The sequence below is a fragment of the Micromonospora sp. NPDC049900 genome, assembly GCF_044461025.1.
Taxonomy (GTDB): Bacteria; Actinomycetota; Actinomycetes; order Mycobacteriales; family Micromonosporaceae; genus Micromonospora.
Map to the genome: position 1 here is coordinate 614,321 of NZ_JBITKM010000003.1, position 56,814 is coordinate 671,134.

Genomic DNA, 56,814 nt, shown 5'->3' on the forward strand with positions numbered 1-56,814 from the left:
CTGCGGCCCGGATGGGGGCTGGGGGTCGCTCACCGTACTCCTCGGGCACCTGACGTCGAACAGGAACCGCCTGACGCTACCTCGGGCGGGCAACACCGAGCGGCCACCGGTAGGGGTCCGAGCGGAGGAGGGCCGGGGGCCGTAACGGCCCGGTCAGGGGCGGTCACGCTCGGGCGCGGATCGGTGACGGCGGGCGCGGCGGGAACTTCAGGGCAGGAGGACGGCCGCGGTGCGGACCAGCTCCGTGTCGACCGCGAACCGGCCGGTCACCCGGGTGGGCGGCCGGTCGACCGGAGCGGCGTCGATCCGCGCCGGTGCGATCCGTGCGGTGAAGGTCCCGGCGTCCGGGTCGATCTCCACCACCGCGTCGTGGAAGTCCAGCCAGGTGCCGACGATCGGGTGCCACAGCTTGTAGACCGTCTCCTTGGCGCTGAACGCCACGGTCGGCCAGGAGACGCCGGAGGGCAGCCGGGCGTACCGGTCCTCCTCCTCGGGCAGGCAGATCAGGCGTCGTACGCCCGCGTTCAGTTCCCGGTGCTGTTCGGCGTCCATGCCCACACCGCGTACCTCGCTGCGCCGGGCGACCGCCGCCGCGCAGTAGCCCCGGGTGTGGGTGATGCTGCCGACCGTGCCCGCCGGCCAGACCGGCGCGCGGTCCTCGGCGGCGGGCACCGCGACCGGTGGCAGGCCCAGCTCCGCCATGGCCCGTCGGGCGCAGACCCGACCCGCGGTGAAGTCCCGTCGCCGGCTCTCCACCGCGCGTTCCCCGAGACCGGCCGCCTCCTCGGCGAGGAGTTGCCCGGACCAGTCCTGCGCCCGGGCCACCGCCACCGCCACCTGGGCCGGCAACAGGTCACGCACGCCCGGTCACCGGGTGGTGCGTTCGGCGGCCCGCCCCGGTACCGTCGATCGGCGGTGAGTGCTCTGCGTCGAGGTGGCGCGTACGGTGGGTCGCGGCGGTCATGGTTGGTCAACGTACCGCAATGACGTAACGCCGCCCCGATCCCGGGCGCTGTTGGGGCGCACGGTGCTTGTGGCGCGGCGGCGGGTGCCCACCCGCGGTCCTGTGTGGAGGCGGAGGGAGCGCGATGACAGGTGTGGCGGATCGCTCGGGAAGTGCGGTGACCGAGCCCGGCGGTGTGGTGCCGGCGCAGCCGGTGGCCGAGCACGCGCCGGTGACGCCCGACTGGACCTGTGGCACCTGCGGCGCGGACTGGCCCTGCGAGCCGAAACGTGCCCGGTTGCTGACCGAGTACGGCATGGACCGGCCGATGCTCAGCGTCTACCTGGGCGCGTGCCTGGCCGCCGCCGTCGAGGACCTGCACGCACCCGGGCCGACCTCGTTGCAGGATCGGTTTCTCGGCTGGTTGCCCCGTCGCCCGAGGGACGCGGCGAGTCCGCCGCCGACGTGATCCCGGCCAACGTGCCGCCCGGACCAGGCACGCCACCGGCCAGGCGGAATGTGAGCTGATTTCCGGTTCGGCGGACCGCTCGTCCGTCGGCGCCCGGGGGGTGTCGTTCACCGCGAAACGTCGCCGCGACAGGCCCCGGTCGGAAATCTGACCCGAGCCGCCCCGTTGTGCCGCTGGTCATGGGTGGTTAAGCTTCAGATGCGCGCCCCAATCGCCCGCTTCCCCCGTGGCAGGCGATCGGGGCGCGTCCTTTTGTCCGGACTGATTGTCCGGACCGACGTGACAGGGCCCGCACGCCACGGCGTGCGGGCCCTTCGCCGTCCCGGTCAGATCCAGCGACCGTCCAACCACATCCGTGCCGACCACTCCGCGTACGGCAGCGACTGCCCGACGAAGATCGGATAGAAGTACGCGAAGCAGAGCACGACGAGCACCATGTACGCCCCCGCGATCACCCCGCCCACCAGGCGGCGGTCCCGGGTGGCCTCGTCGTCGACGACCGGTCGGGTGCCGCTCGGCCCGGCGGGCGACGCTATCGCCCCGAGCACGTAGACCACCGCCAGCACGAGGAACGGCAGCGCGGGCGCGGTGTAGAAGGAGAACATCGTCCGCCCGTCCAGGGCGATCCAGAACCACGGCAGCAGACCGGCGGCCACGCTGAGCAGGATCGCACCGGCCCGCCAGTCCCGGCGGGCCAGGCCGAGCCAGACCAGCGCCACCAGCGCGGGCAGGAACGACCACCAGAGCAGCGGGGTGCCGAGCAGGAGGATCTCCTCGGCGCAGCTCGCCGCGCCGCAGGGGCTGTCGCTGGTCCAGTGGAAGGCGACCGGGCGGCCCAGCAGCAGCCACTGCCAGGGCCACGACTGGTACTTGTGCGGGTCGTCGAGTTGGCCGTGGAAGCCCAGCGCGGCCTGGTGGTACTGGATCAGGTTCCACAACGCCCCGATCACCGGCGTGTCACTGAGACCGGCGTCGGGGTAGCGCTCGGCGACCCGGTAGTAGCCCTCCTGGCTGCGCAGCCAACCCGACCAGGACGCCACGTAGGTGACCGCCAGCAACAGACCGGCGAGTGCCATCCACGGCACCCCGTCGAGCATGGCTGCCCGCCACGGCCGGGGCACGCCCGCCGAGCGGCGGACGCCGACGTCCCAGAGGAACATCAGCAGCGCGAACGCGGGCACGAAGAACAGCGCGCTCCACTTGACCGCGAAGGCGCAGCCGAGCAGCACCCCGGCGGCGAGCCGCCACCAGGGCCAGTTCCGCCAGCCGCCGGGCGGGCGGCCGGCGCGACCCCGGGCGGTCGGGTCCAGCCCTGCCTCCAGGGCTCGGGCCCAGCGTCGACGTTGCGCGTCCCGGTCCAGCACCAGTGCGCCGAAGGCGGCCAGCACGAAGAAGAGCAGGAAGAGGTCGAGCAGCGCGGTCCGGGACAGCACCAGGTGGAAGCCGTCCAGCGCGAGTAGCAGACCGGCGGCGCAACCGAGCACCGTGGAGTGGAACATCCGACGGCCGATGCGGATCAGCAGCAGCACCGAGAGCGTGCCGAACAGGGCCGCCGAGAAGCGCCAGCCGAACTCCGGCGAGGTGGTCGTCAGCGCGCCGGGCACCGAGATGCCGTGTTCGGCGTCGGCATAGCCGAAGGCCCACTCGCCGAGGCCGATCAACCACTTGCCCAGCGGCGGGTGGACCACGTACGACGGTCCGCCGTCCTTGTAGTTCCACTCGACGCCCTTGTCGATCAGCCCCCAGGCGTCCCGGGCGTAGTAGACCTCGTCGAAGATCTTGCCGGGCGGATGGCTGAGGTTGGCGAAGCGCAACACCGCCGCGATCGCCACCACCACGGCGGTGGCCCACCATGATCGACGGTCCACGCGGGCCTCGACGGTGGCCAGTCGGCGGCGGACCGCCGCCGGCACGCCACCACTGCCCGGGCCGCCGGTCCCGGCGGCCGGACGCTCGGGTACCGGCTGGTCCGCGTTCGCGCTCTGTGCTGTCGACGCACTCGTCACCCGGCGATCGTAGGCTGCGGAGGGGGCCGCTGGCGTACATCGTCTCCGAATCCGGTACGCCCGTCGATGAAGGAGTGCCTACTCGTGGGTGAAATGTCCGAAACTGGTCGCCTGGTCCTCCTCGGCGCGCCGCTCGGCAACCCCGCCGACGCCTCCACCCGACTGCGAGACGTGCTCGGCACCGCCGACGTGGTCGCCGCCGAGGACACCCGACGGCTGAGCCGACTGGCCCGCGACCTGGACGTGAGCATCCCCGGCCGGGTCGTCTCCTACTTCGAGGGCAACGAGGAGCGGCGTACCCCCGAACTGGTCGACGTGCTCACCGCCGGATACCTCGTCGCGCTGGTCACCGACGGCGGCATGCCCAGCGTCTCCGACCCCGGCTACCGACTGGTCCGCGCCGCCCTGGACGCCGGGATCCCGGTCACCGCCGCCCCCGGACCGAGCGCCGTCACCACCGCCCTGGCGCTGTCCGGGCTGCCCTGCGACCGGTTCTGCTTCGAGGGCTTCCTGCCGCGTACGCCCGGTGCCCGCCGGGCCCGACTGCGGGCGCTGGCGACGGAGGAGCGGACCCTGGTGCTGTTCGAGTCCCCGCACCGGATCACCGCCGCGCTGACCGACCTGGCCGACGCGTTCGGCGCTGACCGACCCGCCGCGCTCTGCCGGGAGCTGACCAAGACGTATGAGGAGGTGCTCCGCCGCCCGCTCGGTGAACTCGCCCGATGGGCCGCCGACGGCGATCCGCGCGGCGAGATCACTCTCGTGGTGGCCGGGGCGCCGGCCGCGCCGCCGATCCGGCCGGACGACGACGCCCTGCGCGCCGCGGTCGCCGAGCGGGAGGCCGTCGGCCAGAGCCGCCGCGACGCGATCACCGAGGTGGCGAGCGCCTTCGGGCTGCGTCGTCGGGACGTCTACGCCGTCGTGCACCAGGTGTAAGGAAGGGCACCTTACTAACGCCTCGTGTATAGGAGGGGTCCCCTCCTTACCTCTCACCAGGCGGCGACGAGAAACCCCAGCGTCGTCACCAGCGGACCGGCGAACGCGGCGGTGACCGCCCAGCGCCGGCCCTGCGGATCGGGCAGCCGGGTCGCGCCGGTCCACCGGGCGATCCCGGCCGCACAGCCGAGCACCCCGAGCAGGCCCAGCAGCCAGCGCAGGTGGGCACCGACGCCGTGATCGGCGTACGCGACGGTGGCGTCCGCAGCGGTCACCCGGGCGGGTAGCGCCGCCCCGGCCGTCGCCTGTTGCTCCGGTACCCCGCTGACGCGTACGCCGTGGATGCGGAACCGCCCGTCGGAGGCGGTGAAGATGCCCCGGCAGCGCTGGGTCAACCCGTCACCGGTGCACGCGGTCACCACCGCCGTCCCCGAGGTGCCGTGCCCGGCGGCGAGCAGGAGCGGACCGGCGCTGACCCAGGCGAAGAACGCCGCCACCAGGCTCAACCCGACCAGTGCGGCCAGCCCCGGCAGCGGGTCCGGCGGGTGGCTGCTCCGCTCGCGGCGTACCGACCGGAGCCGACGCCACCGCGACCCGCGCTCGCCCGGCGCGTCCTTGCGCACCGGTGTGCCGTCCCAGTGCACCTCCTCGATCGGCGCCCAGAACGTGTCGTCGGCGTCGGCGTCGGCCGGGTCGGCGTACGGGTCCGCGCCCAGGTGTCGCGCCGAGCGCACCGGCACCCGGTGCGGCAGCGTGTCGACCGGGGCTCCGGTGGTCGGCTCCACCTCCACGCCCGGCGCCGCCGGGTCGCCGGGGTCGGACCCGTCCGGGGCCACCCCGTCCGGCGCGACCGTCCGGGGGTGCGGCGCCACGGCATGGGTACGCGCCGACGCGGCCGGGTCCGGCCGGGTCTCGGTGGGGAGGCCATCCTCGTGGTCGCGGGCGGCGCGGCTGCCAGTCACGCGGTTCATTGGACACCGGGGCGGGTGCTGGGACGCGCAGCTCAGACAGCGTGTCGGCGACAAATCGGACCAGCCTTCGGCCCGGAATGGCCGGAATGTCGAGCGGGCGGACCTATTGGTTCGCAGCCGCCCCAGGTGGGTCACTACGCTTGCTGGGCATGAGTCACGTTCTCGCGGCGGTCGCCTGGCCGTACGCCAACGGCCCGCGCCACATCGGCCACGTCTCCGGTTTCGGCGTTCCCTCCGACGTCTTCGCCCGGTACATGCGGATGGCCGGCCACGACGTGCTCATGGTCTCGGGCACCGACGAGCACGGCACCCCGATCCAGGTGCAGGCCGACGCCGAGGGACTCACCCCCCGCGAGCTGGCCGACCGGTACAACCGGGTGATCGTGGAGGACCTGCACGGCCTGGGCCTCTCCTACGACCTGTTCACCCGCACCACCACGCGTAACCACTACGCCGTGGTGCAGGAGTTGTTCGAGGGGATGTACCGCAACGGGTACATCGTGCCGAAGACCACCATGGGCGCCATCTCCCCGTCGACCGGCCGGACCCTGCCCGACCGCTACATCGAGGGCACCTGCCCGATCTGCGGCTACGACAGCGCCCGCGGCGACCAGTGCGACAACTGCGGCAACCAGCTCGACCCGATCGACCTGATCGACCCCAAGTCGAAGATCAACGGCGAGACGCCGAAGTTCGTCGAGACCGAGCACTTCTTCCTCGACCTGCCCGCCCTCGCCGACGTGCTGCGGCAGTGGCTGGACACCCGGGACGGTTGGCGGCCCAACGTCCTGCGGTTCTCCCGCAACCTGCTGGACGACCTCCAGCCCCGGGCCATCACCCGGGACCTGGAGTGGGGCGTACCGATCCCGCTCGACGGCTGGCGCGACCGCACCGACAAGCGGATCTACGTCTGGTTCGACGCCGTGATCGGGTACCTCTCCGCCTCGGTGGAGTGGGCCCGTCGCTCCGGCGACCCGGAGGCGTGGCGTAGGTACTGGAACCAGAAGGACGCCGAGGGCAGCGCCGCAGTCGCCGCCGGAGCCGACGGTGACGCCCAGTCCTACTACTTCATGGGCAAGGACAACATCGTCTTCCACTCGGTGATCTGGCCCGCGCTGTTGGCCGGCTACTCGGGCGAGGGCGACAAGGACGGCGAGCCGGGCCGGCTCGGACGCCTCCACCTGCCCACCGAGGTGGTCTCCAGCGAGTTCCTGACCATGGAGGGACGCAAGTTCTCCTCCTCTCGCCGGGTGGTCATCTACGTCCGGGACTTCCTGGAGCGCTACGACGCCGACGCGTTGCGCTACTTCATCGCGGTGGCCGGCCCGGAGAACAACGACACCGACTTCACCTGGGCCGAGTTCCTCCGCCGCAACAACGACGAGCTGGTCGCCGGCTGGGGCAACCTGGTCAACCGGTCGGTGTCGATGGCGGCGAAGAACTTCGGCGCGATCCCGCCGGTCGGCCCGGACGGGCTCACCGAGGCCGACGAGGCGCTGCTCGCGGTGGCCCGCACCGGCTTCGCCACGGTCGGCGACCTGATTGCCCGGCACCGGCAGAAGCAGGCCATCGGCGAGGCGATGAAGGTGGTCGCCGAGGCCAACAGGTACCTCTCCGACCAGGCGCCGTGGAAGCTCAAGGACGAGGCGGACAAACCCCGGATGGGCACGATCCTGCACGTCGCCCTCCAGGTGGTCAGCGACGCCAACACCCTGCTCACCCCGTTCCTGCCGCACTCCGCGCAGAAGGTGCACGAGCTGCTCGGCGGCACCGGCGTGCACGCGCCGATGCCGGTGATCGAGGAGGTCGACGACCTCGACGGCGGGCCCGGGTACCCGGTGCTGACCGGGGACTACACGCAGGGCGCGCGGTGGGAGTCGGTGCCGCTGGCGGTCGGCCGGGCGCTCGCCGCGCCCAAGCCGGTGTTCCGCAAGCTCGACCCGTCCATCGTCGACGAGGAACTGGCCCGGCTGGAGAGCTGACCCGGGCCACCGCCCCACGACGGCCGTCGCGACACCGACGACCGGTGACGACACCAACGGCGGGCGCGACCCCGGCATCGGGATCGCGCCCGCCGCGCGTCGACCGGCGCGGCTACGCCCGCGCCGGGAGCCGGGTCAGGCCCGGACCATCGACGGCGACCCGATGAACTCCATGATCGCGTCGTTGACCTGGTCGGCGTTGGTCCACGGAATACCGTGCGGGGCACCCTTGAGGGTGACCAGCCGGCTGTCCGAGATCAGCGGCTGCAACCGCTGACCGGTCTTCGGGTACGGCAGGACCATGTCCTTGTCGCCCTGCACGAGCAGGATCGGCACGTCGATCCGCGACACGTCGGCCCGGAAGTCGGTGCCCCAGGCGTCCACGCAGTCGTGCGTGGCCTTGGCCGAGGCCCGCGCGCCGATCTCCCAGTGCGCCCGGTACGCCTGCTCGCTGACCAGCTTGCCCCGGTTCTCGTCGTAGTTGAAGAACGAGTTGCAGAAGTCGGTGAGGTACGCGAACCGGTCCTCGGTGATGGCCTTCTTGAACCCCTCGAAGAGGCTCCCCTCGACCCCCTCCGGGTTGTCCGGAGCCTGCCGCAGGTACGGCGCCAGCGGCGCCAGCAGCACCGCCCGGTCCACCCGGTCCGAGCCGTACGCACCCAGGTAGCGGGTCACCTCGCCGGTGCCCATCGAGTGCCCGACCAGGATCGCGTTGCGCAGGTCCAGCTCGGTCATCAGCACGTCGAGGTCGGCGGCCAGGGTGTCGTAGTCGTACCCGAACGCCGGCTGGGCCGAGCTGCCGAAGCCACGCCGGTCGTACGTGATCACCCGATAACCGGCCGCGAGCAGGGGACTGACCTGCTTCTCCCAGGTCGCCCCGTTGAACGGGAACCCGTGGATCAGCACGATCGGCTGACCGGAACCGTGGTCCTCGTAGTACAGGTCGATGGGCGCGGAGTTCTCCGTCCCCACGGTGATGAAGGGCATGTCCACTCCTACGATTAGGACAACGCTGTCGCCCACGCATTCCCGCATGACCTGCCGATATGCCCGAACCGGCCCGGCGTCAGAGAACGTACGGGTGGTCCACCGGCACGGTCGTCGGTCACCTCGGCACCCGGTGTCCAGGTCTCGTGGACGCCCCGTTCGTGACACTGTGCCCCGGTCGCCCGCACCGCGTCCGGATTCGGGCGCAGCCGCGACCGCAGCCCGGCGTGGCCGAGGTGAACCGCGGGTGGCGGGCGAGTGGACTCGGGCGGTGTGTGATGCTGTCGACTGATGAGCGAGCCCACCGAGTCCCGCCGCCAGCGCGCCTCCCGCCGCGCCGGCGAGTTCCCACCCGCGCCGGAGCCGCTGCCCCGGCCGGTGCTGGACAGCCACACCCACCTCGACATCACGGTGACCGAGGTCGGCGTACCGCAGGGCGGCGACGCCGCCGACCCGGTCGCCGCCGCGATCGACGTCGCCGCCGCCGTCGGCGTGGACCGGCTGGTGCAGGTCGGCGTCGACGTGCAGTCCTCCCGCTGGGGCGCCGAGGTGGCCGGCGCGTACCCGGCGGTGGTCGCCACCGTCGCGCTGCACCCCAACGAGGCCCCGCGCTGCCGCGACCTCGACGCCTCGCTGCGTGAGATCGAGGCACTGGCCGCCGAGGACCGGGTCCGTGGAATCGGCGAGACGGGCATGGACTTCTACCGCACCGGCGACGAGGGCCGGGCCGCGCAGGAGGAGAGCTTCCGGGCCCACATCGCCATCGCCAAGCGGTACGCCAAGACGTTGGTCATCCACGACCGCGACGCGCACGCCGACGTGCTGCGGATCCTCGACGACGAGGGCGCACCGGAGACCGTGGTGCTGCACTGCTTCTCCGGTGACGCCGAGTTCGCCGCCGAGTGCGTCCGCCGGGGCTACCTGCTGAGCTTCGCCGGCACCGTCACCTTCGGCAGCGCCGGGGCGCTGCGGGAGGCCGCGGCGCTCACCCCGCTCGACCAGATCCTGGTGGAGACCGACGCGCCGTACCTCACCCCGATGCCGCACCGGGGACGCCCCAACGCGTCGTACCTGATCCCGCTGACCGTGCGGGCGCTGGCCACCACCACCGGCACCGACCTGGACGACCTCTGCGCCGCCATCTCCGCCACCGGTGAACGCGCCTTCGGGCCCTGGTCCTGACCGTGGCCGCAGACCTGCTCGGCCCGGCGGAGATCCGGGAACTCGCCGCCCGCCTCGGCGTCGCCCCCACCAAGAAGTTCGGCCAGAACTTCGTGCACGACCCGAACACCGTCCGCCGGATCGTCACCACCGCCGGGCTGGCCCCGGACGACGTGGCCCTGGAGGTCGGCCCCGGGCTGGGCTCGCTCACCCTCGCCCTGCTCCGCGCCGCCGCCCACGTGCACGCCGTCGAGATCGATTCGACGCTGGCCGGCGCGCTGCCCGACACCGCCGCCCGGCACGCCGGTCCGGACGCCGCCCGACTCACCGTGCTCCACGCCGACGCACTCCGGATCACCGCCGCCGACCTCGCCGACCCGGCACCCACCGCACTCGTCGCGAACCTCCCCTACAACGTCGCCGTACCGGTCGTGCTGCACCTGCTCGCCGAACTGCCCAGCCTCCGACACGGACTGGTGATGGTGCAGAAGGAGGTCGCCGACCGGCTCGTCGCCGGACCCGGCTCCAAGGTGTACGGCGTGCCCTCGGTCAAACTCGCCTGGTACGCCCGCTCCCGGGCCGCCGGCAAGGTGCCCCCGAACGTGTTCTGGCCGGTCCCCAACGTCGACTCCGGTCTGGTCGCGTTCGCCCGCCGCGAACCACCCCGCACCGACGTGTCCCGGGCCGCCGTCTTCGCCGTCGTCGACGCCGCCTTCGCCCAACGCCGCAAGACCCTGCGCGCCGCCCTCGCCGGCTGGGCCGGCGGTGCCGACCGGGCCGCCACGGCGCTCACCGCAGCCGGAGTCGACCCCGGCGCACGCGGCGAGTCACTCACCGTGGAGCAGTTCGCCGCCATCGCCGCGTCGGCCCCGAACCAGCCGCCGGGCGCGCAGTAGGCTGACGCGGACGCCGGTACGCCGTCGCCGACATCGCCGAGGAGCTGATCGTGGAGAAGCCGTTCGACATCCGGGTGCGTCCACGGGACACCCTCCGGTGACCGAGGCATGGCGACCGGAGGGTGAGGAACGGCGTGGTGCCGGCGGACCGGTCCGCGTACGGGTACCCGCGAAGATCAACCTGCACCTGGGGGTCGGCCCGCTGCGGCGCGACGGCTACCACGAGCTGAACACGATCTATCACGCGATCTCGATCTACGACGAGCTGACCGCGCGGCGGGGCGACACCCTCACCCTCACCATGGAGGGCGAGGGCACCGGGGAACTCGCCCTCGACGACTCCAACCTGGCCATCCGGGCCGCCCACGCCCTCGCCGGGTACGCCGGCGTGATGCCACACGCCCGGCTGCACCTGCGCAAACAGATCCCCCTCGCCGGTGGTCTCGCCGGGGGCAGCGCCGACGCCGCCGCCGCACTGGTCGCCTGCGACGCCCTCTGGGGCACCGGCCTGTCCCGCGACGAACTGGCCGGCATCGCCGCCGACCTGGGCTCGGACGTCCCCTTCCTGATCCACGGCGGCACCGCGCTCGGGACCGGCCGGGGCGAGGCGGTCAGTCCGGTGCTGGCCCGACCCACCTCCTGGCACTGGGTCGTCGCCATCGCCGACGGCGGGCTCTCCACGCCCCAGGCGTACCGGGAACTCGACCGGCTCCGCGACGCCGGCACCGCCGGAGAACCGCTCGGCAGCACCGACGCGCTGCTCGCCGCGCTGCGCCAACGCGACCCCCGGGTACTCGCGCCCACCCTCGGCAACGACCTGCAGGACGCCGCGCTGGCCATGCGTCCCGCGCTGGCCGACACGCTGAAGGCCGGCGAGGCGGCCGGCGCACTCACCGGCATCGTCTCCGGGTCCGGTCCGACCTGCGTCTTCCTCACCGCCGGCTCCGCCGACGCCGAACGCGTCGCCGCCGAACTGGAAGCCGCCGGAGTGTGCCGAGAAGCCCGCGTCGCCCACGGCCCGGTCCACGGCGCCCGCGTCACCTGACACCACCGGCCCGCCCTGCACAGGACCGGTCTCCTGCCGGACCGGCCAGGCGCGCGGCCGTGGTCCAGCGCGGCCCCTGTCGAGCTGACGGCGCGTCCGGATCGCGCTCGCCGTCAGACGCGAGGTCGTGGCCGTTCGCGGTGCCTGTCGAGCTGACGGCGAGATCGGATCGCGCCCGCCGTCAGGAGCGGGGCCGTGGCCGTTCGCGGCGGCTGTCGAGCTGATGGCGGGAATGAATCATGCTCGGGAGAGTGTCGCCCTGCGCCACGTTCCGCCGCGTCGAGGTCCGCGCTGGCATGGTCGCGCTGGACCCACTCGTGAAGGCCGTGCGGTCCGGGTGCGGCACCAGCGGAAGTCGACGCCGAACCAGCATCGGCGAGAGCACCGACGGATCAGGTCGACAGGGAGCCGACCAGAGACCGTGCCGGGCCCCGGGAAGCCACCCGCACGCCGAGGTCCACCCGTATCGCTCGCGTCGGCGGGTCGGTGCGGCTGCGCCGGCTGCCTGGGCGGCGGGCGCGGTCGGGCGGGCGGCGGGGGATGGTGGCGTTCCGCGTACCCTGGAAGGCCAGGCGTCCCCAGGTGCCCGCCGGCACCGGGACGCCTTGATCATGAGAGGTGGGTTCGTGGCCAACATCGTCAACCTCGACCGGGTGTCCAAGGGCTACGGCGCCGCCGGGCCGCTGCTCACCGACGTCTCGCTCGGTCTGGACGACGCCGACCGAATCGGTGTGGTCGGGCTCAACGGCGCCGGCAAGTCGACGCTGCTGCGGCTGCTCACCCGGACCGAGGAACCCGACGACGGGCGGGTCACCCACCGCCGTGACCTGCGGGTCGCCTGGCTGCCGCAGAATCTCACCCTCAGCCCCGAGGCCACCGTCCGGGACGTCGTGCTGGGCACCGAGTGGCTCGCCGAGAGCATGGGCGCCGAACACGAGTGGGCCGGTGACGCGGGCGTACGCGCCATCCTCGACGGGCTCGGCATGCCGCACCTGGGCCTCGATGCCCCGGTCGGGCCGATGTCCGGCGGCGAGCGCCGCCGGGTGGCGCTGGCCGCACTGCTGGTCCGCGACGCCGACCTGCTGATCCTCGACGAGCCCACCAACCACCTCGACGTCGGCGGCGTCGACTGGCTGGCCCACCACCTGCTCGGCCGCAAGGGCGCCCTGGTCGTGGTCACCCACGACCGCTGGTTCCTCGACGCGGTCTGCACCACCACCTGGGAGGTCGCCGACCAGACCGTCCGGGCCTACGAGGGCGGCTACGCCGCCTGGATCCTCGCCCGGGCCGAACGCGAACGGATCGCCGCCGCGACCGAGGCCCGGCGGCAGAACCTGCTCCGCAAGGAGATCGCCTGGCTGCGCCGGGGCCCGCCCGCCCGGACCTCCAAGCCGAAGTTTCGCATCGACGCCGCCAACGCGCTCATCGCCGACGTGCCGCCGGCGCGCGACACCATGTCGCTGCAACGACTGGCCACCGCCCGGCTCGGCAAGCAGGTGTACGACCTGGTGGGCGTCCGCCTGCACGCCGGTCCCAAGACCATTCTGGAGAACGCCACCTGGCAGGTCGGCCCCGGCGACCGGATCGCGATCCTCGGGGCCAACGGCGCCGGCAAGACCACCCTGCTGCGGATGCTCGCCGGCATCACCCACCCGGACGGCGGGCGGCTGGTCACCGGCTCCACGGTACGGCCCGCCTTCCTCTCCCAGGAACTCGCCGAACTCCCCGGCGAACTGCGGGTCCTGGAAGCCGTCGAAGAGGTCGCCCGACGGGTGCGCCTCGGTGACCGGGAGATCTCCGCCGCGCAGCTCGCCGAGGTGTTCGGCTTCGACGACCGGCGGCTCTGGACCCCGGTCGGTGACCTCTCCGGCGGGGAACGGCGACGGCTCCAGATGCTGCGCCTGCTCGCCGCCGAACCGAACGTGCTGCTGTTCGACGAACCCACCAACGACCTCGACACCGACACCCTGGCCGCGCTGGAGGACCTGCTCGACTCCTGGCCCGGCACCATCGTCGTGGCCAGCCACGACCGCTACCTCATCGAGCGGGTCGCCGACTCCACGTACGGCATGTTCGGCGACGGTCGGCTGGTGCACCTGCCCGGCGGCGTCGAGGAGTACCTGGCGCGTACCGCCGACCGGCCCGGCCCCGGGCGCAGCGTCACGCCCGCCGCCGCGCCCACCGACGGCGCTGGGGCAATGAGCGCGGCCGAGGCCCGGCAGGCGCGCAAGGAGCTGACCCGCCTGGAACGACAGGTCGGCAAGCTGGAACAGAAGGAGGCGGCGCTGCTCGACCAGCTCGCCGCCAACGCCACCGACTACACCAGGGTCGCCGAGCTGGACGCCCAGTTGAGCCAGGTGCGCACGGAGCGGGAGCAGGTCGAGGAGGCGTGGCTCGCCCTGGCCGAGGAGATCCCCGCCGGCTGACCCTTGCCCCGCCCGCCCCGACCTGCGACCTCCGGGGGACCCCGTGTGCGGCGTCACACGGCCGGGTACGGGAGAATCGCCGTCGACCCTCACCCAACGGCGTTGGAGACACTGACATGGCGCACACTCCCGTCAACCACCCCGCGCGGCCGATCTACCGGGCGATCGGCGGGCTGACCGGTCTGTACCTGGTGGTCTTCGGTGTGCTCGGACTCGTCGGCAGCACCGGGGAGCCGGCCTTCGGCCTGAGCGACACCCGGGTCCTGGGGCAGGGCACCAACCTCGGCTTCTCGATCTTCTGCCTGGTGGTCGGCGGCCTCATCCTGGTCGGCACGGTGATCGGCCGCAACCTCGACGTGCTGATCAACCAGTGGACCGCGTACGTGATCATGGTGGTCAGCCTCGGCGGCCTCGCCTTCATCCGTACCGAGGCCAACATCTTCAACATGAGCGTGGCCAGCGTCGTCGTGCTGATGGTCCTCAGCCTGGTGCTGCTGATGGCCGGCATGTACGGCAAGGTCGGCAGCGACGACGAGCACGAGGCGTGGCAGAAGGCTCGGCTGGTGCTCTGATCCTCTCTGCTCCTTCGGCTGTGGGTTCTCGCCGGAGCCCGACCCGCTCCGGGCGGTCAGGCTTGATCCCTGCGCGGGTCGGGCTCCGGCGAGAACCTGTCGGGGTCCGGTCCGCCCGAGGCTGATTCTCTGGGCGTTCTGCCCTTCGGTTACTACTGCGTGGGGAACAATTGTCCTGATTGTTCCCTGTGCGTGGAGGACCGATGCCGCACTTCCCGATCAACCACCCGGCGCGGCCGATCTACCGGGTGCTGTCCGGCCTGATCGGGCTCTACATCCTGGTGTTCGGCGTCTGGGGCACCGCGCTCACCTGGGGTGAACCACTGTTCGCCCGAGGCAGCAACTGGGCCCTCGGGCTCCGCACCAACCTGGCCTTCTCGCTGGTCTCCATCATCTTCGGGATCGTGCTCATCGTCGGCGCGTCCCGGCGCGGCAACCTCGGCCACTACATGAACCTGACCGCGGGAATCGTCTTCCTGGTCACCAGCATCCTGATGATGTCGGTGCTCCAGACCGAGGCCAACTTCCTGAACTTCTCCATGTCGACCGTGGTCGTCTCGATGCTCTTCGGCCTGATCCTGCTCGGCACCGGCCTGTACGACAAGGTCGGCCCGCCCGAGCACGCCGAGGCCGAACGCAACCGCCGCTACCACCCGATCGCCGAGATCCACCGCCGCCACTGACCGCCGCCACGCCCGACCGGGAACCTCAGCGCACGCGCGTCGTGGTCAGCCCCGGCTTCGCCTCCAGGTGCGACAACCCGTTCCAGGACAGGTTCACCAGATGCGCCGCCACCGTCTCCTTACGCGGCTTGCGCACCTCCAACCACCACCGGCCGGTCAACGCCACCATCCCGACCAGCGCCTGCGCGTACAGCTCGGCCAGCTTCGCGTCGTACCCCCGGCTGGAGAACTCCGCGCCCAGGATGTGCTCCACCTGGTGCGCGACGTCGTTCATCACGCTACTGAAGTTGCCCGTCGCGGAGAGCACCGGCGACTCCCGCACCAGCACCCGGAAGCCGCTGGTCTCCTCCTCGATGTACCCGAGCAGGGCCAACGCCGCCTGCTCCAGCAACTCCCGGGGATGACCGGCGGTCAACGCGGTGGTGATCCGGTCCAGCAGTGCGCGGACCTCCCGGTCCACCACCACCGCGTAGAGCCCCTCCTTGCCGCCGAAGTGCTCGTACACCACCGGCTTGGAGACCTTGGCGCGGGACGCCACCTCCTCGATGGAGGTGGCGTCGAAACCGCGCTCGGCGAAGATCTGCCGACCGATCGAGATCAACTGCTCCCGGCGCTGCGCCGCCGACATGCGTACCCGGGACGGTGCCTTCGTCGACGTGGCGGGCACCGCGCGCCGACGGCGCTTGCCGCTCTCGTCGCCGGACACCTCGGCCATCCCGTCACCTCGCTGGCGCTCGGTGACGCCCTGTCGTGGGATCCTGCTCGCGCTCTTCCCGGTCACCCGAACATACTGCCAGGTAACTTTCCGGTCGGTGGCCCGCTCACCGTCAGGCCGCCCCGCGCTCCGCCGGCTTCACCAGCTTCGCCGCGAGCCGCTCCGGCTTCGGCCACCGGACGTCCCACGCGGCCCCCGTCTTCTCGAACAGCCAGATCACCCGGGCCGAGATGTCGATCTGGCCCCGCAGCACACCGTGCCGGGCGCTCGTCGGATCGGCGTGGTGCAGGTTGTGCCAGCTCTCGCCGAACGACACCACCGCCAGTGGCCAGAAGTTGGCGGCCCGGTCACCCTGCCGCATCATGAACGGCCGCTCGCCGTACACGTGACACACCGAGTTGATCGACCACGTGACGTGGTGCAACAGGGAGATGCGGACCAGGCCCGCCCAGAACAGCGCGGTCAGCGCCCCCTGCCAACTCCACGTCAGCAGCCCGCCCATCAGCGCCGGACCCAGCACCGAGGCGGCGGCCAGCAGCGGGAAGAGCGCGCTCGTGCGCCGGATGTCCCGGTCGGCCAGCAGGTCCGGCGCGAAGCGCTCCCGGTTGGACAACTCGCGGCCGAACAGCCAGCCGACGTGCGCGTGGAACAGTCCCTTGGTCAGACCGCCCAGCGTCGTCCCGAACCGCCACGGCGAGTGCGGGTCACCCTCCAGGTCGGAGAAGGCGTGGTGCCGCCGGTGATCGGCGACCCACTGGATGATGTCGCCCTGCACGGCGAGCGAACCGGAGACGGCCAGGGCGATCCGCAGCCACCGCTTCGCCTTGAACGACCCGTGGGTGAAGTACCGGTGGTAGCCGACCGTGATGCCCAGCCCGGCCAGCACGTACCAGAACGCCGCGATGCCCACGTCGACCCAGCTCAGCCAGCCGCCCCAGGCCACCGGCACAGCGGCGACCAGCGCCGCGAACGGAATCACCACGAACGCCCAGAGCGCGACCAGGATGCCGCGTGACTGGGTGCCCTCGGTGAGGGGCTTCGGACCGGTCGGGGAGTCGAGAACAGCGCTGGACATGGCACCTCGCAGGGGCGGAGAGACAGCAAACTACGCTTACGTCACCGTAACTTACGGGCCCTGAAGATCACATCATGCAACGACGGCTGCCGATGGTCCAAGTGTCACACCCCAGCCCTAGCCTGCACCGCATGACCGAATCTCGCGTCCGGCGTACCCGTGCCAAGGTCGAGTTGCGGGCCGAGGCGGTGGTGTTGCGCTCGGCCGGTCACTCAGTCCCGGAGATCGCGCGACGGTTGCGGGTGAGTCGCTCGACGGCCTATCTCTGGGTGCGGCACCTTCCCCTCGAGCGTGATCTGGACGACGTGCGGGAGCGCCGGCGCGCCCACTCGAAGGTCATGGCCGACGCCCAGTGGGGTGAGCACCGGCGGGCGCGCGATGCGGCGCGTGCGGCCACCGTCGAGGCGACCGCCGGATGGGTGAAGAGCCTGCGGTACCGCGAGTTGGTGTTGGTCGGTGCGGCGCTGTACTGGGCCGAGGGAACCAAGGCCAAGCCCTGGCGGCCACACGACTGCCGAGTACGTTTCGTCAACAGCGACCCGGCGCTGATCGGCCTGTTCGTTCGCTTCGTGGAGGCACTGGGCGAGCGGCGGGAGGCGTTGCGGTACCGCGTCTCGATCCACGAGACCGCCGACGTCGCGGAGGCGGTCAGGTGGTGGGCGGAGCGGGTGGGCGTGTCGCCCGAGTCGTTCCAGCCCACCACGCTCAAACGGCACCAGCCGACCACGGTGCGACTCAACACCGGGCAGACCTATCGCGGCTGCCTGAGTGTCGAAGTGCCGCGGTCCCGACGGTTGTATTGGAAGATCGAAGGGATCATGAAGGGCATGAGCGATGGCGTCGGCGACGCGGGACGCTAAAGTGTAGGAGTCCGGCTAGCACAAGCTTTGTCCGTTTTAGACCGTCCCGGGTCGTCTAATGGCAGGACGTCAGGTTTTGGTCCTGATTGTAGGGGTTCGAGTCCTCTCCCGGGAGCTTCGCCTGATCTGTGGCTGACGTCTGGTTAGCATGGCCGCGAGACTGTCCGCGTTCCGACGGGAGCCACCTCGTGTCCGAGCCCCACCCCCGTACCGTCGTCGTCCTCGCCGCCGGGGAGGGCAAGCGGATGAAGTCCGCGTTGCCCAAGGTGTTGCACCCGCTGCTCGGCCGGACGCTGCTCGGGCACGTCCTGAACGCGGCGCAGCCGCTGGCGGCGGAGCGGACCATGGTGGTGGTCGGGCACGGCGCGGACCAGGTCCGCGCGCATCTGGCCGAGGCCGCGCCGGGAGCCGTCCCGGTGTTGCAGGCCGAGCAGCTCGGTACCGGGCACGCGGTCCGGATCGCGTTGGAGGCCGCGCCGGAGGCGTCCGGCACGGTGGTGGTCCTCAACGGTGACGTGCCGCTGCTGCGGCCGGAGACGGTGGCCGGGCTGGTCGCGGCGCACGAGGGCGAGCGGGCGGCGGCGACGGTGCTGGCCGCCGAGGTTTCGGACCCCGCCGGGCTGGGGCGGATCGTGCGCGACGCCGACGGCCGGTTGGAGCAGATCGTCGAGCAGCGCGACGCCACCCCGGCGCAGCTCGACGTCCGGGAGATCAACGCCGGCATCTACGCCTTCGACGCGGTACGGCTGCGGGACGTGCTCGGCAAGCTCTCCACCGACAACGACCAGGGCGAGGAGTACCTCACCGACGTCTTCAAGCTGCTGGTGTCGGCCGGTGAGCCGGTGGGGGTGCACGTGGCCGGTGACCACACCGAGACGCTCGGCTGCAACGACCGGGTGGAGCTGGCGGCGCTGCGGCGGTTGCTGCGGGACCGGGTCAACGAGCGTTGGATGCGTACCGGGGTGAGTCTGCTGGACCCGGAGACGACGTGGATCGACGTGACGGTGGCCCTGGACCGCGACGCGGTGGTGGACCAGAACACCCAGTTGCGCGGCGGTTCGGTGGTCGGCGCGGGTGCGGTGGTCGGGCCGGACGTGACGTTGGTCGACACGGTGGTCGGGCCGGGCGCGACGGTGCTGCGTAGCCACGCGGTCGGTGCCGAGGTGGGCGCGGGCGCGAGCGTGGGGCCGTACGCGTACCTGCGGCCGGCGGCGCGGCTGGCCGAGAAGTCGAAGGTGGGCACGTTCGTCGAGGTGAAGAACTCCGAGGTGGGTGCGGGCGCGAAGGTGCCGCACCTGTCGTACGTGGGTGACGCGACGATCGGGGCGCGGGCCAACATCGGCGCGGCGACGATCTTCGTCAACTACGACGGGGTGAACAAGCACCGCACCGTGGTCGGTGAGGCGGCTTTCGTGGGCTGTGACACCAGTCTGATCGCCCCGGTCGAGGTGGGCGCCGGCGCGTACGTGGCGGCGGGCAGCGCGATCAGCAAGGACGTACCGCCGGGGGATCTTGGTGTGACGCGTGCGCCGCAGCGCAACGTCGAGGGGTGGGTGACCCGTCGGCGGCCGGGTACGGCGTCGGCGGCGGCGGCCGAGCGGGCCTTGCAGGGTGCTCCGGGTGTGACCTCGGCCGCAAGTGAAGGTGAGGCAATCCACGGCGCCGCCGAGTCGGTGGGCGGTGCGTCCGGGGCGGGAGATACTGCAACCGATTAGTCCCCGGCCGACCACCACCGTGGCCGGGTACCACCGACCAAAACGGGAGCAGACGGGCCCATGGGCAGCATCGTCGCCGAAAACCGCAAGAGCCTGATGCTCTTTTCCGGACGTGGGTTTCCGGAGCTGGCCAGGGAGATTGGTGAGGTGCTCGGCGTCGCGCCGACGCCGGCCGACGCGTACGAGTTCGCCAACGGCGAGATCTTCGTACGATTCAAGGACTCGGTGCGGGGGTCGGACGCCTTCGTGGTGCAGTCCGTCACGCACGGGGTGAACACGTGGGTCATGGAGACCCTGATCATGGTCGACGCGTTGAAGCGCGGGTCGGCGAAGCGGATCACGGTCGTGCTGCCGTTCTATCCGTACTCGCGGCAGGACAAGAAGCACCGGGGTCGGGAGCCGATCTCGGCGCGGCTGGTGGCCGACCTGTTGAAGACGGCGGGGGCGAACCGGATCCTCACCGTGGACCTGCACACGGCGCAGATCCAGGGCTTCTTCGACGGTCCGGTGGATCACCTGTTCGCGATGGACATCCTGGCCGAGTACGTGGAGCGCAAGTACGCGGGCCGGCCGATGACCGTGGTCGCGCCGGACTCGGGTCGGGTGCGGGTGGCGGAGCGGTGGACCGACCGGTTGGGCGGGTGCCCGCTGGCGTTCATCCACAAGACGCGGGATCCGCTGAAGCCGAACCAGGTGGTGGCGAACCGGGTGGTCGGTGAGGTCGAGGGTCGGGTCTGCCTGATCGTCGACGACATGATCGACACGGGCGGCACGATCTGCAAGGCGGCGGACATCCTCAAGGAGTCCGGCGCGGCGGACGTGATCGTGGCGTCCACCCACGCGCTGCTCTCGGACCCGGCGACCGAGCGGTTGAAGAACAGCCCGATCAGCGAGGTCGTGGTGACCAACACGCTGCCGTTGCCGCCGGAGAAGCAGCTCGACAAGATCACCGTGCTCTCGATCGCGCCGCTGCTGGCCCGGGCGATCCGTGAGGTGTTCGACGACGGGTCGGTGACCACCCTGTTCGGTGGCCTGAGCTGACGTGGTGCGGGCGGGTCGGTCGCTCGGACCGGCCCGCCCGAGGGCGCGGTGAGCGCCGCTCGCCGTGATGGCGGGCGGTCTGACGGGGTGCGGCGGGGACTGCCGAAACTCCGAGAATCCGCTCGGGTAGACTGGTGCGGTTGCCACGGCGAGGGTGCCCTGCGGGCCGCTGAAAAGCGCCGCACGGAGGCACCGTGATCGACGCGGTGCTCCGGGCAGTCGTTCTGACGCATGAGCCCCTGCGAGCCCCCCGCCCAGCACCGCCAGACGACAAGCTGCCGCAGCGAAGCATCAGGAGTTTCCCCGTGTCCGAGGTAAAGATCAGCGCCGAGCCCCGCACCGAGTTCGGCAAGGGTGGTGCCCGTCGTACCCGCCGGGCCGGCAAGGTGCCCGCCGTGCTGTACGGCCATGGCGAGAAGCCCAAGCACATCGCGCTCCCGGCCCGCGAGTTCGCGGCGGCCATCCGTAACGGTGGCGCCAACCAGCTCCTGGCGCTCGACATCAGCGACGGCACGCAGGCGCTGGCGCTGCCGAAGGCGATCCAGCGGGACCCGATCAAGGACACCTTCGAGCACGTCGACCTGCTGCTGGTGCGTCGGGGCGAGAAGGTCACCGTGGACGTGCCGGTGCAGCTGACCGGTGAGGCGGCGCGGGACACGCTGATCGTGCACGACCACGACACCCTCTCGGTGACTGCCGACGCCACCAAGGTGCCGGACCACCTGGAGGCGTCGATCGAGGGTGCCGAGGCCGGTTCCCAGGTCACCGCCGCCGACGTGCAGCTCCCGTCGGGCGTCGAGCTGGCCGCCGACCCGGAGATGACGGTCGCCACGGTGACCGCGGCGCCGACCGCCGAGCAGCTCGAGGCGACGCTGCCCGAGGTCGAGACGGCGGAGGCCGAGGCCGAGGCGGGTGTCGGCGAGGAGACCGCCGAGGCTGCCGAGCCGGCCGGCGAGGAGACCGCCGAGGCCAAGACCGAGGCCTGATCGGTCCGCAGGCTGTGCGACAGGCGTCCCCGTGCTTCGGGGGCGCCTGTCGACGTATCGGGGACGGCCGCCGGGTGGCGGTCCGCCGGGACGAAGGAAGGGGCGGGCGGTGACGGACGAGACCGGGCCCTGGCTGGTGGTCGGTCTGGGCAATCCGGGCCGGGAGTACGCGGGCAACCGGCACAACGTCGGTTTCCTGGTCGCCGACCTGTTGGCGGGTCGGCTGGGCGGCCGGTTCGGTCGGCACAAGCGGGCGGTGGCGGAGGTCGTCGAGGGACGCCTCGGGCTGGGCGGTCCGAAGGTGGTGCTGGTCAAGCCGCTGACGTACATGAACCTCTCGGGTGGGCCGGTGGCCGGTCTGGCCCAGTTCCACAAGGTGCCGCCGGGGCAGGTGATCGCGGTGCACGACGAGTTGGACATCGCGTACGGCCAGGTGCGGGTGAAGTGCGGGGGCGGCGAGGGCGGGCACAACGGTCTGCGTTCGATGTCGAAGTCGCTGGGCACGAGGGACTACGTACGGGTGCGGTTCGGCATCGGGCGGCCGCCGGGGCGGCAGGATCCGGCGGACTACGTGCTGTCGGATTTCGGCGCGGTGGAGCGCAAGGAGTTGGACTTCCTGGTGGATCGGGCGGCGGACGTGGTGGAATCCGTGGTCATCCGAGGCGTCGAACCGACGCAGAACCTCTATCACGGTGCGTGAGGTACGGCTGTGACGACGGGAGTGCAGAGCATGAGCGGTCCGCCGGTGGCCGACGGTGCGTTCGCGCGGTGGTTGGCGGGCCGTGCCGGGCAGGCGTTGCTGCGTCTGCGGGCGGAGACGGGGTTCACCGACGCCGGTGCGTTGAAGGCGGCGGGGGACAAGGTCTCGCACGACCTGATCCGGACCGAGCTGGCGAAGTGGCGTCCCGACGACGCGGTGCTCTCCGAGGAGGACGAGGGTTCCCGGCTGGCGTGGACGGCCGAGGTGAACGAGGCGTCGATCTCCCGGCTGACCGCCGAGCGGGTGTGGATCATCGACCCGTTGGACGGGACCCGCGAGTTCAGCGAGGAGGGGCGCGCGGACTGGGCGGTGCACGTGGCGCTCTGGGCGCGGGACGCGTCGACCTCGCACGGTCTGGTGGCGGGTGCTGTCGGGTTGCCGGCACAGCAGCAGGTGCTGGCCACCGATGTGCCGCCGACGTACCCGGCGGAGGGGCCCGGGGGTGCGCACCGGAGGCTGCGTCTGGCGGCCAGCCGGAGTCGGCCGCCGGTGTTCCTGACCGACCTCGCCGAGGAGGTCGGGGCGGAGTTGGTGCCGATGGGGTCGGCCGGCGCGAAGATCGCCGCGGTGGTGACCGGCGAGGTGGACGCCTACATCCACGCCGGGGGCCAGTACGAGTGGGACTCGGCGGCGCCGGTGGCTGTGGCGACGGCCACCGGACTGCATGCTTCCCGGATCGACGGTTCTGCGCTGAAATACAACGAGGCCGACCCGCGTCTGCCTGACCTGCTGGTGTGCCGTGCGGATCTCGCCAGCCGGTTACTTGCAGCGTTGCACCGGCATAGCGGGTAGCCTGGCGCTACTTTCTGACATCCCCGACCGGAAAGGTCTGGAAATCGGATGACCGAGCGAATCGAGCCGGTGTCATGACCGCCACCGCTGCCTACCAGGTGACGCATCTCGACGCGTTGGAGGCGGAGAGCATCTTCGTGATGCGCGAGGTGGTCGCCGAGATGGAGCGGCCGGTCCTGCTGTTCTCCGGTGGCAAGGATTCGATCGTGATGCTGCGCCTGGCGCAGAAGGCGTTCGCTCCGGCCCAGATCCCCTTTCCGGTGATGCACGTCGACACCGGCCACAACTTCCCCGAGGTGCTGGAGTACCGGGACCGGCGGGTCGCCGAGCTGCACCTGCAACTCGTGGTGGCCAGTGTGCCGGAGGCGCTGGCCAGCGGGTTGGTCCGCGAGTCGGCGGACGGGATGCGCAACCGCATCCAGACGCCGGTGCTGCTGGAAGCGGTGGAGAAGCACCGGTTCGACGCCCTCTTCGGCGGGGCCCGGCGGGACGAGGAGAAGGCCCGCGCCAAGGAGCGGGTGTTCAGCTTCCGCGACGAGTTCGGCCAGTGGGACCCGAAGAACCAGCGGCCGGAGCTGTGGTCGCTCTACAACGGCCGGCACCACCCGGGTGAGTCGATCCGGGTGTTCCCGCTGTCCAACTGGACCGAGTTGGACGTGTGGCACTACATCGCCCGGGAGCGGATCGAGCTGCCGTCGATCTACTACGCGCACGAGCGCGAGGTGGTCGAGCGCGACGGGATGCTCTACGCGGTCAACGAGTTCCTGCCCGCGCGGGCGGGGGAGGAGCGGTTCAAGGCCCAGGTGCGCTACCGCACCGTCGGCGACGCCTCCTGCACGGCGGCGGTGAGCTCGGACGCGGACACGGTCGAGAAGGTCATCGAGGAGGTCGCCGCGACCCGGATCACCGAGCGCGGGGCGACCCGCGGTGACGACCGGGTCAGCGAGGCCGCGATGGAGGACCGCAAGCGGGAGGGCTACTTCTGATGACCACCGAGACGCTCGCGCCGGGCGACGCCGAGGGCCGGACCGTCGGGTCGGAGGCCCGACCGATGGATCTGCTGCGTTTCGCCACCGCCGGCAGTGTCGACGACGGCAAGTCGACCCTGATCGGCCGGTTGCTGTACGACACGAAGTCGCTGTTCACCGACCAGTTGGCCGCGGTGGAGGCGGTCAGCGCGGCCCGGGGCGACGAGTACACGAACCTGGCGTTGCTCACCGACGGCCTGCGCGCCGAGCGGGAGCAGGGCATCACCATCGACGTGGCCTACCGCTACTTCGCCACGCCCCGGCGCAAGTTCATCATCGCCGACACCCCGGGGCACATCCAGTACACCCGGAACATGGTCACCGGGGCGTCCACCGCCGATCTGGCGCTGATCCTGGTGGACGCCCGTAAGGGCCTGGTCGAGCAGTCCCGCCGGCACGCCTTCCTCTGCTCGCTGCTGCGGGTGCCGCACCTGGTGCTCTGCGTCAACAAGATGGACCTCGTGGACTACTCGCAGGAGGTCTTCGACCGGATTGCCGACGAGTTCACCGCGTTCGCGGCGAAGCTGGACGTGCCGGACCTGACCGTGGTGCCGATCTCCGCGTTGAAGGGCGACAACATCGTCACCCGCTCGGAGAGCATGCCCTGGTACGAAGGCCCGGCGCTGCTGCACCACCTGGAGCGGGTGCACATCGCCAGCGACCGGAACCTGGTCGACGTCCGGTTCCCGGTGCAGTACGTGATCCGGCCGCAGTCGACGGTGGTCACCGACTACCGTGGCTACGCCGGTCAGGTCGCCTCGGGGGTGCTCAAGCCGGGTGACGAGGTGATGGTGCTGCCGTCCGGTTTCACCAGCCGGATCGCGTCGGTGGAGACCGCCGACGGGCCGGTGGCGGAGGCGTTCCCGCCGATGTCGGTGACGGTACGACTGACCGACGAGATCGACATCTCGCGGGGCGACATGATCTGCCGCCCGAACAACGCCCCGGCGGTGGCGCAGGACATCGAGGCGATGATCTGCTGGATGGACGAGAGCCGTCCGTTGCAGGTCGGCGGCAAGTACGCCATCAAGCACACCACCCGGTCGGCGCGGGCGATCGTACGTGGCCTGCACTACCGCCTGGACATCAACTCGCTGCACCGCGACGAGGCGGCGACCGAGCTTCGGCTCAACGAGATCGGCCGGGTACGGCTGCGGACCACCGTGCCGCTGCTGGCCGACGAGTACCGCCGTAACCGGACCACCGGCGGTTTCGTCATCATCGACGAGACCACCAACCGCACCGTCGGCGCCGCCATGATCGTGGAGGCCGGCTGAGCGCACGGGCGGACCCGCCCCCAGTACGCCCCGTCACCCTCACCCGATGGCCCAAGGTGCGGGGACTCGTCGCTAGGTCATGCTCGATCCAGGATCGAGCGTGATCACGGAGCGATTTGCGGCGCGAGTGGGACCGCGATGCGGGCGTGTGCGGGGCGGGGAGCAAGAGCAAGTGGGGTCAGCGCGTCAGGCGGGGCGGGTCAGGAGAGGCGGGTCGCGCCGGCGGCCGGTAGCGCGGTGAACCGGGTGGGGGTGGCGTAGCCCCGGGCGGCGTAGGCCGCGCTGACGGCGTCGCCCACCTCGACGGCCCGGTCCGCCTCGACCAGGGCCAGGACGCAGCCGCCGAAGCCGCCGCCGGTCATCCGTGCGCCGATCGCCCCGGCGGTGAGCGCCGTGTCGACGGCGGTGTCGACCTCCGGGACGGTGATGGCGAAGTCGTCGCGCATGGAGGCGTGCGAGGCGGTGAGCAGGGGGCCGATCCGCCGGATCTCCCCGGCCCGCAGCAGGGCGACGGTGTCGCGTACCCGCTGGTTCTCGGTGACCACGTGTCGGGTCCGGCGGCGGGTCTCGTCGTCCGGCAGCCGGGCCAGCGCGTCGTCGAGAGCGTCGGCGGGTACGTCCCGCAACGCCGGGACCCCGAGCAGGGTCGCGGCCTTCTCGCAGGTGGCGCGGCGGGACGCGTACTCGCCGTCGGCGTGCCGGTGTGGGGCGCGGCTGTCGATCACCAGGATCGCCAGCCCGTCGCGGTCCAGTTCGAAGGGGATGTGCTCCACGTGCTCGGTGCGGCAGTCGAGGAACAGCGCGTGGCCGGACCGGCAGCGGATCGCGGCCGACTGGTCCATGATCCCGGTGGGCGCGCCGACGTAGTGGTTCTCGGCGCGCTGCGCCAGCCGGGGCTGGTGGGCGGCGGGCAGGTCCAGCCCGCCGAGGTCGACCAGCGCGGTGAGCACGGCGGCCTCCAGCGCGGCCGAGGAGGACAGGCCGGCGCCGAGGGGCACGTCGGAGGCGACGGCCAGCCGGGCGCCGGGTGCCGGGTGACCGGCCTCGCGCAGCGCCCACACCACCCCGGCCACGTACGCCGCCCAGCCGGTGACCCGGCCCGGGGCGGCCACCTCGTCGGCGCCGAAGTGGACCGTCTCGCCGGTCAGTTCGGACCAGACCGTCCAGTCGTCGGTCGGTCGGGGCGCGGCGGCGACGACGGTGCGCAGCGGCAGCGCGAACGGCAGCACGAAGCCGTCGTTGTAGTCGGTGTGCTCGCCGATCAGGTTGACCCGGCCGGGAGCCGCCCAGCGGCCGGCGGGTGGCTCGGCGTACACCTGCCGGAAGCCGGCCTCGGCGCGGGCGGCGACGTCGGTCACGACCGTGCCGGCACGTGCGCGCGGTAGAAGGCCCAGGCGTCGGAGACCATGTCGTGCAGGGTCGGTTTGCGCGGCTCCCAGCCCAGTTCGGCGCGGGCCAGGGCGGCGGAGGCGACCAGTTCGGCCGGGTCGCCCTCGCGGCGCGGCGCCACCTCCACCGGCACCGGGTGGCCGGTGACCTCGCGGACCACCTCGGCGACCTGCCGGTTGGTGAAGCCGTTGCCGTTGCCGAGGTTGTAGATCCGGTGTCGTCCGGGGGTGGCCGCGTCGAGGGCGAGCAGGTGGGCGCGGGCCAGGTCGGCGACGTGGATGTAGTCGCGGACGCAGGTGCCGTCGGCGGTGGGGTAGTCGTCGCCGAAGAGTTGCAGCTTCTCCCGCCGGTCGGCGGCCACCTCCAGCGCGATGGGGATGAGGTGGGTCTCCGGGTCGTGTCGTTCGCCGAGGGCGGTGTCGCCGTCGAGGTAGGCCCCGGCGACGTTGAAGTAGCGCAGCGAGACGGCGGCCAGGCCGTGCCCGATGGCCTCGGAGGTGAGCGCCATGTCGACGGCGAGCTTGGTCGCGCCGTACGTGTTGGTCGGGGCCTTGACGGCGGTCTCCGGGATGGGCAGCTCGGTCGGGTTGCCGTAGACGGCGGCGGTGGAGGAGAAGACCATCCGGGGTACGCCGGCGGCACGGGCGGCGTCGATCAGCGCCAGCGACCCGACGGTGTTGGTGTGCCAGTACTTCTCCGGGGCGGTCATCGACTCCCCGGCGGCGATCAGGGCGGCGAAGTGCAGCACGCCGTCGAATCCGGCCTGCGGCGTGAGCACCCGGGCCGCGTCGTGGATGCCGGCCTCGACGTGGGTGGCGTCGGGCGCGAGCGCCTCCCGGTGGCCGGTGCACAGGTCGTCCAGGACCACCACGTCGTGTCCGGCGTCGAGCAGCATCCGGGTCACCACGCTCCCGATGAAGCCGGCGCCGCCGGTGACGAGCAGTTTCACGTCGCTCTCCTCCTACCTGGACCTGTGGGGGTCACCCTACAACTCCACCACGACCGACCATTTCTTAACAGAGTCGAACACGGCGATGCCGCCCCCCGCTGACTACGATCCTTGTCATGCGGGCAGCGCGTCGGCGCGGACCCAGGCGACGGGGCGTACAGCGGTCCCGCCGCCAGCCCGGGCCGGTGGCCAGAGCCGTCGCCCGGGTGGTGGTGCGGGCCGCCGACGGCACCCTGCGGCTCGTCACCGACCTGCTCGGCACCGGGCCGGCCGCCGGGCGGGAGCGGATCAGCGAAGCCGAGCTGCGGGATCTGGTCGCCGCGAACACCGTGCTCGACCCGGTCGGCCGCCGCATCATCGACGAGGTGCTGGTGGCCGGTGCCAGCCTGGTCCGCGAGGTGATGATGCCCCGCACCGAGGTGGTGTTCCTCTCCGCGGCGCTGACCGTCACCGAGGCGGAACCGCTGGTCCGCGCCGGTACACACACCCGCTACCCGGTGGTCGACGGCACCCACGACGACGTGGTCGGTGTGGTGCACCTGCGTGACGTGCTGCTGCATCCGGACCGCGACCCGGGCACCACCGTCGGCGACCTGGCCCGGGAGGTCAAGCGGCTGCCGGCCAGCAAGCGGGTGCTGGCCGCGTTGACCGAGATGCGGCGGGAGGGGCACCACCTGGCGGTGGTGATCGACGAGTACGGCGGCACCGCCGGCATCGTCACCTGCGAGGACCTGATCGAGGAGTTGGTCGGCGAGATCCACGACGAGTGCGCCGACACGCCCATACCGGGGCTCGCCGGCCTGCCCACGGTGGTCGACGGCCGGCTCAACCTGACCGACTTCGCCGAGCGTACCGGCGTGCACCTGCCGCACGGCCCGTACGAGACGGTGGGTGGTTTCGTGATGGCGGCGCTCGGCCGGTTGCCCGGACCGGGCGACGAGATCCCGGTGCCCGGGGCGGGTGAGGATCCCGCCACCTCCGGCGGCTGGCTGCTGCGGGTGCTCACCCTGGAGGGCCGCCGGGTGGCCCGGCTCGCGGTCACCGTCGCCCGCCTGCCCGAACAGCGCCGCGATCCGGGCGGCGTCGTCGAGCAGGCGCGACCTGCCGGCCCGTCATGACGGACGCCGGGTGTTGCTGACAGAATCGGCGGCATGTCCGACGTTCCCGCCCGACCTCGCGTCTTCTCCGGCATCCAGCCGACGGCCGACTCGTTCCACCTCGGCAACTACCTGGGCGCGGTCCGGCACTGGGTGGCGTTGCAGGAGTCGCACGACGCCTTCTACTGCGTGGTCGACCAGCACGCGATCACGGCGGGGCACGAGCCGAAGATCCTGCTCCAGCGGTCCCGGACGGCCGCCGCGCAACTGCTCGCCGTCGGGCTGGACCCGGAACGCTGCACCCTGTTCGTGCAGTCGCAGGTGCCCGAGCACGCGCAGTTGGCCTGGGTGCTGGGCTGCATCACCGGTTTCGGTGAGGCCAGCCGGATGACCCAGTTCAAGGACAAGTCCCAGAAGCAGGGCAACGAGCGCGCCAGCGTCGGGCTGTTCACGTACCCGATCCTGCAGGCCGCGGACATCCTGCTCTACCAGGCGCACGCCGTGCCGGTCGGCGAGGACCAGCGCCAGCACCTGGAGCTCTCCCGTGACCTGGCGCAGCGGTTCAACTCGCTGTTCGGCAAGACCTTCACCGTGCCCGCGCCGCACATCGTGAAGGAGACCGCCAAGATCACCGACTTGCAGGACCCGACGGCCAAGATGTCGAAGTCCTCGTCGTCCCCGGGCGGCATCGTCGACCTGCTGGAGGATCCGGCCCGCTCGGCCAAGAAGATCCGCTCGGCGGTCACCGACACCGGACGGGACATCGTCTTCGACGCCGAGACCAAGCCGGGCGTCTCCAACCTGCTCACCATCTACTCCGCGCTGAGCGGGCGCGGCATCGACGACCTGGTCGCCGCGTACGCCGGCAAGGGCTACGGCGACCTCAAGAAGGACCTCGCCGAGGTGGTGCGGGAGTTCGTCACCCCGATCCAGCAGCGCACCCGCGCGTACCTCGACGACCCGGCCCAGCTCGACAAGCTCCTCGCGGCCGGCGCGGAGAAGGCCCGGTCGGTGGCGGCACCCACGCTGCGGACCGCGTACGAGCGGGTGGGCTTCTTCCCGCCGGTGCGCGGCGAGTAGTCGCCTGCGCGAGGGCGAGCAGTCGGTGGCCGCAGAGGTGACGCGAGGCGTGGATCAGGGCAGCGGTGTCCCCCCGACCGGTGACATCGTCCAGATCGGCATCGCCGTCGACATCCCCGAGCCGTGGGGCGGCGAGCTGACCCGGCGCCGACTGGCCTCCGGCGACCGGAACACGGTGCCGGCCCACGTCACCCTGCTCGGTCCGACCGAGATCCCGGTGTCCGCGCTGCCCGAGGTGGAGCGGCACCTGGACCGGGTCGCCGCCGCGCACCTGCCGTTCACCCTGCACCTGCGGGGCACCGGCACCTTCCGGCCGGTGACACAGGTGGTCTTCGTGACGGTGGCGGCCGGCATCAGCGAGTGCGAACTGCTCGCCGCCGCGATCAACTCGGCCCCACAGCTACGCCGTGAGCTGCGTTTTCCCTACCATCCACACGTGACGGTGGCGCAGGACGTGGCACCGGAGGCCCTCGACCGGGCGTACGAGGACCTGGCCGACTTCTCCGCGATGTTCGAGGTCGAGGGATTCACCCTGTTCTCGCACAGCGGGCAGACCCGGTGGCAGCCCCGCCGGGACTTCCGGCTGGGCGGCTGACCGGTGAACCTGCTGGGGCGGGTCGAGGCGGGCGTCGACCGGGGACTGCGGACCGCCCGGCACCGCTCCCCGGCCTTCGGGCACCTGTGGCGGGCCGGGGTGCGCTACACCGACCTGCACGGCGGGCGGCTGGCCGCCGCGATCGCCTACTACGGGTTCTTCGCGGTCTTCGCGCTCGCCCTGGTGTCGTACGCGGCCTTCGGCGCGATCCTGGACGAGAACGACGAGGTACGCGCCGGGGCGGAGGAGTTCCTCCGGGAGAATCTGCCGTTCCTCGATCCGGCGCAGGTGGCCGAGAGCAGCGGCACGGTCGGCGTGGTGGGTCTGCTGATCCTGGTCCTGACCGGGATCGGCTGGGTGGAGGCGATCCGCTCCTCGCAGCGCCTGATCCACGGGCTGGACCAGCATCCCGGCAACCTGATCGTGCGCCGTCTGGTCGACCTCGGCGTCCTGCTCGTGGTCTTCGTGCTGCTCGGGGTCTCGGTGGCGGCGGTCGACGCGCTGGAGACGCTGCTGCGGTTCCTGCTGCGCAGCACCGGCTCGCTTGCGTTGACGGCGGTCAGCGCGGTGCTCAGCGTGGTGGTGAACGCGGTGCTGGCGACGCTGCTGCTGGTGGCGGTGCCCCGGCTGCGGATGAGTCGGGCCCGGCTGCGGCCGGTGGTGCTGCTCGTCGCGGTCGGCATCACGCTGCTCAACACGGTCGGGCGGTTCTGGGTGGGGCGGGTGGAGCACAACCCGGCGTACACGGTGGTGGCCACCGCCGTGGGTCTGTTGGTCTATCTCTACCTGCTCAACCAGTTGGTGCTCTTCGGTGCCGCGCTGGCCGCGACCAGCCGACGCGGCCAGGTGGTCGACCTGGCCAGCCGCCTCCGACCGGTCGACCTGGACGTGGAGAGCGATCCCGGTACCCCGGGCGGGGCCGGCTGACCTGATGTGAGGAACCCGCCCCGGCCTGCACGGGCACCGACGATGATGGGCCCGTGGGGGCACTCGTGACGTTGGACCTGCCGAGCGATTCACCGCTGCTCGACCTGCCGTGGATCATCACGTTCGGGCCGCTCGGCGACGCCGACGAGTGGGAGCCGGTGGTCTGCGGGCCGTACGAGCGACCGCACGCGCTGGCGCTGGCCGAGGCGGTGGTCGCCGAGGAGCAGTTGATGGCGGTGGTGGAGCCGCTGGTGCCGGCGGTGAACGTGGCGCAGATCCGTGGGGAGATCGCCGCCGCGCAGCTCGCCGCGACCGACGAGACGGTCCGGGTGGACGAGGCCGACCTGTACGGCGACTACGAGGATCTGGTCGACGAGGAGGAGATGGCGGCGGCCGAGCGGGAGGACGCGAGCGGGCCGTTTCCGGTGCCGGACGAGGCCGAGCTGCGGGCCGGGTTCGCCCGGATCGCGACGCGGCTGCCCGGGGGCTGAACACCACCCGGCACCGGTGCCCGAACGCCGTCGTCCGGGCACCGGTGCCGGCACCGCACCCCCACCACAAGGGGTAGTCGTCCCGGTCAATCCGGAGGGGACCGGGTCGTGGAGGTGATACCCCGGTCAGCGCCGTTCGAACCAGGCCGCCGTGTCACCGGGGAGCAGGTGGCCGCCGTCGCGTTCGGTGAGCGGCGCGCTGGACACCAGCGGGGTGCCGTACCCGTCGATCAGGACCGGTGCGTCCCCGGTGTTCACCACGCAGGTCAGCACCGTGGCGTCGGCCTCCCGGTGGAACGCGAGCACGTCCGGGCCGGTCTGACGCCAGGTGATGCCGCCGACGCCGGCCAACGCCGGGTGGGTGTGCCGGATCCGCAGCGCGGTCCGGTACAGCTCCAGCGTCGAGTCGGGCACGCCGGTCTGGGCGGCGACCGAGAGGGCCTGCCAGGTCGCCGGGGCCGGTAGCCAGCTCAGCGCGCTGCCGGCCGGTCCGAAGCCGTACGGCGCCAGGTCGCCGCTCCACGGGATCGGCACCCGGCAGCCGTCCCGGCTCTCCCCGGTACGCAGGAAGGCCGGATCCTGACGCAGCTCGTCGGGCAGGTCGAGGACCTCGGGCAGCCCCAGTTCCTCACCCTGGTAGAGGTAGGCGCAGCCGGGCAGGGCGAGCATCAGCAGCGCGGCGGCGCGGGCTCGGCGCAGCCCGACCTCCCCGTCGCCGTACCGGGTGACGTGCCGTTGCCGGTCGTGGTTGGAGAGCACCCAGGTGGTGGGGGCGCCGACGATGGTGGACTCGCCCAGCGCGGTGTCGATCACCTTGCGGAACGAGTCGGCCGACCAGGTGGCGTCGAGGAAGTCGAAGCTGAACGCCTGGTGCAGCTCGTCCGGGCCGATGTAGCGGGCCAGGCGCTGCGGGGTCTCCGCCCACGCCTCGGCCACCGCCATCCGGTCACCGGGGTAGCTGTCCAGGATGGGACGCCAGGCGCGGTAGATGTCGTGCACCTCGTCCTGGTCGAAGTAGGGCAGGCGGCCCTTGCCGAGCAGTTCCGACTGGCGGCGGCCGGTGGTCATCGAGCTGAAGCCGACGTCCGGCAACCCCTCCGCCTTGATCATGCCGTGGGCCACGTCGATGCGGAATCCGTCGACGCCACGGTCCAGCCAGAACCGCAGGACGTCCTCGAACTCGGCGCGCACCTCCCGGTGGCGCCAGTTCAGGTCGGGCTGGGCCGGGTCGAACAGGTGCAGGTACCACTGGCCGTCGGGGATCCGGGTCCAGGCCGGGCCGCCGAAGATGCTCTCCCAGTCGTTCGGGGGCTGCTCACCGTGCTCGCCCCTGCCGTCGGCGAAGAGGTACCGCGCCCGCTGTGCCGAGCCGGGGGCGGCGGCCAGCGCGGCCTGGAACCACGGGTGCCGGTCGGAGGTGTGGTTCGGCACCAGGTCCACGATGATCCGCAGCCCGAGCGCGTGCGCGTCGGTGATCATCGCTTCGAAGTCGCCCAGGGTGCCGAACATCGGGTCGACGTCGCGGTAGTCGGCCACGTCGTAGCCGCCGTCGACCATCGGTGAGGTGTAGAAGGGGGTCAGCCAGAGCGCGTCCACGCCGAGGTCACGCAGGTAGGGCAGGCGTTCGCGGATGCCCTGGAGGTCGCCGATGCCGTCGCCGTCGGAGTCGGCGAAGCTGCGGACGTAGACCTGGTAGACGACGGCGGACCGCCACCAGTCGGCGTCGGGGGTCAGCGGCGACGGAGGGCTGACGGTCATCGGGTGTTCCCCGTTCTGTGGCGCGGGACGGCGGCACCCGGGCATGGGCGAGATGGCGCGGGTGTCTGAGCAGGATGCCGCGCCAGTGCTGCAAGAGTCAAGCATTTCTTGCGCAAGGGAAGTGCCGGATGTGCGCCGCCGACGGAGGTGGCCGGGCCGGAGTCGGCCCGGCCTCACGGATGGAAGGGGGTGTCAGGTGTCCGGCGTCACGCCGGGACCGACAGCGCCGGTGACGCTGGCCGCCGACCGGGGCCGTGCTGCGGGTCGCCGTCGCCCCGGCGGGCCACCGCGGTCGAGCCACGGACCACCAACTCGGGACGGAACAGGTACTCCGAGTGTGGGGCGGCGTGGCCGTTGATCTCGTCGACCAGGGCCCGGACCGCGGCGACCGCCATCGCGGCCACCGGCTGGCGCATCGTGGTCAGTGGCGGGTCGGTGAAGGCCATCAGCGGCGAGTCGTCGTAGCCGACCACGGACAGGTCCTCCGGCACGGACAGGCCGCGTTGCCGGGCGGCCCGGATCGCACCGAGTGCCATCAGGTCCGAGCCGCAGACGATCCCGGTGGCGCCGCGCTCGATCAGGCGGCCGGCGGCGACCTCGCCGCCCTCCACGCCGAACAGGGAGAGTTCGGTCAGCTCGCTCAGCTCGTCGTCGTCGAGTTGCACGAGCCGGCTCATCGCGGTCTTGTACCCGCTGACCTTGCGCTGCACCGGCACGAACCGGTCCGGCCCGGTGATCAGGCCGATCCGCCGGTGGCCGAGGGCGCCCAGGTGCGACACGGCCAACTCCGCGGCCTCGCGGTCGTCGCAGGAGACGAAGGGCGCCGGGATGCCGGGGGCGTACCCGTTGATCATGACGATCGGCAGTGGCCGGGCGATCAGGGTGCGGTACCGGTCGTGGTCGGCGGCGGTGTCGGCGTGCAGCCCCGAGACGAAGACGATCCCGGAGACCTGCCGGTCGAGCAGCATCTCCACGTACTCGTCCTCGCGGACGCCACCGGGGGTCTGGGTGCAGAGCACCGGGGTGAACCCGGTCGGGGCCAGCGCCGACTCGATGATCTGGGCGAAGGCCGGGAAGATCGGGTTGTCCAACTCCGGCACCACCAGGCCGACCAGGCCGGCGCTGCGCTTGCGGAGCCGGGCGGGGCGCTCGTAGCCGAGCACGTCGAGGGCGGTCAGGACGGCCTGCCGGGTCTCGGGTGCCACGCCGGGTCGGTCGTTGAGCACCCGCGACACCGTGGCCTCGCTGACGTCGGCCTGCTGGGCTATGTCGGACAGGCGAGCGCGCATGGGCGCACTGTAGCTCACCCTCAACTTCTTGCGCAGTGCTCGGCAAGAACTTGCAGAACCGGGCAGCGGACGGCGGTTGGCCCCGCAATCGCGCTCACGCACTGGCTGCCGCCGGGACCGTGGGTGCATTTGCGGTGTGCAGAGCGTGATCCGTGCGCCGTTCGGCATGGATCGGGCCGTTGCGAAATGCCAGTAAAGCCGCAGTTGTGGAGTGGTCGGGTTGCGGATCAGGCTTGGTTGTTGCGGTGATGTTCGCAAGGGGTTTCGAGTTACGAAAGTTCTTGCTAATGTCCCGCCGACACCCGGCAGGAATCTAGGAGCGAACATGCGTCGCACAGCCAGGGGGATCGCCGTACTCGCCTCCGCCACCCTCGCCCTCTCCGTCGCCGCCTGCGGCGGCGAGGACGACGCGGCTGATGGACAGTCCACCGTCGACCCCGCTTCCCTCACCGCCGAGCTGACCTGGTGGGACACCTCGGACCCGCAGAACGAGGGCCCCGCGTTCCAGGAACTGATCGCCAAGTTCAACCAGACGCACCCGAACGTCAAGATCAACTACCAGTCGGTCCCGTTCGGTGAGGCGCAGAACAAGTTCAAGACCGCCGCGCAGGCCAAGAGCGGCGCCCCGGACATCCTCCGCGCCGAGGTGGCCTGGGTGCCGGAGTTCGCCTCGCTGGGCTACCTCTATGCGCTGGACGGCTCCGAGCTGCTCGCCGACGAGTCCGACTTCCTGGAGACGCCGCTGGCCTCCAACAGGTTCGACGGCAAGACGTACGGCGTCCCGCAGGTCACCGACAGCCTGGCGCTGATGTACAACAAGGAACTGTTCAGCCAGGCGGGCGTCGCCGCGCCGCCGAAGACCTGGGCGGAGCTGAAGACCGCCGCGCAGGCGGTCAAGGAGAAGACCGACGCCGAGGGCGTGTACGTCAACCCGGCCGGCTACTTCATGCTGCCCTTCATGTACGGCGAGGGTGGCGACCTGGTCGACCCCGCGAGCCAGAAGATCGTCATCAACTCGGAGCAGAACGCGGCCGGGCTGACGATCGCCAAGGACCTGATCACCAGCGGTGCGGCTGCCAAGCCGTCCGCCAACGACGCCTACGGCACCATGATGACCCTCTTCAAGGAGAAGAAGGTCGCCATGATCATCAACGGCCCGTGGGAGGTCAACAACGTCACGTCGGCCCCCGGCTTCGGCGGCCTGGAGAACCTCGGCATCGCCCCGGTGCCCGGCGGTTCGGCGCGGGCCGGTGGCCCGGTCGGCGGCCACAACTACGTGATCTGGTCCGGCATGCCGCAGGAGAAGGTGGACGCCGCCGTCGCGTTCGTGAAGTTCATGAGCTCCGCCGAGTCTCAGGCGTTCCTGTCGGAGAAGCTCGGTCTGCTGCCGACCCGCACCTCCGCGTACGCCCTCGACGCGGTGAAGAACAACCCGGTCGTCGCCGCGTTCCAGCCGGTCGTGGAGGCCGGTGTGGGCCGCCCGTGGATCCCCGAGGCCGGTCAGTTCTTCGGCCCGCTCGACCAGATGGCCACCGAGGTCCTGATCCAGAACAAGGACCCGAAGGCCGCGCTGGACACCGTGGCCCGGAAGTACAAGGCCGAGGTCGTGCCCGGCTACGGGCTCTGACCATCCGCGCCGGCTCCGGCCGGTGACCTTTCGGCACCCGGCAGGGTCGCGTGGCCGTCGCGGTCGCGCGCCCTGCCGGACTTCTCCTCGGGAGCGCTGATGACCACCGTGACAGCCGACCCGGCGCCGTCGTCCACGACGCCGCCCGGCCGGTCCGCTCGAACGTCCCGGCTGCGCCGCAGTTGGGACAAGCACTGGTACGCCTGGGCGATGGTGCTGCCCGTCGTGATCGTCCTGGCGGTGCTGATCTTCTACCCGCTGTTCCGCGGGATCTGGCTGTCCTTCACCGATCTCACCGAGGCCAACCAGGTCGCCGAGATCTGCACCAAGTCGATCACCGGCAGCGAGGTCTGCCGGGACAACCCCAACAAGTGGGAGTTCGTCGGCCTCGACAACTACGTCCGCGTCCTCACCGGCCAGGTCGGCGACTTCTGGCAGTGGACCGGCACCACGCTGATCTGGACGTTCGTCTGCGTGGCCTGCCACTTCGGCCTCGGTCTCGGCCTGGCCACCATGCTCAACCGGCCGATGTGGGGCCGCAGCATGTACCGGGTGCTGCTGGTGCTGCCCTGGGCGGTGCCCGCCTTCGTCAGCGCCTTCGCCTGGAAGTTCATCTTCAACGAACGCTTCGGCCTGGCCAACGCCCTGCTCTCGGCGGTCGGGATCGACCCGGTCTCCTGGTTCGCCGACCGGTGGACGGCGCTGCTGACCGCCATCGTCACCAACATCTGGCTCGGCGTGCCGTTCATGATGGTGGCGTTGCTCGGCGGGATGCAGACCATCCCGTCCGAGCTGTACGAGGCGGCCGAGATCGACGGCGCCACGCCGTGGCAGCGGTTCGTCAACATCACCCTGCCCGGCCTGCGTCCGGTCAGCATGACCGTGGTGCTGCTCGGCACCATCTGGACGTTCAACATGTTCCCGATCATCTTCCTGGTGACCGAGGGGCAGCCGGCGGGACAGAGCGAGATCCTGGTGACCGGTGCCTACCGGGCGGCGTTCGAGGGCATCCGCAACTACTCGCTCGCCTCCACGTACGGCGTACTGATCCTGTCGATCCTGCTGGTGTTCTCGGTGTTCTACCGGCGGGCCCTGCGCAAGCAAGGCGAGGTGTGGTGATGGCGCAGGCACGCAGACCCGCGCAGGCGCGCAGCCGCCGTTCTCCGGCGAGGTCGGTCCTGCTGCACGGCACGTTGATCCTGGCCTCGCTGATCGCGGTCGGCCCGATCGCCTGGGTGCTGCTGTCGTCGCTCAAGCCCGGGTACGCCATCCAGAGCAGCGAACTGACGCTGTTCCGGGACACCACGCTGGCCAACTACAGCTACGTGCTGACCAGCACCAACTTCCCCCGGTGGTTCCTCAACTCGGTGATCGTCGCGGCGTTCACCATGGGGATCGGCATCTTCCTGTCGGCCACCACCGGCTACGCGGTGTCCCGGTTCAACTTCCCGGGTCGCCGGCCGCTGATGATGGTCTTCCTGGTCACCCAGATGTTCCCGGTGGCGATCCTGATCGTGCCGATCTACACGATCATGGCGCGACTCGGGCTGATCAACACGATGCCCGCGTTGATCGTCGCGTACCTGACCATCGCGGTGCCGTTCTGCGCCTGGATGTTGAAGGGCTACTTCGACTCCATCCCGACCTCGCTGGACGAGGCGGCGGCGCTGGACGGGTGCGGGCCGTTCGCCACCTTCTGGCGGGTGGTGCTGCCGTTGGCCCGCCCGGCGGTGGCGGTCACCGCGTTCTACACCTTCCTCACCGCGTGGGGCGAGGTGGCGTACGCGTCGGCGTTCATCCAGACCGACAACAAGTTCACCCTGGCGTACGGCCTCCAGCAGTTCGTGCCGCAGTTCAACCCGCAGTGGGAGTACCTGACGGCCGCCGCCGTCCTGGTCACCGTCCCGGCCGGGCTGGTCTTCTTCTTCGCCCAGAAGCACCTCGTGTCCGGCCTGACCGCAGGCGGCACGAAGGGTTGACCGGAAGGCCCTCTACTACGAACCGTCGTTGATAGGGCAGGATGGGTCGGGTGGAAGCACTTCGACTCATCCTCCTCTACGGCCACCTGATCGGCTTCGCGCTGCTGCTCGGCGGTGCGATCGCCCAATACCTGACCGGCAAGATCCGGATCAACGCCGCGATGCTCTGGGGTGCGGTGATCCAGCTCGCCACCGGCATCGGACTCTCCGCCCCGCTGCGCGACGGCGACGAGCCGGCACCGGCGAAGCTTGTGACGAAGCTGGTGTTCGCGCTGCTGATCTTCGTAATGGTCTTCTTCTCCCGTAAGCGGGACGAGGTCAACCGTGGGCACTTCCTCGCCATCGTGGGATTGACCCTGGCCAACGCCGCTGTCGCGGTCTTCTGGCGGTGAGCGGCGAGCCTGTCGCTCACCTCCTGAAAAGGACATAGCGGACGCACCTTCGCCCATCTGTCGCCACCCTGAGTGATCTGCCCCACCGGAGCATTACGTACGGGTAACAGGCCTCCAACAGTCCTGCACGATTGTCGTTCGGCAGGTGGGCGCGGGCGTACGCTCTGCGTCCGTAACGTGGGATGCCGGCGGCACAGCGCAAGCCGGTTCAAGGGCAGCCACCGCAACCACGCGGTGTGCAGTGGGAAGGAGACGTCTTGCGCTCGGTGCGTGGGATGCGGATCGCCTCGGTCATCGCGGCGGGTGGGCTCGTACTGAGCGCCGCCGCCTGTGGCGAGGCCCCGGATGAGGACAACAACGCCGGTTCGGGCGGCGAGAAGTACGTCGCCTGTATGGTCACCGACGTCGGCGGCATCGACGACAAGTCGTTCAACGCCTCGGCCTGGAAGGGGCTCGAAGAAGCCAAGGCCGAGAACAGCAACGTCGACATCAAGTACGTCGCGTCCAAGGCCGAGGCGGACTACGAGCCGAACCTCACCCAGTACGTGAACCAGGACTGCGACTTCATCCTGGCCGTCGGTGGCCTGATGGGCGACGCCACCAAGAAGATCGCCGAGGCGAACCCGGACCAGCAGTTCGCGATCGTCGACGCCAACCCCGGGGTGGGCAACGTCTACCCGATGGAGTTCGACACCGCGCAGGCCGGCTTCCTCGCCGGTTACGTCGCCGCCGGCATGAGCGAGAGCGGCAAGGTGGCCACCTACGGCGGCATGAAGATCCCGCCGGTGACCATCTTCATGGACGGCTTCGTCGACGGCGTCGCGCACTACAACCAGGCCAAGAGCGCCAACGTGCAGGCCCTGGGCTGGAACAAGGAGACCCAGAACGGGTCGTTCACCAACGACTTCATCAAGCAGGACGAGGGCAAGAAGGTCAGCGACGCGCTGGTCGCCCAGGGCGCGGACATCATCATGCCGGTCGCCGGCGGCGCCGGCCTCGGCACCACCGGTGCGGCCAAGGCCTCCGGCGGCAAGTACAACACCATCTGGGTGGACGTCGACGGCTGCGAGAGCACGCCGGACTGCTCGGCGATCATCACCACCGTGGTGAAGAACATCCCGGGTGCCGTCAAGGAGGCCGTGCTCAAGGCCGCCGGTGGCGAGAAGCTCAACGCCGAGGAGGGCTTCGTCGGCACGCTGGCCAACGACGGCGTCTCGATCGCTCCGTACCACGAGTTCGACAGCAAGGTCCCGGCCGAGCTCAAGGCCGAGGTCGACAAGCTGAAGGCGGACATCGCCGCCGGCACCGTCAAGGTCGAGTCGGCCGCCCAGCCGAAGTGACCCGGCACCGGTCGCCCCGGTGAGACGATCACCGGGGCGACCGGTACGCGGAGCCGAATCATGATCCGGCCGCTCCGGCGCGGGGAGACCCGTGCTCGGGGCGGCCGGTCCGTGCCCCCGGTCGGGTTCCGGCCGCACACCGTTCGCCAGCAGCTACGCTGCACCATCGCTTCGCACTCCAGGAGGTTGCGCTGAGACTCGAACTGCGCGGCATCACCAAGCGGTTCGGTGATCTGGTCGCCAACGACCACATCGACCTGACGGTGGAGCCTGGAGAGATCCACGCCCTGCTCGGCGAGAACGGCGCGGGCAAGTCGACCCTGATGAACGTCCTGTACGGGCTCTACCAGCCCGACGAGGGCGAGATCCTGGTCGACGGCACGCCGCTCAAGCTGCGCGGTCCCTCCGACGCGATCGCGGCCGGGATCGGCATGGTGCACCAGCACTTCATGCTCGTACCGGTCTTCACGGTCACCGAGAACATCATGCTCGGCGCGGAGCAGGTGCGCGGCGGCATCGCCGGATTCCTGGACCGGCGCCGGGCCCGCCGCGAGGTCGCCGAGGTTTCGGAGCGCTACAACCTGCGGGTCGACCCGGACGCGGTGATCGAGGACCTGCCGGTCGGCGTCCAGCAGCGGGTCGAGATCGTCAAGGCGCTGACCCGCGACGTCGACCTGCTCATCCTGGACGAGCCGACCGCGGTGCTCACCCCGCAGGAGACCGAGGAACTGCTCACCGTGATGCGGTCGCTCAAGGCCGCCGGCAAGTCCATCGTGTTCATCACCCACAAGCTCGGTGAGGTCAAGGCGATCGCCGACCGGATCACGGTGATCCGGCGCGGTAAGACGGTGGGCACCGCGTCGCCCGAGGCCAGCCGGGACGAGTTGGCCGCGCTGATGGTCGGTCGCAGCGTCCGGCTCACCGTGGAGAAGGCGCCGGCCACGCCGGGCGACCCGGTGCTGGAGATCTCCGGCCTGGTCGTCGACGACGACCGGCAGGTCCGCGCGGTGGACGGCGTCGACCTGACCGTACGCGCGGGCGAGGTGCTCGGCGTCGCGGGCGTGCAGGGCAACGGGCAGACCGAACTCATCGAGGCGGTCATGGGGTTGCGCACGGTGCTCGCCGGCACGATCAGCCTCGACGGCCAACGCGTCGACGGCTGGAGCACCAAGAAGGTGCTGCGCGCCGGGGTCGGCTACGTCCCCGAGGACCGCAGCGTCGACGGCCTGGTCAAGGAGTTCAGCGTCGCCGAGAACCTGGTGCTGGACATCTACGACCGGCCGCCGTTCGGCAGCGGACTGTCACTCAAGCCGGACGCGATCGCGAAGTCGGCACAGGAGCGGATCGACCAGTTCGACGTCCGGACCTCGTCGGCCCAGGCCCCGGTGGGTACGCTCTCCGGCGGCAACCAGCAGAAGGTGATCGTGGCGCGGGAGCTGTCCCGGCCGCTCAAACTCTTCATCGCCGCCCAGCCCACCCGGGGCGTGGACGTCGGCTCGATCGAGTTCATCCACAGCCAGGTCATCCGCGAGCGCGACGTGGGCACCGCCGTACTCGTGGTCTCCAGCGAACTCGACGAGGTGATCGGGCTGGCCGACCGGATCGCGGTGATGTACCGCGGCCGGATCATCGGCATCGTCGGCCCGGACACCCCGCGTGAGGAGATCGGTCTGCTGATGGCGGGCATCAGCCCCGACGCGACCGGCGGCTCCCCGGAGCGCACCGCAGCCGCCGACGGCACCGCCGTGGCGACCAGCGACCGGAACGAGGCGGCGGTGACCGACGCGGACTCGGCGACCGCCGACGGCACGACCGCGACCACCGACCGCGACGTCACGGCCACCACCGACGGCGTGGCCCCGGCCCCCGAGGGTCCCGGCAACGAGGACGAGAAGGCATGAGCGAGCCCAGCGAGCGAATCATCAGGCTCAGTGCGGTGGTGCCTCATGACGGTATGGAGCGAAGCGGAGTGCCGGCATGAGCGAGCCCAGCGAGCGAATCATCAGGCTCAGTGCGGTGGTGCCTCATGACGGTACGGAGCGAAGCGGAGTGCCGGCATGAGCGAGCCCAGCGAGCCAATCCCACAGCCTGGCTCGCCGGACAAGGAACCGGCGAGCGAGGAGCAGGCCAACCGGACCGCGATCGGCGACACCGAGCGCGCCGAGACGGCCACCACCGGGCAGTCCCCGCAGGAGCGCCCCACCCTGGGCCGGCTGTTCCTGGAGAACCTGTGGGCGGCCAACACGTTCACCGTGACCCTGCTGTCGCTGGTGCTGGCGATGCTGGTCGGCGCCATCCTCATGATCATTTCTGATCCGGACGTGTTGGCCACCTACGCCTACTTCACCGCCCGCCCCGCCGACGCGCTGAACGCGAGTTGGACGCTGGTCAGCGAGGCGTACGCGAACCTGTTCAAGGGCAGCGTCTTCGACCCGGCCGCCACCACCGTCAACGCGGCGCTGAGCCCCATCTCGGAGACGCTCACCTACACCGCGCCGCTGGTCTTCACCGGCCTGTCGGTGGCGCTGGCCTTCCGGGGCGGCCTGTTCAACATCGGCGCCCAGGGCCAGGCCACCATGGGCGTGATCCTGGCCGCGCTGGCCGGGTTCCTGCTGCCGCTGCCGCCCGGCCTGCACCTGCTGGTCGCCGTGCTGGCCGGTGCGGTCGGCGGCGCGATCTGGGGTTTCGTCCCCGGCATCCTCAAGGCGCGGACCGGCGCCCACGAGGTGATCAACACGATCATGCTCAACTACATCGCGGTCTACTTCCTGACCTGGCTGATCGTGCAGAACGGCGTGCAGGACCCGAACCGCACCGACGCGATCAGCCGGCCGGTGGACGCCTCCGCCCAACTGCCGCGCCTGTTCGGCGACGGGCTGCGGGCGCACGCCGGGATCATCCTCGCCGTGCTGGCCACCCTGGCGGTCGCCTGGCTGCTCAACCGTTCCACGCTCGGTTTCGAGCTGCGCGCGGTGGGTGCCAACCCGGACGCCGCCCGCACCGCCGGCATCAGCGTCACCCGGACGTACGTGCTGATCATGGTCTTCGCCGGGGCGCTGGCCGGGCTGGGCGGCTCGCAGATGGTGCTCGGCACCACCGCCGCCGCCCTGACCCCGCTGGTGGTCGCGCAGATCGGCTTCGACGGCATCCTGGTCGCCCTGCTCGGCCGGGTGAAACCGTGGGGGGTGGCGCTGGCCGCGCTGCTGTTCGGCGCGTTGCAGGCCGGCGGCAACCGGATGCAGTCGTACTCGGGGATCTCGCTGGAGTTGGTCACCGTGCTCCAGGCGCTGATCGTCATCTTCATCGCCGCGCCGGCCCTGGTGAAGGCGATCTTCCAGCTCCGGGCGGCCCGCGCCGCCCGGTTGCAGACGAGCCTCGCGAAGGGCTGGTGAGGCATGTCCACCACGGCCGTCCCCGACGTCGCGGTCGCGCAGGTCGACGAGGGCTTCTGGACCCGGACCCGCAAGGTGGGCCTGGTGCTGTCGGCCCTCGGCCTGCTGGCCACCGTGCTGTTCGGCGCGCTCGCCACCGGTGAGCAGGCCCGCTTCACGCTCAGCGAGGACTCCGCCGGGGCCGCGCTGGAGATCCACGGGACGGTCGGCGCGGTCCTCTTCGGACTGATCGCGCTGGCCACCGGGGCGGCGCTGCTGGTCGGCGTGCCGAAACGCTGGTTCGTCCCGCTGCTCGCCGTCGGTCTGGTCGCCTTCGTGCTCTCCTTCCTCTGCTGGCAGGTCTCCGCCGCACCGACCGGGCAGAACTTCATGCCGCTGGTCAACATCGTGCGCGGCACGTTCCTGCTCGCCCTGCCGCTGATCTTCGGTGCCCTGGCCGGTGTGCTCTGCGAGCGTTCCGGTGTGGTCAACGTGGCCATCGAGGGGCAGTTGCTGATGGGCGCGTTCAGCGGCGCGCTGTTCGGCAGCATCAGCGGCAGCGTCTGGGTGGGGCTGGTCGCCGCCGCGATCGGCGGCGCGTTCATCTCGCTGCTGCTCGCCGTCTTCTGCATCCGCTACCTGGTCGACCAGGTGGTCATGGGCATCGTGCTGAACCTGCTCGCGGTCGGCATCACCGGCTTCCTCTACGAGCGGTTGATGCAGACCGACGCGGCGCGCTACAACAGCGCACCCCGGTTCAGCAACTGGGAGATCCCGCTGCTGTCCGACATCCCGGTCCTCGGGCCGGCGCTGTTCCGGTCCAGCATCTTCCTCTACCTCGCCCTGCTGCTGGTGCTCGTGATCCACATCGCGCTGTTCCGGACCCGGTGGGGTCTGCGGACCCGGTCGGTCGGCGAGCACCCGACGGCGGCGGACACCCTGGGCGTGAAGGTGCTGCGGGTGCGTTACCGCAACGTGCTGCTGGCCGGTGTGGTGGCCGGCATCGGTGGCGCGTCGTACACGCTGGCGCTCTACTCGTTCACCAAGAACATGATCGGCGGTAAGGGCTTCATCGCCCTGGCCGCACTGATCTTCGGACGGTGGAGCCCGACGGGGGCGCTGCTCGCGGCGCTCTTCTTCGGCTTCGCCGACCAGTTGGCCACCTACCTGGGCGCGATCAACAGCATCATCCCCGGCCAGTTCCTGGCCATGCTGCCGTACCTGGCGACGATCCTGGCCGTGGCCGGGCTGGTCGGCCGGGTCCGGGCACCCGCCGCCGACGGCAAGCCGTACATCAAGGGCTGATCCAGGGGAGCGCAGCATGGAGATCGACTGGGCGCGGTTGCGCGCCGCCGCCACCGAGGTCATGCGGCACGCGTACGTGCCGTACTCGAAGTTCCCGGTGGGCGCGGCGGCACTCGTCGACGACGGCCGGGTCGTGGTCGGCTGCAACGTCGAGAACGCTGCGTACGGGGTGGTGCTCTGCGCCGAGTGCGGCGTGGTCTCCTCGCTGCACGCCACCGGTGGCGGCCGGATCGTCGCACTGTCCTGCGTCGACGCCACCGGTGAGCCGCTGATGCCGTGCGGGCGCTGCCGGCAACTGCTCTGGGAACAGGGCGGGCCGGAGTGCCTGATCGAGTCCAAGGACGGCCCGCTGCGGATGGCGGAACTGCTGCCGCACGCGTTCGACGTGGCCGACCTCGACGCGGTCACCCGGGAACGGCCGGTACCGGTGGTCCCCGACCGGCTGGCCGCCTGGCGGGGACGCGGCACCGTCTTCGTGCACCCCGACCTCTCCGCCGGCCAGCAGATCTGGACGGCCTACTGGGAACGGTCGGCCGGTGACGACGCGGGCGCCGAGACCGGGGTGCTGGAGGAGGCGCCGACCTGGGACGACCCGGCGGAGGCGATCACCTGGGGGTTGGCGCGTACGCCCCGGGTCGTGGTGGTGGACGCGTCGGGCACGATCTTTTGGGCCGGTGAGGGCGAGCCGCCGGTGGAGATTCCGGTGCGCTGGGGTGGTTGATGTTGGGGCCCCCGGCCCGACGTGCGTGCGGCTTGTGCGTCTGCTGCGGGATCGACCGGTGGGCGGGTGGTGACGTGTGGAGGGATGGGGTTCAGAGGTGAGTGTGTTCACTGCGGTTGACGTGATTCGGGCGAAGCGGGACGGGGGAGTGCTCTCCGACGCGCAGATCGACTGGGTGGTGGACGCGTACACCCGGGGGACGGTGGCCGACGAGCAGATGTCGGCGCTGGCCATGGCGATCCTGCTGAACGGGATGACCGGGCCGGAGATCGCCCGCTGGACGGCCGCGATGATCGCCAGCGGCGAGCGGCTGGACCTGTCGTCGGTGTCCCGGCCGACCGTGGACAAGCACTCGACCGGCGGCGTCGGAGACAAGATCACCCTCCCGCTCACTCCGCTGGTGGCCGCCTGCGGCGCGGCGGTGCCCCAGCTCTCCGGGCGCGGCCTCGGACACACCGGCGGCACGCTGGACAAACTGGAGTCGATCCCGGGCTGGCGGGCCGCGCTCAGCAACGAGGAGTTCACCGCCCAACTGCGCGATCTCGGGGCGGTGGTCTGCGCCGCCGGGTCGGGACTGGCCCCGGCCGACCGCAAGCTGTACGCGTTGCGCGACGTCACCGGCACGGTCGAGGCGATCCCGCTGATCGCCAGCTCGATCATGAGCAAGAAGATCGCCGAGGGCACCGGGGCGTTGGTGCTGGACGTGAAGGTCGGCTCCGGCGCGTTCATGAAGTCGGTCGACGACGCCCGTGAGCTGGCGCGGACCATGGTGGAGCTGGGCGGGGCGCACGGCGTCCGCACGGTCGCCCTGCTCACCGACATGTCGACGCCGCTCGGCCTGGCCATCGGCAACGGGATCGAGGTCACCGAGTCGGTCGACGTGCTGGCCGGCGGTGGCCCGGCCGACGTGGTGGAACTGACGCTGGCGCTGGCCCGGGAGATGCTCGACGCCGCCGGGCTGCCCGACGCCGATCCCGCCGCCGCGCTGCGCGACGGGCGGGCGATGGACGTGTGGCGGTCGATGATCCGGGCGCAGGGCGGAGACCCGGACGCGCCGATGCCCACCGCGCCCGAGGTCGAGGTGGTACGCGCCGAGACGGACGGCTACGTCGCGACCGTCGACGCGTACGCGATGGGGGTGGCCGCGTGGCGGCTCGGCGCCGGTCGGGCCCGCAAGGAGGACCCGGTCAGCGTGCCTGCCGGTGTGCTGCTGCACAAGCGGCCCGGCGACCCGGTCCGAGCCGGTGATCCCCTCTATGAGCTGCGGTCCGAGAGCCCGGAGAGGATTCCGGCGGCGTTGGCGGAGGCGGCTCGCGCGGTGACTCTCGCGGCCACCCCGCCGGCCGCGGTGCCGTTGGTGCTCGAACGGGTGGAGTGAGTCCACCCTGGTCGCGCCCCATGGTGCCGGGCCGGTCCGCCCGCTATCCTCGCAGGCCAGGGGGGACTACTCGGCGCCCGAGACATCACGACCAGACAGGGATGTTGCCGTGATCGTGCCTGCTCCCGACCCTCGCGAGGTGCGTGAAGCGAGCCTGGAGGAGCTGTCCCGGCTGCGGCTGCCACTGCCGCCGCCGCAGTTCCCGCTCGTGTGGGAACCCGGCGACGAGATCGAGTTGCGGCCCACCCCGGAGGTCGAGGCGCGGATCGCCGTCCTGCACCTGATCCAGGCACGGTGCTTCGGCATGCCCCCGCAGGCGGCGATGAGCTGGTTGCTGGCCTCGCACCTGCTGGAGATGGTCACTCCGCCGGAGTTCCAGTTCGTCTCCGGTGCCAAGGGCGACCACCGCTCGTTCGTGCTGCATCACGACGCGCTGTTCGCCCTGACCTGGGTACTCGGCCTGACCAAGCAGCTCGACCCCACGCTGCCGGTGGACGAGCGGCTGGTCGAGCGCCTGCCGAACATCGTCGAGGGGGAGACCTTCCGGCGCTGGCAGGCCCGCATCCTGACCGCGCCGCAGCATCCGGCCGACGCCGCCGCCCTGCTCGACCTGCACTACTGCCTGGACTGGGCGTACCTGGAGGTGAGCCGGGCCGGGCGGTTGTTGCCGGGGCTGGTCGACGCCAACGCCATCGGCCAGCGCCGCTGGGCGTTGGAGTGGGCGGTGATGCTGCGCGGGCCGTACCACGACGAGCCCCCCGGCTGGGAAGAGGTCGACCTCTCCACCTAGGACCCGAGGCGCGGGCGGTACACGCCGAGGCGGACCGCGACGGTCACCCGGACCGGCTCGCCGAGGGCGGCGATCCGGTCGGCCAGCCCGACCGGATCGGTGTGCCAGGCGCTCGGGCCCATCCCGACGAGCGTGGCGACCTCCGGACCGGTCAGGCTCAGCTCCTGCCGGTGCTCGGTCTGCGACACCTCGACGAAGTGCCCGCCGAGACCGGCGGCGACGCGGTCCGCCTTGGCCGGGTCGACCCGGAGCAGGTCGAGCGCGTCGACCAGCTCGGCGAGGTGGTCGACGACCGGCGTCACCACCAGCAGCCGCCCGGTCGGTGCGAGGACCCGGTGGAACTCCGCGCCGTTGCGGGGCGCGAAGACGTTCAGCAGCAGCGCGGTCGAGGCGTCCGCCAGCGGCAGGCGCTGCCAGGTGTCGGCGACCGCCGCGGTGATCCGGGGGTGCGCCCGGGCGGCCCGGCGCAGCGCGGGCTTGGCGACGTCCAGGGCGAGACCGACGGCCGCCGGCACCGCCGTCAGCACCGCGGCGAGGTGCCGACCGGTGCCCGCGCCCGCCTCCACCACCAGCGGGTACGCCCCGACGGCGTCGGTCGGGACACCCTGGTGCGGGCCATCCGGGCGAGAGCCGACGGTCTCGACGATCGTGGTGCCCGCGTCCGCCAGGGCGGCGGAGATCAGGTCGTAGTGGCCGGCGGCGAGGAAGTCCGCCCGTGCGGCGACCATCTCCGCGCTGTCCCCGCCGTGCGGGGCGCGACCGGCGAGCAGGTTGACGTACCCCTGTCGGGCGATGTCGAAGCTGTGCCGACGCGGACACGTCAGCGCGCGGGCGGCACCGGCGGACACCTCGGCCAGTGGCTCCGCGCAGACCGGGCAGCGCAGCCGCTCGACGACGCGAGTTTCCATCACCACAGCAGGTCGCAGGCCAGATCCACGCTCCCGAGCGTACCCAGCGGCCCGTTGCGCACTAGGGTCTGGTCATGGCCGCGAACATCGGGTATGAGGACATCGTCAAGGCACCGAAGGCGTTGCTGCACGACCACCTGGACGGCGGTCTGCGGCCCGCGACGATCGTCGAGCTGGCCGCCGAGGTCGGTCACGAGCTGCCCACCACCGATCCGGCGGCGCTGGGGGACTGGTTCGTGGCGGCGGCCGACTCGGGTTCGCTGGAGCGCTACCTGGAGACGTTCGCGCACACCGTGGCCGTGATGCAGACCGCTCCGGCCCTGCGGCGGGTGGCCCGGGAGTGCGCGCTGGACCTGGCCGCCGACGGGGTGGTCTACGCGGAGGTGCGCTTCGCCCCGGAGCAGCACCTGGAGCGCAACCTCAGCCTGGACGAGGTGGTCGAGGCGGTGCTGGCCGGGTTCGTCGAGGGCAGTGCGCTCGCCGCCGAGGTCGGTACGCCGATCCGGGTCGGCACGCTGCTCACCGCGATGCGGCACGCGGCGCGCTCGCAGGAGATCGCGGAGCTGGCGGTCCGGCACCGCGACCACGGGGTGGTGGGCTTCGACATCGCCGGTGCCGAGGCGGGTTTCCCGCCCACCCGGCACCTGGACGCCTTCGAGTACCTCCAGCGGGAGAACTTCCACTTCACGATCCACGCCGGCGAGGCGTTCGGGCTGCCGTCGATCTGGCAGGCGATCCAGTGGTGCGGGGCCGACCGGCTGGGCCACGGCGTACGCATCGTGGACGACATCACCGTCGGCGCGGAGCCGGTGCTCGGTCGACTGGCCGCGTACGTGCGGGACAAGCGCATCCCGTTGGAGCTCTGCCCGTCGTCCAACGTGCAGACCGGTGCTGCGGCGTCGATCGCCGAGCACCCCATCGGGCTGCTGCGTGACCTGCGGTTCCGGGTCACCGTGAACACCGACAACCGGCTGATGAGCGGCACTTCGGTGTCCCGGGAGATGGCGCTGCTCTGCGAGGCGTTCGGTTACGGCTGGCGCGAGGTGCAGTGGTTCACCATCAACGCGATGAAGAGTTCCTTCATCCCGTTCGACGAGCGGCTCCGGATCATCGACGAGGTCATCAAGCCCGCGTACGCCAAGCTGCTGGCCTGAGTCCGCGGCGTCGGTTCACCGGGCCGGTGGGTGACCGGGGCGGTGCAGACCGGCGACCTGACGCAGGATCTCCCGGGCGCGGGCGGCCTCCGCACCCAGCCCGGTCTGGCGGCGCAGCACCGCGGGCTCGGCCCGCAGGAGCGTCACGCCCCGGCGCAGCAGCACCCGGGGACCCTTGCGCTGTTCGGCGAGGTCGCGGGCCAGCCGCCGGAGGAAGGTCGCCCCGCGCGGTCGGCGCAGCGCGTACGCCCCGGCGAGCAGGCCCCGCGAGCGGCATTCCTCGACGATCTCCGCAGCGAAAATCCCTTCGGCCACGAAAAGTGGCGAACCGGCCAGCTCGAACGGCCGAGTGGCCACCCGCCGGTCCTCGTTGATGGCGTAGACGGGGACATCTGCCCGACCATGCCTCGCCAGTCGGGTTATCACCTCGACGGCCGTTTCGGCGTCCCAGGAAGCGGGCGACTCCCAGTCGATCTGGCCATCTCGGCGAGGTAACGATGGGTCATTGCCATTCTTGTAGAAATCGTCCAAACAGAGCACTGGCAGACCGGTTTGTCGTGCTACGTACGACTTTCCGGAGCCGGAGGGGCCGGCGAGGAGGACGACTCGGTGCGGGGGTTCCATTACCTTCAGTGACTCCGAACAGACGGACCGCGATCAAATTGCGTCAACATCTCATCACACCTTTGGCTGGGGCCAACCTGGGCTTTCTCTTTCCCGAGAGGCGTGATGGAATCTCGGATGGTCCGACCCGCCGGGTCGGCTGCTGGGCGTTGTCCGCAAGACAACGCGGACGCTGCAATCACGAGGGCGGTGACGTGAGCAAACGACCGAAGACGGCAGGCTCCTTCCTGTCGCGTATGGGCCGGCCGGTCGGTCGGCTCCGCGACATGCCGATCTGGTCCAAGCTCGGTCTCATCATGATCGTGCCGACCATCGCCACGGTCGTCGTGGGCACGAGTGGTCTGGTCGACCACCTGGACTCGCTCGGCGACGCCAACCGGGCTGGTGACCTCGCCGAGCTCATCGGGCACTCCGGTGCCCTGGTGGATGGTCTCCAGGACGAGCGGACGGCTGCCGTCCTGCTCCTCGGCGTGGCACCGCAGCCGGCCGGGCAGGGCGAGTCGGAGGCGAAGAAGAACGCCTCCGCGCGCTACAGCGACGTCGCCGGCGCCGTCGACCGGGCCACCGACCCCTACTCGTCGCAGCGCTCCGACCTCACCGACCTGCCGCCCAGCCTCCAGGACCTGTTGACGCAGATCGACGAGCGCCTCGGTGACCTGCCGGGCACCCGGAGCCAGGTGATCAACGGCAAGTTCAAGATCACCGACACGCTCCAGTCGTACGACGAGCTGATCAACCAGCTTCTCTCCGTGCGGGACTCGGCCAGCCAGCTCGCCGGTGACAACGACCTGAGCGACCGGATGCGAGCCTCCGCCGCCGTCGCGCGGGAGAAGGAGTGGCTCTCCGTCCGTCGGGTGGTCGTGCACCGCGCCATGATCCAGGGCGGCATGAGCTCGACCCTGCGCACCGACTACATCTCCAGCGAGACCGGCCAGCAGCAGGCGCAGCAGAGCTTCAACGCGGTCGCCACCGAGGCCGAGGCGGAGTTCCACGCCCAGACCATCGGCGGTGGTGACCGCCGGCAGGCGACGATCTACATCAGCCAGGTCAACGCCGACACCTCGGACACCCTCAGCGGCCTCGACTTCACGCCGGAGGAGTGGGACACGGCGATGGTCGCCAACGGCCGACTGATCCGGTCGGTGGAGTCCAAGTTCGACTCGGACGTCGCCGCCGAGGCCGCCAACCTCCGCTCCGACGTGCAGCGGCAGGTGTTCCTGGAGACCGGCCTGCTGCTGACCACGCTGCTGTTCGCCATCTTCCTGGCGTTCCTGGTGGCCCGCTCGATGGCCCGCTCGCTGCGCGACCTCCGACAGGGTGCGCTCTCCATCGCCCAGTACGGCCTCCCCCAGGCGGTGGCCCGGCTGCGCGACCCGCAGGTCACCGGCCAGCTCTCGCCGATGCAGCTCGCCAACCAGATCGCCGAGCCGCTCCCGGTCCGCAGCAAGGACGAGTTCGGGCAGGTGACCGAGGCGTTCAACGCCGTCCACCTGGAGGCGGTCCGGACCGCCGCCGAGCAGGCCGCCCTGCGGGCGTCCGTCGCGACCATGTTCGTCAACCTCGCCCGCCGTTCGCAGATCCTGGTCGACCGGCTGATCGGCCACCTCGACCGGCTGGAGCGCGGCGAGGAGGACCCGGACCGGCTGGCCGAGCTGTTCCAGCTCGACCACCTGGCCACCCGGATGCGCCGTAACGACGAGAACCTCCTGGTCCTCGCCGGTGCCGACTCGACCCGTGTGCAGCGGGAGCCGGCTGCGCTGATCGACGTGCTCCGGGCCGCCCAGTCCGAGGTCGAGCACTACACCCGGATCGAGTTCGGCGTCATCGACCGGGACATCGAGGTCGCCGCGCACGCCGTCAACGACCTGGTCCACCTGGTCGCCGAGCTGTTCGACAACGCGACCGCGTTCTCCCCGCCGGACTCCCAGGTGCTGGTGGAGGCCCGCCGGGTCGGTGACCGCGCCACGCTGTACGTCGAGGACCGGGGCATCGGCATCAGCGCGGAGCAGTTGACCGACCTCAACGAGCGTCTCGCCACGCCGCCGCAGGTGGACGTCGCGGTCTCCCGGATGATGGGCCTGGTCGTGGTCGCCCGGCTGGCGTCCCGCCACGGCGTGCGGGTGGAGCTGCGTCCCGGCAACGACCGGGGCACCGTCGCCGACGTCACGCTGCCGCCGACCGTGCTCGTGCCGCGTGCGCTGTCCGGCCGTGGGCAGCAGCTCCCGGCGCTCCCGCCGGTAGCTCCGCCCCCCGGTCCGGCCCCCGCGTTCGGCGGCATGCCGCCGAACGGCCACAACGGCCACGGTCCCGGTGCTCCGGCGGCTCCCGAGCCGCGTTCCGGTGGTTCCGGCAACCAGGTCACGCTGGGCGGTCGGCCCTTCGATCCGGCCAGCCGCAACGGTGCCGGTCGGCCGGGCTCCATGGCCGGTGCGGGCAACCTGCCCGCCTGGTCGGACCTGACCGGTGCCAGTGGCGTCCAGGGCGGGAACAACTTCCCCCCGCGGACGTCCAACGGGTCACCGCACGACCCGCTGCCGCAGCGTCGGCACACCGACGAGCCGACCGGCCCGACGCAGCAGCCGCACATCCCGCGCCAGCTTCCGAGCAGCCCGGAGGCGTCGCCCTACGCGCCGCCCGCGGTGTCCGCCCCGCCGATGCCGCCGGTCTCGGGAACGCCGTACTCCGCGCCGCCGGTCTCCGGCGCTCCGGTCTCCGGTCACCCGGTCTCGGGCTCCCCGGTCTCGGGTGCTCCCGGCGGGCTGCCGCAGCGGCCCGTCTCGCCGGGCACCGGATACCAGCAGCCCTCGGCTCCGCCGGCCTGGCCGCCGGTCGCCGGGGAACCCGCCGCCCCGGCGGTGCCGGAGCGGCTGGCCGCCGCCCTGGACATGACCACCGAGCTGCCCCGGGTGTCGCGTCCGGCACCGCAGCAGCAGGCGCCGTCCGCCTGGCCCGCCTCGGCCCCGCAGCCGCAGCCGACCACGCCGACTCCGCCACAGGCCCAGAATCGGCAGCGGTACGCGGATGAGACGATGGAGCTGCCGATCTTCCGGGAGCTTGAGTCCGCGTGGTTCCGCACCCGTCGTCCGGGACCGGAGGAGTCGGCCGGGGCCCGCCAGCCGGCGGCCAACGGTGCCACGACGACCCAGCAGATCACCGCGATCGACCCGGGTCGGCCGGCACCGCAGACCCCGACCGCGACGACAGGTAACGCACCGATGGCAGACAGTCCGGCGGCCGCCAGCGCGCCCGGCGGGAACGGCGCGAACGGTGGGTCCCGTCCGGGTGGCGAGAACAGGCCCTCGTACCGGCCCGCACCGCAGGATAGTGTGTGGCAGACCGCGGCCGACGACGGTTGGCGGGCCGCCAGCGCGGCCAGCCAGACGCCGGCCGCCGCCGCGACCACGCAGACCGGGCTGCCGAAGCGTACGCCGATGGCCCAGCTCGTGCCGGGTGCGGTGGAGAAGCCGGCGGCCACGGTGCAGAAACGCAACCCCGAGTCGGTGCGCGGTCTGCTCTCCGCCTACCACCGGGGTGTCCAGCGGGGACGTAACCACCCGTCGGACAGCAACCCGACCGGCCCGGAGGGAACTTCGGGCGGGCAGCAATCCTCGCAGTCTGGCTCAGGCCCGGTGGCCGGGAGCGGGCAGAAGGAGCAAGAAGGATGACTAGTACGCAGGATCTCGGTTGGCTGCTGGCCAACTTCGCCGATCGGGTACCCGGTGTCGCGCACGCGGTCGCCGTCTCGGCGGACGGCCTGCTCCTGGCGTCGTCACGAGACCTTCCGCGGGACCGGGCGGACCAGTTGGCGGCGATCGCCTCCGGCCTGGTCAGCCTGACCCAGGGTGCCGCCCGCTGTTTCGAGGGAGGGGCGGTGCTGCAGACCGTGGTCGAGATGGACAACGGCTTCCTGTTCCTGATGTCGATCTCCGACGGCTCGTCGTTCGCGGTCCTCGCCGCGCGGGCCAGTGACGTGGGACAGGTCGGGTACGAGATGGCCCTGCTCGTGGACCGGGTGGGCGATGCGCTGACCCCGGCCCCACGTACCGCTGTCGGGATGATGGGCTGATCGTCGCGCCAGCCGGTGGGGCGGGCGAGGCGCGAACACTACACACGAGGAGTAGCACCGGCGCGAGCCGGTGCCGGGGACGAAGGAGGTGAGCGGCGACATGGCCGATCGTGACGAGCCGACCGGCGCTTTGGTCCGTCCATACGCCGTTACCCGCGGTCGTACCCGTCCTCGCCTCGACATCGCCCTGGAGGCGCTGGTCGAGACCACGGTGCGCGGTCGTGCCGTTGCCACAGGCAACGGCGGGCAAGGCCGAGAGCACCAGTACATCGCCGCGCTGTGTGACGGACGTGTGCAGTCGCTCGCCGAGATCGCGGCGCGCATGCAACTTCCGCTCGGCGTGGCCCGGGTGCTCATCGCCGACATGGCGACGGACGGCCTGGTCGCGGTCCACGAGCCGACCATCCTGGACGACTCGGACGACGCGGTGGGCACTGAATTGCTGGAGAGGGTGCTGAGTGGACTTCGCAGGCTCTGACATGTCGCACCGTCCGCCGACCCCGAGCGGGCGCGTGACGTCGGCGAAGATCGTTATCGCCGGTGGATTCGGCGTCGGCAAGACGACGCTGGTCGGCTCGGTCTCGGAGATCACGCCGTTGACCACCGAGGCCATCATGACGTCCGCCGGTGTCGGCGTCGACGACACCCGGCAGGTGCCGGGCAAGACGACGACCACGGTGGCCATGGACTTCGGTCGGATCTCGATCGATCGTGACCTGATCCTGTACCTCTTCGGTACGCCGGGTCAGACCCGCTTCTGGTTCATGTGGGATGAACTGGTCCGGGGCGCGATCGGCGCGGTCGTGCTGGTGGACACCCGCCGCTTGGCGGACTGCTTCGCGGCGATCGACTTCTTCGAGCACCGGCGGCTGCCGTACCTGGTGGCCATCAACTGCTTCGACGGCATGCAGTACCACGATCCGCAGGACGTCCGGGAAGCGCTCGCTATCTCCAGCGACGTGCCCGTCGTGGCCTGTGACGCGCGGAACCGCGAGTCGACGAAGCACGTGCTGATCTCGCTGGTCGAGTACGTGCTCACGATGCGCCGCACCCGGGCCGTCGCTCCCGCCTGACGATCGGTCGACGCGCCCGGTGCCGCCCAGGACGGCACCGGGCGCGAAATGCTGTCCGCAGGCCCGGCCGGCGGCTCAGCTCAGGCGGGTCCAGGCAGCACCGTCGACGCGGTAGACGCCGAGCGAGTGACGCTCCATGCCGAAGGCCAGCGACACGAACGGCAGGCGCTGCTCCTGTGCCACCTCGATGACCGACATCGAGGTCTCCGCCAGCGTGCCCCCGCCAGGGCGTACACGTCCTCGCGGCCGGGTGACGGCGCTCTGCCGCTCCCGGCCCCGTCGACCCGACGTCGAATCATCCGGCTCTGGGTAGGAACACGCAGGTGAGCGGGGGCGCGGCGGGCGTCAGGACCGGTAGCCGGCGGAACGGTACTCGTACTCCCGGTCGTCGTCGCGCTCGCCGGTGTCCCGGGTGAAGTCCCAGCCACCGGCGGACTCCCGGCCCGGTCGGCCACCGACCGCGAAACCGCCGATCTCCTGTCCGCGACGCCAGCCGCGGAAGTAGCCGGTGGTGTTCTCGGCCAGGCTGGCCGCGTCCCGGACGATGCGCAGCGGACGCTCCTCGCGCAGCGGCGAGCCCGGCACGAGGTTGGCCTGCGGCACGCGCTTGGGCAGACCGGCACCGGTCTCGGCGCCGACCGCCGGACGGGCGGCCTGTTCGGCGGCCTCCCACCCGGTGTCGGCCAGGCTGGACCAGTCCAGGTCGGCGCTCTCGCCGTGGCCGACGAACCAGGCGGACCTGGCCTGGGCGAAGATCAGCAGGTCGCCGTCGCCCTCGTCGGGGACCGGCGGCGGCCGGTGCTCCACCGGCGGCTCCGCGTGGCGCGTCGGCGGGGTGAGGTCCAACCGCTCCACCGGGCGTCCGGCGCGTGCCGGGTCACTCCGGTCGACCAGCCGCAGCGGCGGGGTCTCCTGAGCCGACTCGGCGGCGTTGCGCAGTGCACGGTCGGCCAGCGGCGGCGGCTCGACCAGCCGCAGCACCGGCGGCTCCGGCGGCAGATCGTCGGCGAGCCACGGCGGGGTCACCCGACGCTCGACACCGAGATCGGCGGGCGGCTGTGGTGCCTCGTGCCGCTTCCGGTCGTCGTAGGCGGAGCTGACCACCGGGTTGAGCGGCGAGGTCACGGCCGCCGGGTTCTCCGGGTTGTTCACCAGCGGCCAGTTGGCCCGTGATCCCGGGGGCGC

The 56,814-nt window shown here is 71.4% G+C and carries 52 protein-coding genes, 1 tRNA gene and 1 pseudogene (2 of these 54 only partly in view); 39 read left to right on the forward strand and 15 right to left on the reverse strand.

Going from position 1 to position 56,814, the window contains the following annotated elements; genetic code table 11:
- Window positions 1-33, reverse strand: partial view of a hypothetical protein gene (locus ACIBMZ_RS10805; protein ID WP_396692402.1) — the 5' portion only. It extends 1,161 nt beyond the left edge of the window; only the first 33 of its 1,194 coding nucleotides appear in the window; it begins with the start codon at window positions 31-33; its stop codon lies off the left edge, out of view.
- Window positions 34-207: 174 nt separating this feature from the next.
- Window positions 208-861 carry a 4'-phosphopantetheinyl transferase gene (locus ACIBMZ_RS10810; protein WP_396692403.1) on the reverse strand — a complete coding sequence of 218 codons (654 nt, stop codon included), beginning with the start codon at window positions 859-861 and terminating at the stop codon, window positions 208-210.
- Between the two features lie 260 nt (window positions 862-1,121).
- On the opposite strand from ACIBMZ_RS10810, the gene ACIBMZ_RS10815 reads away from it, so the two are divergent.
- The gene (locus tag ACIBMZ_RS10815; protein ID WP_396692405.1) at window positions 1,122-1,412 is read left to right on the forward strand and encodes a hypothetical protein; all 291 of its coding nucleotides are present in this window, start codon (window positions 1,122-1,124) and stop codon (window positions 1,410-1,412) included.
- 326 nt (window positions 1,413-1,738) lie between these two features.
- On the opposite strand, the gene ACIBMZ_RS10820 is transcribed toward ACIBMZ_RS10815, so the two are convergent.
- Window positions 1,739-3,418, reverse strand: coding sequence for a dolichyl-phosphate-mannose--protein mannosyltransferase (locus tag ACIBMZ_RS10820; RefSeq protein WP_396692407.1), 1,680 nt, complete (start codon window positions 3,416-3,418; stop codon window positions 1,739-1,741).
- A gap of 66 nt (window positions 3,419-3,484) precedes the next feature.
- Between ACIBMZ_RS10820 and rsmI the strand changes: the two genes are divergently transcribed.
- A complete protein-coding gene (gene rsmI / locus ACIBMZ_RS10825) occupies window positions 3,485-4,354 on the forward strand; it encodes a 16S rRNA (cytidine(1402)-2'-O)-methyltransferase (protein WP_396692409.1) in 870 nt (289 codons plus the stop codon).
- A gap of 53 nt (window positions 4,355-4,407) precedes the next feature.
- Here the strand turns inward: rsmI and ACIBMZ_RS10830 are convergent, their stop codons facing one another.
- Window positions 4,408-5,325, reverse strand: a complete 918-nt coding sequence (locus ACIBMZ_RS10830) for a hypothetical protein (RefSeq protein ID WP_396692410.1) — start codon at window positions 5,323-5,325, stop codon at window positions 4,408-4,410.
- Window positions 5,326-5,474: 149 nt separating this feature from the next.
- Between ACIBMZ_RS10830 and metG the strand changes: the two genes are divergently transcribed.
- Entirely contained in the window at window positions 5,475-7,307 is a 1,833-nt protein-coding gene (gene metG / locus ACIBMZ_RS10835) for a methionine--tRNA ligase (RefSeq protein ID WP_396692411.1), read from the forward strand.
- A 135-nt stretch (window positions 7,308-7,442) separates the two neighbouring features.
- Here the strand turns inward: metG and ACIBMZ_RS10840 are convergent, their stop codons facing one another.
- Complete coding sequence (locus ACIBMZ_RS10840) at window positions 7,443-8,294, reverse strand: alpha/beta fold hydrolase (RefSeq protein WP_396692413.1); 852 nt, start codon at window positions 8,292-8,294, stop codon at window positions 7,443-7,445.
- Window positions 8,295-8,585: 291 nt separating this feature from the next.
- On the opposite strand from ACIBMZ_RS10840, the gene ACIBMZ_RS10845 reads away from it, so the two are divergent.
- From ACIBMZ_RS10845 to ACIBMZ_RS10870, 6 genes are all read left to right on the forward strand, one after another.
- Complete coding sequence (locus tag ACIBMZ_RS10845) at window positions 8,586-9,476, forward strand: TatD family hydrolase (RefSeq protein ID WP_396692415.1); 891 nt, start codon at window positions 8,586-8,588, stop codon at window positions 9,474-9,476.
- A 2-nt stretch (window positions 9,477-9,478) separates the two neighbouring features.
- A complete protein-coding gene (rsmA, locus tag ACIBMZ_RS10850) occupies window positions 9,479-10,351 on the forward strand; it encodes a 16S rRNA (adenine(1518)-N(6)/adenine(1519)-N(6))-dimethyltransferase RsmA (RefSeq protein WP_396692416.1) in 873 nt (290 codons plus the stop codon).
- Window positions 10,352-10,448: 97 nt separating this feature from the next.
- On the forward strand, window positions 10,449-11,396 hold the full coding sequence (locus ACIBMZ_RS10855) for a 4-(cytidine 5'-diphospho)-2-C-methyl-D-erythritol kinase (RefSeq protein ID WP_396692418.1): 948 nt from the start codon (window positions 10,449-10,451) through the stop codon (window positions 11,394-11,396).
- 626 nt (window positions 11,397-12,022) lie between these two features.
- Window positions 12,023-13,822 (forward strand): ABC-F family ATP-binding cassette domain-containing protein, encoded by a 1,800-nt coding sequence (locus ACIBMZ_RS10860; protein ID WP_396692420.1) that lies wholly within the window; start codon window positions 12,023-12,025, stop codon window positions 13,820-13,822.
- A gap of 116 nt (window positions 13,823-13,938) precedes the next feature.
- Window positions 13,939-14,394: a DUF4383 domain-containing protein gene (locus tag ACIBMZ_RS10865; RefSeq protein ID WP_396692422.1), complete on the forward strand. Its 456-nt coding sequence runs from the start codon at window positions 13,939-13,941 to the stop codon at window positions 14,392-14,394.
- A gap of 203 nt (window positions 14,395-14,597) precedes the next feature.
- The gene (locus tag ACIBMZ_RS10870; protein WP_396692424.1) at window positions 14,598-15,077 is read left to right on the forward strand and encodes a DUF4383 domain-containing protein; all 480 of its coding nucleotides are present in this window, start codon (window positions 14,598-14,600) and stop codon (window positions 15,075-15,077) included.
- Window positions 15,078-15,102: 25 nt separating this feature from the next.
- Here the strand turns inward: ACIBMZ_RS10870 and ACIBMZ_RS10875 are convergent, their stop codons facing one another.
- Complete coding sequence (locus ACIBMZ_RS10875) at window positions 15,103-15,792, reverse strand: TetR family transcriptional regulator (protein WP_396692425.1); 690 nt, start codon at window positions 15,790-15,792, stop codon at window positions 15,103-15,105.
- 112 nt (window positions 15,793-15,904) lie between these two features.
- On the reverse strand, window positions 15,905-16,867 hold the full coding sequence (locus ACIBMZ_RS10880; RefSeq protein ID WP_396692427.1) for an acyl-CoA desaturase: 963 nt from the start codon (window positions 16,865-16,867) through the stop codon (window positions 15,905-15,907).
- Window positions 16,868-16,998: 131 nt separating this feature from the next.
- Between ACIBMZ_RS10880 and ACIBMZ_RS10885 the strand changes: the two genes are divergently transcribed.
- From ACIBMZ_RS10885 to cysN, 9 genes are all read left to right on the forward strand, one after another.
- Window positions 16,999-17,727, forward strand: a complete 729-nt coding sequence (locus ACIBMZ_RS10885; protein WP_396692429.1) for a helix-turn-helix domain-containing protein — start codon at window positions 16,999-17,001, stop codon at window positions 17,725-17,727.
- 44 nt (window positions 17,728-17,771) lie between these two features.
- Window positions 17,772-17,842, forward strand: a tRNA-Gln gene (locus ACIBMZ_RS10890).
- A gap of 73 nt (window positions 17,843-17,915) precedes the next feature.
- Entirely contained in the window at window positions 17,916-19,442 is a 1,527-nt protein-coding gene (gene glmU, locus ACIBMZ_RS10895) for a bifunctional UDP-N-acetylglucosamine diphosphorylase/glucosamine-1-phosphate N-acetyltransferase GlmU (protein WP_396692430.1), read from the forward strand.
- Window positions 19,443-19,502: 60 nt separating this feature from the next.
- Window positions 19,503-20,483, forward strand: coding sequence for a ribose-phosphate diphosphokinase (locus ACIBMZ_RS10900; RefSeq protein ID WP_396692432.1), 981 nt, complete (start codon window positions 19,503-19,505; stop codon window positions 20,481-20,483).
- Window positions 20,484-20,788: 305 nt separating this feature from the next.
- The gene (locus ACIBMZ_RS10905) at window positions 20,789-21,469 is read left to right on the forward strand and encodes a 50S ribosomal protein L25/general stress protein Ctc (RefSeq protein WP_396692434.1); all 681 of its coding nucleotides are present in this window, start codon (window positions 20,789-20,791) and stop codon (window positions 21,467-21,469) included.
- Window positions 21,470-21,578: 109 nt separating this feature from the next.
- Entirely contained in the window at window positions 21,579-22,169 is a 591-nt protein-coding gene (gene pth / locus ACIBMZ_RS10910; RefSeq protein WP_396692436.1) for an aminoacyl-tRNA hydrolase, read from the forward strand.
- A gap of 30 nt (window positions 22,170-22,199) precedes the next feature.
- The gene (locus tag ACIBMZ_RS10915; RefSeq protein WP_396692438.1) at window positions 22,200-23,021 is read left to right on the forward strand and encodes an inositol monophosphatase family protein; all 822 of its coding nucleotides are present in this window, start codon (window positions 22,200-22,202) and stop codon (window positions 23,019-23,021) included.
- A 74-nt stretch (window positions 23,022-23,095) separates the two neighbouring features.
- Window positions 23,096-24,007, forward strand: a complete 912-nt coding sequence (gene cysD / locus ACIBMZ_RS10920) for a sulfate adenylyltransferase subunit CysD (protein ID WP_396692440.1) — start codon at window positions 23,096-23,098, stop codon at window positions 24,005-24,007.
- Window positions 24,007-25,326, forward strand: coding sequence for a sulfate adenylyltransferase subunit CysN (gene cysN / locus ACIBMZ_RS10925; protein WP_396692442.1), 1,320 nt, complete (start codon window positions 24,007-24,009; stop codon window positions 25,324-25,326). Before cysD ends, cysN begins: the two co-directional genes overlap by 1 nt.
- A gap of 200 nt (window positions 25,327-25,526) precedes the next feature.
- Here the strand turns inward: cysN and galK are convergent, their stop codons facing one another.
- Together galK and galE are read right to left on the reverse strand one after the other, a co-directional pair.
- A complete protein-coding gene (gene galK / locus ACIBMZ_RS10930; RefSeq protein ID WP_396692444.1) occupies window positions 25,527-26,684 on the reverse strand; it encodes a galactokinase in 1,158 nt (385 codons plus the stop codon).
- Window positions 26,681-27,664 carry a UDP-glucose 4-epimerase GalE gene (galE, locus tag ACIBMZ_RS10935; RefSeq protein ID WP_396692446.1) on the reverse strand — a complete coding sequence of 328 codons (984 nt, stop codon included), beginning with the start codon at window positions 27,662-27,664 and terminating at the stop codon, window positions 26,681-26,683. Before galE ends, galK begins: the two co-directional genes overlap by 4 nt.
- Before the next feature lie 116 nt (window positions 27,665-27,780).
- Between galE and ACIBMZ_RS10940 the strand changes: the two genes are divergently transcribed.
- Genes ACIBMZ_RS10940 through ACIBMZ_RS10960 form a run of 5 tightly spaced genes read left to right on the forward strand, consistent with a single transcriptional unit; the run spans window position 27,781 to window position 31,854 of the window.
- The gene (locus ACIBMZ_RS10940) at window positions 27,781-28,782 is read left to right on the forward strand and encodes a hemolysin family protein (RefSeq protein WP_396692448.1); all 1,002 of its coding nucleotides are present in this window, start codon (window positions 27,781-27,783) and stop codon (window positions 28,780-28,782) included.
- Window positions 28,783-28,815: 33 nt separating this feature from the next.
- Window positions 28,816-29,841: a tryptophan--tRNA ligase gene (gene trpS / locus ACIBMZ_RS10945; RefSeq protein WP_396692450.1), complete on the forward strand. Its 1,026-nt coding sequence runs from the start codon at window positions 28,816-28,818 to the stop codon at window positions 29,839-29,841.
- A gap of 49 nt (window positions 29,842-29,890) precedes the next feature.
- Complete coding sequence (locus ACIBMZ_RS10950; protein ID WP_396692452.1) at window positions 29,891-30,436, forward strand: 2'-5' RNA ligase family protein; 546 nt, start codon at window positions 29,891-29,893, stop codon at window positions 30,434-30,436.
- Between the two features lie 3 nt (window positions 30,437-30,439).
- On the forward strand, window positions 30,440-31,363 hold the full coding sequence (locus ACIBMZ_RS10955; protein ID WP_396692454.1) for a YihY/virulence factor BrkB family protein: 924 nt from the start codon (window positions 30,440-30,442) through the stop codon (window positions 31,361-31,363).
- Window positions 31,364-31,416: 53 nt separating this feature from the next.
- Entirely contained in the window at window positions 31,417-31,854 is a 438-nt protein-coding gene (locus tag ACIBMZ_RS10960; RefSeq protein WP_396692456.1) for a hypothetical protein, read from the forward strand.
- A 126-nt stretch (window positions 31,855-31,980) separates the two neighbouring features.
- On the opposite strand, the gene ACIBMZ_RS10965 is transcribed toward ACIBMZ_RS10960, so the two are convergent.
- Window positions 31,981-33,612, reverse strand: coding sequence for a glycoside hydrolase family 13 protein (locus ACIBMZ_RS10965; RefSeq protein ID WP_396692458.1), 1,632 nt, complete (start codon window positions 33,610-33,612; stop codon window positions 31,981-31,983).
- 206 nt (window positions 33,613-33,818) lie between these two features.
- The gene (locus tag ACIBMZ_RS10970) at window positions 33,819-34,901 is read right to left on the reverse strand and encodes a LacI family DNA-binding transcriptional regulator (protein WP_396692459.1); all 1,083 of its coding nucleotides are present in this window, start codon (window positions 34,899-34,901) and stop codon (window positions 33,819-33,821) included.
- 325 nt (window positions 34,902-35,226) lie between these two features.
- On the opposite strand from ACIBMZ_RS10970, the gene ACIBMZ_RS10975 reads away from it, so the two are divergent.
- The 11 genes from ACIBMZ_RS10975 to ACIBMZ_RS11025 all read left to right on the forward strand — a co-directional run bounded on the left by ACIBMZ_RS10975 (window position 35,227) and on the right by ACIBMZ_RS11025 (window position 47,804).
- Window positions 35,227-36,528, forward strand: coding sequence for an extracellular solute-binding protein (locus ACIBMZ_RS10975; RefSeq protein ID WP_396692461.1), 1,302 nt, complete (start codon window positions 35,227-35,229; stop codon window positions 36,526-36,528).
- Between the two features lie 99 nt (window positions 36,529-36,627).
- Window positions 36,628-37,647 (forward strand): carbohydrate ABC transporter permease, encoded by a 1,020-nt coding sequence (locus ACIBMZ_RS10980; RefSeq protein ID WP_396692463.1) that lies wholly within the window; start codon window positions 36,628-36,630, stop codon window positions 37,645-37,647.
- Complete coding sequence (locus ACIBMZ_RS10985) at window positions 37,647-38,507, forward strand: sugar ABC transporter permease (protein ID WP_396692465.1); 861 nt, start codon at window positions 37,647-37,649, stop codon at window positions 38,505-38,507. The genes ACIBMZ_RS10980 and ACIBMZ_RS10985 overlap by 1 nt, the downstream gene beginning before the upstream one ends.
- 50 nt (window positions 38,508-38,557) lie before the next feature.
- A complete protein-coding gene (locus ACIBMZ_RS10990) occupies window positions 38,558-38,899 on the forward strand; it encodes a hypothetical protein (protein WP_396692466.1) in 342 nt (113 codons plus the stop codon).
- A gap of 275 nt (window positions 38,900-39,174) precedes the next feature.
- Window positions 39,175-40,239, forward strand: coding sequence for a BMP family protein (locus ACIBMZ_RS10995; protein WP_396692741.1), 1,065 nt, complete (start codon window positions 39,175-39,177; stop codon window positions 40,237-40,239).
- Between the two features lie 251 nt (window positions 40,240-40,490).
- A complete protein-coding gene (locus ACIBMZ_RS11000; protein ID WP_396692743.1) occupies window positions 40,491-42,140 on the forward strand; it encodes an ABC transporter ATP-binding protein in 1,650 nt (549 codons plus the stop codon).
- Between the two features lie 156 nt (window positions 42,141-42,296).
- Entirely contained in the window at window positions 42,297-43,631 is a 1,335-nt protein-coding gene (locus ACIBMZ_RS11005; RefSeq protein WP_396692468.1) for an ABC transporter permease, read from the forward strand.
- A 3-nt stretch (window positions 43,632-43,634) separates the two neighbouring features.
- Window positions 43,635-44,915, forward strand: coding sequence for an ABC transporter permease (locus tag ACIBMZ_RS11010; RefSeq protein WP_396692470.1), 1,281 nt, complete (start codon window positions 43,635-43,637; stop codon window positions 44,913-44,915).
- Window positions 44,916-44,931: 16 nt separating this feature from the next.
- Window positions 44,932-45,636, forward strand: a complete 705-nt coding sequence (locus ACIBMZ_RS11015; RefSeq protein ID WP_396692472.1) for a cytidine deaminase — start codon at window positions 44,932-44,934, stop codon at window positions 45,634-45,636.
- A 97-nt stretch (window positions 45,637-45,733) separates the two neighbouring features.
- On the forward strand, window positions 45,734-47,014 hold the full coding sequence (locus ACIBMZ_RS11020; protein WP_396692474.1) for a thymidine phosphorylase: 1,281 nt from the start codon (window positions 45,734-45,736) through the stop codon (window positions 47,012-47,014).
- 109 nt (window positions 47,015-47,123) lie between these two features.
- A complete protein-coding gene (locus tag ACIBMZ_RS11025; protein ID WP_396692475.1) occupies window positions 47,124-47,804 on the forward strand; it encodes a DUF4272 domain-containing protein in 681 nt (226 codons plus the stop codon).
- Here ACIBMZ_RS11025 and ACIBMZ_RS11030 read toward each other — a convergent pair.
- Window positions 47,801-48,712: a putative RNA methyltransferase gene (locus ACIBMZ_RS11030; RefSeq protein WP_396692477.1), complete on the reverse strand. Its 912-nt coding sequence runs from the start codon at window positions 48,710-48,712 to the stop codon at window positions 47,801-47,803. The two genes, ACIBMZ_RS11025 and ACIBMZ_RS11030, sit on opposite strands and share 4 nt — an antisense overlap.
- Window positions 48,713-48,786: 74 nt before the next feature.
- Here ACIBMZ_RS11030 and ACIBMZ_RS11035 point away from each other — a divergent pair, with 74 nt between their 5' ends.
- Window positions 48,787-49,866 carry an adenosine deaminase gene (locus tag ACIBMZ_RS11035; RefSeq protein ID WP_396692479.1) on the forward strand — a complete coding sequence of 360 codons (1,080 nt, stop codon included), beginning with the start codon at window positions 48,787-48,789 and terminating at the stop codon, window positions 49,864-49,866.
- Between the two features lie 15 nt (window positions 49,867-49,881).
- On the opposite strand, the gene ACIBMZ_RS11040 is transcribed toward ACIBMZ_RS11035, so the two are convergent.
- The gene (locus ACIBMZ_RS11040) at window positions 49,882-50,223 is read right to left on the reverse strand and encodes a hypothetical protein (RefSeq protein ID WP_396692481.1); all 342 of its coding nucleotides are present in this window, start codon (window positions 50,221-50,223) and stop codon (window positions 49,882-49,884) included.
- 461 nt (window positions 50,224-50,684) lie between these two features.
- Here ACIBMZ_RS11040 and ACIBMZ_RS11045 point away from each other — a divergent pair, with 461 nt between their 5' ends.
- The 4 genes from ACIBMZ_RS11045 (at window position 50,685) to ACIBMZ_RS11060 (ending at window position 55,629) form a co-directional block, all read left to right on the forward strand.
- The gene (locus ACIBMZ_RS11045; protein ID WP_396692483.1) at window positions 50,685-54,155 is read left to right on the forward strand and encodes a nitrate- and nitrite sensing domain-containing protein; all 3,471 of its coding nucleotides are present in this window, start codon (window positions 50,685-50,687) and stop codon (window positions 54,153-54,155) included.
- Entirely contained in the window at window positions 54,152-54,556 is a 405-nt protein-coding gene (locus ACIBMZ_RS11050; protein WP_131057168.1) for a roadblock/LC7 domain-containing protein, read from the forward strand. Before ACIBMZ_RS11045 ends, ACIBMZ_RS11050 begins: the two co-directional genes overlap by 4 nt.
- 100 nt (window positions 54,557-54,656) lie before the next feature.
- A complete protein-coding gene (locus tag ACIBMZ_RS11055) occupies window positions 54,657-55,034 on the forward strand; it encodes a DUF742 domain-containing protein (protein WP_091416218.1) in 378 nt (125 codons plus the stop codon).
- A 1-nt stretch (window position 55,035) separates the two neighbouring features.
- On the forward strand, window positions 55,036-55,629 hold the full coding sequence (locus tag ACIBMZ_RS11060) for an ATP/GTP-binding protein (protein WP_117228677.1): 594 nt from the start codon (window positions 55,036-55,038) through the stop codon (window positions 55,627-55,629).
- A gap of 75 nt (window positions 55,630-55,704) precedes the next feature.
- On the opposite strand, the gene ACIBMZ_RS11065 is transcribed toward ACIBMZ_RS11060, so the two are convergent.
- Together ACIBMZ_RS11065 and ACIBMZ_RS11070 are read right to left on the reverse strand one after the other, a co-directional pair.
- The gene (locus ACIBMZ_RS11065) at window positions 55,705-55,827 is read right to left on the reverse strand and encodes a hypothetical protein (RefSeq protein WP_396692485.1); all 123 of its coding nucleotides are present in this window, start codon (window positions 55,825-55,827) and stop codon (window positions 55,705-55,707) included.
- A gap of 147 nt (window positions 55,828-55,974) precedes the next feature.
- Window positions 55,975-56,814: pseudogene (locus ACIBMZ_RS11070) on the reverse strand (transposase); its annotated part runs 489 nt beyond the window's last position; the annotation flags it as partial.

Excerpts from the sequence above, each read along its gene's own strand:
- rsmI (WP_396692409.1), top strand. The coding sequence starts at position 3,485 with ATGAAGGAGTGCCTACTCGTGGGTGAAATGTCCGAAACTGGTCGCCTG.
- ACIBMZ_RS10830 (WP_396692410.1), bottom strand. The coding sequence starts at position 5,325 with ATGAACCGCGTGACTGGCAGCCGCGCCGCCCGCGACCACGAGGATGGC.
- metG (WP_396692411.1), top strand. The coding sequence starts at position 5,475 with ATGAGTCACGTTCTCGCGGCGGTCGCCTGGCCGTACGCCAACGGCCCG.
- ACIBMZ_RS10840 (WP_396692413.1), bottom strand. The coding sequence starts at position 8,294 with ATGCCCTTCATCACCGTGGGGACGGAGAACTCCGCGCCCATCGACCTG.
- ACIBMZ_RS10845 (WP_396692415.1), top strand. The coding sequence starts at position 8,586 with ATGAGCGAGCCCACCGAGTCCCGCCGCCAGCGCGCCTCCCGCCGCGCC.
- ACIBMZ_RS10865 (WP_396692422.1), top strand. The coding sequence starts at position 13,939 with ATGGCGCACACTCCCGTCAACCACCCCGCGCGGCCGATCTACCGGGCG.
- ACIBMZ_RS10870 (WP_396692424.1), top strand. The coding sequence starts at position 14,598 with ATGCCGCACTTCCCGATCAACCACCCGGCGCGGCCGATCTACCGGGTG.
- ACIBMZ_RS10875 (WP_396692425.1), bottom strand. The coding sequence starts at position 15,792 with ATGGCCGAGGTGTCCGGCGACGAGAGCGGCAAGCGCCGTCGGCGCGCG.
- ACIBMZ_RS10880 (WP_396692427.1), bottom strand. The coding sequence starts at position 16,867 with ATGTCCAGCGCTGTTCTCGACTCCCCGACCGGTCCGAAGCCCCTCACC.
- ACIBMZ_RS10885 (WP_396692429.1), top strand. The coding sequence starts at position 16,999 with ATGACCGAATCTCGCGTCCGGCGTACCCGTGCCAAGGTCGAGTTGCGG.
- ACIBMZ_RS10900 (WP_396692432.1), top strand. The coding sequence starts at position 19,503 with ATGGGCAGCATCGTCGCCGAAAACCGCAAGAGCCTGATGCTCTTTTCC.
- ACIBMZ_RS10915 (WP_396692438.1), top strand. The coding sequence starts at position 22,200 with ATGAGCGGTCCGCCGGTGGCCGACGGTGCGTTCGCGCGGTGGTTGGCG.
- cysD (WP_396692440.1), top strand. The coding sequence starts at position 23,096 with ATGACCGCCACCGCTGCCTACCAGGTGACGCATCTCGACGCGTTGGAG.
- cysN (WP_396692442.1), top strand. The coding sequence starts at position 24,007 with ATGACCACCGAGACGCTCGCGCCGGGCGACGCCGAGGGCCGGACCGTC.
- ACIBMZ_RS10940 (WP_396692448.1), top strand. The coding sequence starts at position 27,781 with ATGCGGGCAGCGCGTCGGCGCGGACCCAGGCGACGGGGCGTACAGCGG.
- trpS (WP_396692450.1), top strand. The coding sequence starts at position 28,816 with ATGTCCGACGTTCCCGCCCGACCTCGCGTCTTCTCCGGCATCCAGCCG.
- ACIBMZ_RS10965 (WP_396692458.1), bottom strand. The coding sequence starts at position 33,612 with ATGACCGTCAGCCCTCCGTCGCCGCTGACCCCCGACGCCGACTGGTGG.
- ACIBMZ_RS10970 (WP_396692459.1), bottom strand. The coding sequence starts at position 34,901 with ATGCGCGCTCGCCTGTCCGACATAGCCCAGCAGGCCGACGTCAGCGAG.
- ACIBMZ_RS10975 (WP_396692461.1), top strand. The coding sequence starts at position 35,227 with ATGCGTCGCACAGCCAGGGGGATCGCCGTACTCGCCTCCGCCACCCTC.
- ACIBMZ_RS10980 (WP_396692463.1), top strand. The coding sequence starts at position 36,628 with ATGACCACCGTGACAGCCGACCCGGCGCCGTCGTCCACGACGCCGCCC.
- ACIBMZ_RS10985 (WP_396692465.1), top strand. The coding sequence starts at position 37,647 with ATGGCGCAGGCACGCAGACCCGCGCAGGCGCGCAGCCGCCGTTCTCCG.
- ACIBMZ_RS10995 (WP_396692741.1), top strand. The coding sequence starts at position 39,175 with ATGCGGATCGCCTCGGTCATCGCGGCGGGTGGGCTCGTACTGAGCGCC.
- ACIBMZ_RS11005 (WP_396692468.1), top strand. The coding sequence starts at position 42,297 with ATGAGCGAGCCCAGCGAGCCAATCCCACAGCCTGGCTCGCCGGACAAG.
- ACIBMZ_RS11010 (WP_396692470.1), top strand. The coding sequence starts at position 43,635 with ATGTCCACCACGGCCGTCCCCGACGTCGCGGTCGCGCAGGTCGACGAG.
- ACIBMZ_RS11015 (WP_396692472.1), top strand. The coding sequence starts at position 44,932 with ATGGAGATCGACTGGGCGCGGTTGCGCGCCGCCGCCACCGAGGTCATG.
- ACIBMZ_RS11030 (WP_396692477.1), bottom strand. The coding sequence starts at position 48,712 with ATGGAAACTCGCGTCGTCGAGCGGCTGCGCTGCCCGGTCTGCGCGGAG.
- ACIBMZ_RS11035 (WP_396692479.1), top strand. The coding sequence starts at position 48,787 with ATGGCCGCGAACATCGGGTATGAGGACATCGTCAAGGCACCGAAGGCG.
- ACIBMZ_RS11050 (WP_131057168.1), top strand. The coding sequence starts at position 54,152 with ATGACTAGTACGCAGGATCTCGGTTGGCTGCTGGCCAACTTCGCCGAT.
- ACIBMZ_RS11055 (WP_091416218.1), top strand. The coding sequence starts at position 54,657 with ATGGCCGATCGTGACGAGCCGACCGGCGCTTTGGTCCGTCCATACGCC.
- ACIBMZ_RS11060 (WP_117228677.1), top strand. The coding sequence starts at position 55,036 with ATGTCGCACCGTCCGCCGACCCCGAGCGGGCGCGTGACGTCGGCGAAG.
- ACIBMZ_RS11065 (WP_396692485.1), bottom strand. The coding sequence starts at position 55,827 with ATGTCGGTCATCGAGGTGGCACAGGAGCAGCGCCTGCCGTTCGTGTCG.